The sequence below is a fragment of the Amycolatopsis thailandensis genome, assembly GCF_042723255.1.
Taxonomy (GTDB): Bacteria; Actinomycetota; Actinomycetes; order Mycobacteriales; family Pseudonocardiaceae; genus Amycolatopsis; species Amycolatopsis thailandensis.
Genome location: NZ_JBHXJK010000035.1, coordinates 1 through 55,064 on the forward strand (window position 1 = coordinate 1; position 55,064 = coordinate 55,064).

The 55,064-nt window shown below is 69.0% G+C and carries 56 protein-coding genes and 1 pseudogene (1 of these 57 running past the window's edge); 33 read left to right on the forward strand and 24 right to left on the reverse strand.

Features of this window, described 5'->3' with window-relative positions; genetic code table 11:
* Positions 1-237: 237 nt before the first annotated feature.
* The 5 genes from ACFWMR_RS16270 to ACFWMR_RS16290 all read right to left on the reverse strand — a co-directional run bounded on the left by ACFWMR_RS16270 (position 238) and on the right by ACFWMR_RS16290 (position 4,950).
* On the reverse strand, positions 238-1,110 hold the full coding sequence (locus ACFWMR_RS16270) for an ABC transporter ATP-binding protein (RefSeq protein ID WP_378378931.1): 873 nt from the start codon (positions 1,108-1,110) through the stop codon (positions 238-240).
* Positions 1,111-1,131: 21 nt separating this feature from the next.
* A complete protein-coding gene (locus ACFWMR_RS16275) occupies positions 1,132-1,965 on the reverse strand; it encodes an ABC transporter permease (protein WP_093938673.1) in 834 nt (277 codons plus the stop codon).
* Complete coding sequence (locus tag ACFWMR_RS16280) at positions 1,962-2,732, reverse strand: ABC transporter permease (protein WP_378378932.1); 771 nt, start codon at positions 2,730-2,732, stop codon at positions 1,962-1,964. The genes ACFWMR_RS16275 and ACFWMR_RS16280 overlap by 4 nt, the downstream gene beginning before the upstream one ends.
* Positions 2,733-2,740: 8 nt before the next feature.
* The gene (locus ACFWMR_RS16285; protein WP_378378933.1) at positions 2,741-3,685 is read right to left on the reverse strand and encodes an ABC transporter substrate-binding protein; all 945 of its coding nucleotides are present in this window, start codon (positions 3,683-3,685) and stop codon (positions 2,741-2,743) included.
* Positions 3,686-3,993: 308 nt separating this feature from the next.
* A complete protein-coding gene (locus tag ACFWMR_RS16290) occupies positions 3,994-4,950 on the reverse strand; it encodes an ABC transporter substrate-binding protein (protein WP_378378969.1) in 957 nt (318 codons plus the stop codon).
* 730 nt (positions 4,951-5,680) lie between these two features.
* On the opposite strand from ACFWMR_RS16290, the gene ACFWMR_RS16295 reads away from it, so the two are divergent.
* The 7 genes from ACFWMR_RS16295 to ACFWMR_RS16325 all read left to right on the forward strand — a co-directional run bounded on the left by ACFWMR_RS16295 (position 5,681) and on the right by ACFWMR_RS16325 (position 12,655).
* The gene (locus tag ACFWMR_RS16295) at positions 5,681-8,797 is read left to right on the forward strand and encodes a sensor histidine kinase (RefSeq protein WP_378378934.1); all 3,117 of its coding nucleotides are present in this window, start codon (positions 5,681-5,683) and stop codon (positions 8,795-8,797) included.
* A gap of 20 nt (positions 8,798-8,817) precedes the next feature.
* The gene (locus ACFWMR_RS16300) at positions 8,818-9,276 is read left to right on the forward strand and encodes a roadblock/LC7 domain-containing protein (protein ID WP_085939650.1); all 459 of its coding nucleotides are present in this window, start codon (positions 8,818-8,820) and stop codon (positions 9,274-9,276) included.
* Between the two features lie 25 nt (positions 9,277-9,301).
* A complete protein-coding gene (locus ACFWMR_RS16305) occupies positions 9,302-10,087 on the forward strand; it encodes a DUF742 domain-containing protein (RefSeq protein WP_364211604.1) in 786 nt (261 codons plus the stop codon).
* On the forward strand, positions 10,068-10,676 hold the full coding sequence (locus tag ACFWMR_RS16310) for a GTP-binding protein (RefSeq protein WP_007033392.1): 609 nt from the start codon (positions 10,068-10,070) through the stop codon (positions 10,674-10,676). The genes ACFWMR_RS16305 and ACFWMR_RS16310 overlap by 20 nt, the downstream gene beginning before the upstream one ends.
* A gap of 503 nt (positions 10,677-11,179) precedes the next feature.
* Positions 11,180-11,599, forward strand: a complete 420-nt coding sequence (locus ACFWMR_RS16315; RefSeq protein WP_005156190.1) for a roadblock/LC7 domain-containing protein — start codon at positions 11,180-11,182, stop codon at positions 11,597-11,599.
* A 6-nt stretch (positions 11,600-11,605) separates the two neighbouring features.
* Complete coding sequence (locus ACFWMR_RS16320) at positions 11,606-12,208, forward strand: DUF742 domain-containing protein (protein WP_378378935.1); 603 nt, start codon at positions 11,606-11,608, stop codon at positions 12,206-12,208.
* Between the two features lie 96 nt (positions 12,209-12,304).
* Positions 12,305-12,655, forward strand: a complete 351-nt coding sequence (locus ACFWMR_RS16325; protein WP_093938679.1) for a hypothetical protein — start codon at positions 12,305-12,307, stop codon at positions 12,653-12,655.
* Between the two features lie 182 nt (positions 12,656-12,837).
* Here the strand turns inward: ACFWMR_RS16325 and ACFWMR_RS16330 are convergent, their stop codons facing one another.
* The gene (locus ACFWMR_RS16330) at positions 12,838-15,081 is read right to left on the reverse strand and encodes a helicase-associated domain-containing protein (RefSeq protein WP_378378936.1); all 2,244 of its coding nucleotides are present in this window, start codon (positions 15,079-15,081) and stop codon (positions 12,838-12,840) included.
* A gap of 93 nt (positions 15,082-15,174) precedes the next feature.
* Between ACFWMR_RS16330 and ACFWMR_RS16335 the strand changes: the two genes are divergently transcribed.
* From ACFWMR_RS16335 to ACFWMR_RS16355, 5 genes and pseudogenes are all read left to right on the forward strand, one after another.
* A complete protein-coding gene (locus ACFWMR_RS16335; RefSeq protein WP_005156172.1) occupies positions 15,175-15,357 on the forward strand; it encodes a hypothetical protein in 183 nt (60 codons plus the stop codon).
* Positions 15,358-15,456: 99 nt separating this feature from the next.
* On the forward strand, positions 15,457-16,848 hold the full coding sequence (locus ACFWMR_RS16340; RefSeq protein WP_378378937.1) for an NAD-dependent malic enzyme: 1,392 nt from the start codon (positions 15,457-15,459) through the stop codon (positions 16,846-16,848).
* Between the two features lie 149 nt (positions 16,849-16,997).
* Positions 16,998-18,536: an alpha/beta hydrolase gene (locus tag ACFWMR_RS16345; RefSeq protein WP_378378938.1), complete on the forward strand. Its 1,539-nt coding sequence runs from the start codon at positions 16,998-17,000 to the stop codon at positions 18,534-18,536.
* A 17-nt stretch (positions 18,537-18,553) separates the two neighbouring features.
* Entirely contained in the window at positions 18,554-19,024 is a 471-nt protein-coding gene (gene moaC / locus ACFWMR_RS16350; RefSeq protein ID WP_039917570.1) for a cyclic pyranopterin monophosphate synthase MoaC, read from the forward strand.
* Positions 19,021-19,937, forward strand: a pseudogene (locus tag ACFWMR_RS16355) (molybdenum cofactor biosynthesis protein MoaE). Before moaC ends, ACFWMR_RS16355 begins: the two are co-directional and overlap by 4 nt.
* Positions 19,938-20,299: 362 nt before the next feature.
* Here the strand turns inward: ACFWMR_RS16355 and ACFWMR_RS16360 are convergent.
* The 4 genes from ACFWMR_RS16360 to moaA all read right to left on the reverse strand — a co-directional run bounded on the left by ACFWMR_RS16360 (position 20,300) and on the right by moaA (position 23,700).
* Positions 20,300-20,938, reverse strand: a complete 639-nt coding sequence (locus tag ACFWMR_RS16360; RefSeq protein ID WP_093938685.1) for a LysM peptidoglycan-binding domain-containing protein — start codon at positions 20,936-20,938, stop codon at positions 20,300-20,302.
* 454 nt (positions 20,939-21,392) lie between these two features.
* The gene (locus ACFWMR_RS16365; protein ID WP_378378939.1) at positions 21,393-22,241 is read right to left on the reverse strand and encodes a phosphatidylinositol-specific phospholipase C/glycerophosphodiester phosphodiesterase family protein; all 849 of its coding nucleotides are present in this window, start codon (positions 22,239-22,241) and stop codon (positions 21,393-21,395) included.
* A gap of 138 nt (positions 22,242-22,379) precedes the next feature.
* Positions 22,380-22,634, reverse strand: coding sequence for a MoaD/ThiS family protein (locus ACFWMR_RS16370; RefSeq protein ID WP_378378940.1), 255 nt, complete (start codon positions 22,632-22,634; stop codon positions 22,380-22,382).
* A gap of 1 nt (position 22,635) precedes the next feature.
* Positions 22,636-23,700, reverse strand: a complete 1,065-nt coding sequence (gene moaA / locus ACFWMR_RS16375) for a GTP 3',8-cyclase MoaA (RefSeq protein ID WP_378378941.1) — start codon at positions 23,698-23,700, stop codon at positions 22,636-22,638.
* Positions 23,701-23,789: 89 nt separating this feature from the next.
* Here moaA and ACFWMR_RS16380 point away from each other — a divergent pair, with 89 nt between their 5' ends.
* The 7 genes from ACFWMR_RS16380 to ACFWMR_RS16410 all read left to right on the forward strand — a co-directional run bounded on the left by ACFWMR_RS16380 (position 23,790) and on the right by ACFWMR_RS16410 (position 29,032).
* Positions 23,790-24,263, forward strand: coding sequence for a MarR family transcriptional regulator (locus ACFWMR_RS16380; RefSeq protein WP_093938689.1), 474 nt, complete (start codon positions 23,790-23,792; stop codon positions 24,261-24,263).
* 33 nt (positions 24,264-24,296) lie between these two features.
* Entirely contained in the window at positions 24,297-24,701 is a 405-nt protein-coding gene (locus tag ACFWMR_RS16385; protein ID WP_020631846.1) for a TOBE domain-containing protein, read from the forward strand.
* Positions 24,698-25,459 carry a molybdate ABC transporter substrate-binding protein gene (modA, locus tag ACFWMR_RS16390; protein ID WP_378378942.1) on the forward strand — a complete coding sequence of 254 codons (762 nt, stop codon included), beginning with the start codon at positions 24,698-24,700 and terminating at the stop codon, positions 25,457-25,459. Before ACFWMR_RS16385 ends, modA begins: the two co-directional genes overlap by 4 nt.
* Before the next feature lie 85 nt (positions 25,460-25,544).
* Positions 25,545-26,312: an ABC transporter permease gene (locus ACFWMR_RS16395; RefSeq protein WP_378277358.1), complete on the forward strand. Its 768-nt coding sequence runs from the start codon at positions 25,545-25,547 to the stop codon at positions 26,310-26,312.
* Positions 26,309-27,373, forward strand: coding sequence for a sulfate/molybdate ABC transporter ATP-binding protein (locus ACFWMR_RS16400; RefSeq protein ID WP_378378943.1), 1,065 nt, complete (start codon positions 26,309-26,311; stop codon positions 27,371-27,373). Before ACFWMR_RS16395 ends, ACFWMR_RS16400 begins: the two co-directional genes overlap by 4 nt.
* 10 nt (positions 27,374-27,383) lie before the next feature.
* On the forward strand, positions 27,384-28,178 hold the full coding sequence (locus ACFWMR_RS16405; RefSeq protein ID WP_093938329.1) for an HAD-IIA family hydrolase: 795 nt from the start codon (positions 27,384-27,386) through the stop codon (positions 28,176-28,178).
* A 38-nt stretch (positions 28,179-28,216) separates the two neighbouring features.
* Positions 28,217-29,032, forward strand: a complete 816-nt coding sequence (locus ACFWMR_RS16410) for a metallophosphoesterase family protein (RefSeq protein WP_093938328.1) — start codon at positions 28,217-28,219, stop codon at positions 29,030-29,032.
* Positions 29,033-29,120: 88 nt separating this feature from the next.
* On the opposite strand, the gene ACFWMR_RS16415 is transcribed toward ACFWMR_RS16410, so the two are convergent.
* Positions 29,121-29,495: a YccF domain-containing protein gene (locus ACFWMR_RS16415; protein ID WP_093938327.1), complete on the reverse strand. Its 375-nt coding sequence runs from the start codon at positions 29,493-29,495 to the stop codon at positions 29,121-29,123.
* On the reverse strand, positions 29,495-30,256 hold the full coding sequence (locus ACFWMR_RS16420; RefSeq protein ID WP_378378944.1) for a PhzF family phenazine biosynthesis protein: 762 nt from the start codon (positions 30,254-30,256) through the stop codon (positions 29,495-29,497). The genes ACFWMR_RS16415 and ACFWMR_RS16420 overlap by 1 nt, the downstream gene beginning before the upstream one ends.
* A gap of 140 nt (positions 30,257-30,396) precedes the next feature.
* Here ACFWMR_RS16420 and ACFWMR_RS16425 point away from each other — a divergent pair, with 140 nt between their 5' ends.
* Positions 30,397-32,055, forward strand: coding sequence for an AMP-binding protein (locus ACFWMR_RS16425; protein WP_378378945.1), 1,659 nt, complete (start codon positions 30,397-30,399; stop codon positions 32,053-32,055).
* Between the two features lie 164 nt (positions 32,056-32,219).
* Positions 32,220-32,756, forward strand: a complete 537-nt coding sequence (locus ACFWMR_RS16430) for a hypothetical protein (RefSeq protein WP_378378946.1) — start codon at positions 32,220-32,222, stop codon at positions 32,754-32,756.
* Between the two features lie 303 nt (positions 32,757-33,059).
* On the opposite strand, the gene ACFWMR_RS16435 is transcribed toward ACFWMR_RS16430, so the two are convergent.
* Together ACFWMR_RS16435 and ACFWMR_RS16440 are read right to left on the reverse strand one after the other, a co-directional pair.
* A complete protein-coding gene (locus ACFWMR_RS16435) occupies positions 33,060-34,031 on the reverse strand; it encodes a R2-like ligand-binding oxidase (RefSeq protein ID WP_378277855.1) in 972 nt (323 codons plus the stop codon).
* Positions 34,028-34,639, reverse strand: coding sequence for a TetR/AcrR family transcriptional regulator (locus tag ACFWMR_RS16440; protein WP_378378947.1), 612 nt, complete (start codon positions 34,637-34,639; stop codon positions 34,028-34,030). Before ACFWMR_RS16440 ends, ACFWMR_RS16435 begins: the two co-directional genes overlap by 4 nt.
* A gap of 95 nt (positions 34,640-34,734) precedes the next feature.
* Here ACFWMR_RS16440 and ACFWMR_RS16445 point away from each other — a divergent pair, with 95 nt between their 5' ends.
* On the forward strand, positions 34,735-35,388 hold the full coding sequence (locus tag ACFWMR_RS16445) for an HAD family hydrolase (RefSeq protein WP_378378948.1): 654 nt from the start codon (positions 34,735-34,737) through the stop codon (positions 35,386-35,388).
* Here the strand turns inward: ACFWMR_RS16445 and ACFWMR_RS16450 are convergent.
* Positions 35,324-35,569, reverse strand: a complete 246-nt coding sequence (locus ACFWMR_RS16450) for a hypothetical protein (RefSeq protein WP_077241208.1) — start codon at positions 35,567-35,569, stop codon at positions 35,324-35,326. The genes ACFWMR_RS16445 and ACFWMR_RS16450 overlap by 65 nt on opposite strands.
* A gap of 133 nt (positions 35,570-35,702) precedes the next feature.
* Here ACFWMR_RS16450 and ACFWMR_RS16455 point away from each other — a divergent pair, with 133 nt between their 5' ends.
* Positions 35,703-36,089, forward strand: a complete 387-nt coding sequence (locus tag ACFWMR_RS16455) for a cold-shock protein (RefSeq protein WP_007033367.1) — start codon at positions 35,703-35,705, stop codon at positions 36,087-36,089.
* Positions 36,090-36,170: 81 nt separating this feature from the next.
* Here the strand turns inward: ACFWMR_RS16455 and ACFWMR_RS16460 are convergent, their stop codons facing one another.
* Genes ACFWMR_RS16460 through ACFWMR_RS16470 form a run of 3 tightly spaced genes read right to left on the reverse strand, consistent with a single transcriptional unit; the run spans position 36,171 to position 39,409 of the window.
* The gene (locus tag ACFWMR_RS16460; RefSeq protein ID WP_449224330.1) at positions 36,171-36,635 is read right to left on the reverse strand and encodes a DUF2771 family protein; all 465 of its coding nucleotides are present in this window, start codon (positions 36,633-36,635) and stop codon (positions 36,171-36,173) included.
* A gap of 53 nt (positions 36,636-36,688) precedes the next feature.
* Entirely contained in the window at positions 36,689-38,593 is a 1,905-nt protein-coding gene (locus ACFWMR_RS16465; RefSeq protein WP_378378949.1) for an MFS transporter, read from the reverse strand.
* Positions 38,594-38,644: 51 nt separating this feature from the next.
* The gene (locus tag ACFWMR_RS16470) at positions 38,645-39,409 is read right to left on the reverse strand and encodes a glutaminyl-peptide cyclotransferase (RefSeq protein ID WP_378378950.1); all 765 of its coding nucleotides are present in this window, start codon (positions 39,407-39,409) and stop codon (positions 38,645-38,647) included.
* A gap of 49 nt (positions 39,410-39,458) precedes the next feature.
* Here ACFWMR_RS16470 and ACFWMR_RS16475 point away from each other — a divergent pair, with 49 nt between their 5' ends.
* Both ACFWMR_RS16475 and ACFWMR_RS16480 read left to right on the forward strand, forming a co-directional pair.
* Entirely contained in the window at positions 39,459-40,469 is a 1,011-nt protein-coding gene (locus ACFWMR_RS16475) for a DUF3027 domain-containing protein (RefSeq protein WP_378378951.1), read from the forward strand.
* On the forward strand, positions 40,459-43,269 hold the full coding sequence (locus ACFWMR_RS16480; RefSeq protein ID WP_378378952.1) for a sacsin N-terminal ATP-binding-like domain-containing protein: 2,811 nt from the start codon (positions 40,459-40,461) through the stop codon (positions 43,267-43,269). The genes ACFWMR_RS16475 and ACFWMR_RS16480 overlap by 11 nt, the downstream gene beginning before the upstream one ends.
* Positions 43,270-43,357: 88 nt before the next feature.
* Here ACFWMR_RS16480 and ACFWMR_RS16485 read toward each other — a convergent pair whose 3' ends face one another.
* Complete coding sequence (locus tag ACFWMR_RS16485) at positions 43,358-43,585, reverse strand: DUF2530 domain-containing protein (RefSeq protein ID WP_039917556.1); 228 nt, start codon at positions 43,583-43,585, stop codon at positions 43,358-43,360.
* An 80-nt stretch (positions 43,586-43,665) separates the two neighbouring features.
* On the opposite strand from ACFWMR_RS16485, the gene ACFWMR_RS16490 reads away from it, so the two are divergent.
* The 4 genes from ACFWMR_RS16490 (at position 43,666) to ACFWMR_RS16505 (ending at position 47,426) form a co-directional block, all read left to right on the forward strand.
* The gene (locus tag ACFWMR_RS16490; protein WP_378378953.1) at positions 43,666-45,123 is read left to right on the forward strand and encodes an NCS2 family permease; all 1,458 of its coding nucleotides are present in this window, start codon (positions 43,666-43,668) and stop codon (positions 45,121-45,123) included.
* Positions 45,124-45,190: 67 nt separating this feature from the next.
* A complete protein-coding gene (locus ACFWMR_RS16495) occupies positions 45,191-45,622 on the forward strand; it encodes a MarR family winged helix-turn-helix transcriptional regulator (protein ID WP_093933191.1) in 432 nt (143 codons plus the stop codon).
* 110 nt (positions 45,623-45,732) lie between these two features.
* Positions 45,733-46,992 carry an MFS transporter gene (locus tag ACFWMR_RS16500; RefSeq protein WP_093933192.1) on the forward strand — a complete coding sequence of 420 codons (1,260 nt, stop codon included), beginning with the start codon at positions 45,733-45,735 and terminating at the stop codon, positions 46,990-46,992.
* Positions 46,989-47,426, forward strand: coding sequence for a hypothetical protein (locus ACFWMR_RS16505; protein ID WP_378378954.1), 438 nt, complete (start codon positions 46,989-46,991; stop codon positions 47,424-47,426). The genes ACFWMR_RS16500 and ACFWMR_RS16505 overlap by 4 nt, the downstream gene beginning before the upstream one ends.
* Here the strand turns inward: ACFWMR_RS16505 and ACFWMR_RS16510 are convergent.
* Positions 47,423-48,439, reverse strand: coding sequence for a hypothetical protein (locus ACFWMR_RS16510; RefSeq protein WP_378378955.1), 1,017 nt, complete (start codon positions 48,437-48,439; stop codon positions 47,423-47,425). The two genes, ACFWMR_RS16505 and ACFWMR_RS16510, sit on opposite strands and share 4 nt — an antisense overlap.
* 527 nt (positions 48,440-48,966) lie before the next feature.
* On the opposite strand from ACFWMR_RS16510, the gene ACFWMR_RS16515 reads away from it, so the two are divergent.
* Positions 48,967-49,269: a hypothetical protein gene (locus tag ACFWMR_RS16515; protein ID WP_378378956.1), complete on the forward strand. Its 303-nt coding sequence runs from the start codon at positions 48,967-48,969 to the stop codon at positions 49,267-49,269.
* Positions 49,270-49,375: 106 nt separating this feature from the next.
* A complete protein-coding gene (locus ACFWMR_RS16520) occupies positions 49,376-49,900 on the forward strand; it encodes a hypothetical protein (protein WP_378278382.1) in 525 nt (174 codons plus the stop codon).
* 12 nt (positions 49,901-49,912) lie between these two features.
* Here the strand turns inward: ACFWMR_RS16520 and ACFWMR_RS16525 are convergent, their stop codons facing one another.
* The 4 genes from ACFWMR_RS16525 to ACFWMR_RS16540 all read right to left on the reverse strand — a co-directional run bounded on the left by ACFWMR_RS16525 (position 49,913) and on the right by ACFWMR_RS16540 (position 53,177).
* Entirely contained in the window at positions 49,913-50,752 is an 840-nt protein-coding gene (locus tag ACFWMR_RS16525) for an SDR family NAD(P)-dependent oxidoreductase (RefSeq protein WP_378378957.1), read from the reverse strand.
* Positions 50,753-50,969: 217 nt separating this feature from the next.
* Positions 50,970-51,728 carry an arylamine N-acetyltransferase family protein gene (locus ACFWMR_RS16530; protein ID WP_378378958.1) on the reverse strand — a complete coding sequence of 253 codons (759 nt, stop codon included), beginning with the start codon at positions 51,726-51,728 and terminating at the stop codon, positions 50,970-50,972.
* Positions 51,729-51,815: 87 nt separating this feature from the next.
* Positions 51,816-52,439, reverse strand: a complete 624-nt coding sequence (locus ACFWMR_RS16535; RefSeq protein WP_020631814.1) for a superoxide dismutase — start codon at positions 52,437-52,439, stop codon at positions 51,816-51,818.
* A 225-nt stretch (positions 52,440-52,664) separates the two neighbouring features.
* Positions 52,665-53,177 carry a hypothetical protein gene (locus tag ACFWMR_RS16540; protein WP_093933198.1) on the reverse strand — a complete coding sequence of 171 codons (513 nt, stop codon included), beginning with the start codon at positions 53,175-53,177 and terminating at the stop codon, positions 52,665-52,667.
* A gap of 83 nt (positions 53,178-53,260) precedes the next feature.
* Here ACFWMR_RS16540 and ACFWMR_RS16545 point away from each other — a divergent pair, with 83 nt between their 5' ends.
* Both ACFWMR_RS16545 and ACFWMR_RS16550 read left to right on the forward strand, forming a co-directional pair.
* Positions 53,261-54,352 (forward strand): heme/hemin ABC transporter substrate-binding protein, encoded by a 1,092-nt coding sequence (locus ACFWMR_RS16545; protein ID WP_378378959.1) that lies wholly within the window; start codon positions 53,261-53,263, stop codon positions 54,350-54,352.
* Positions 54,349-55,064: the 5' portion of a FecCD family ABC transporter permease gene (locus ACFWMR_RS16550; RefSeq protein WP_093933200.1), read on the forward strand. It continues 319 nt past the right edge of the window; 716 of the gene's 1,035 nt are visible here — the first part of the coding sequence; its start codon is at positions 54,349-54,351; its stop codon lies off the right edge, out of view. The genes ACFWMR_RS16545 and ACFWMR_RS16550 overlap by 4 nt, the downstream gene beginning before the upstream one ends.

The following is a 55,064-nucleotide window of genomic DNA, read 5'->3' on the forward strand; positions in this document are numbered from 1 at the left end:
GATCACCCCAGTCCGTGAAGGCCTCCTTCACTACCTTCAGGGTAGGCAAGGAGGCCTTCACGGACCGGACTCGCGCTCCGCCACAGCCAGAACCCAGCAGCCACCTAAGACACGGTCGGCTCTAGCCCGAAACGCCACTCACGACCCGCTTACGCGCCCTGCCCCTCAAGTACATGAAGGCCCCCTTCATTGCGCTAGACGCAGTGAAGGGGGCCTTCATGTACAGCGGCCCAGGCGTCAGGAGGTCTTGGCGGAGGTGGAGGCGGAGGAGTCGGCGGCCGCCTCCTGCTGCGCCAGTTCGTACTCGGCCGCGTCCGAAGCGGCGGTGACGGCTTCGGGCGCGCCACCGTGCAGCAGCCGCGCCACCTCACCGCGCAGCGTCACGAACTCGGCCGACTCGCGCGTGGTGATCTGGTCCCGCTCCGAGGGCAGCCCGACCGGCAGGTCCGCGACGATCGTGGCGGGCGACTTCGACAGCACCAGCACCCGGTCCGAAAGGTAGACGCTCTCGTCGATGTCGTGCGTGACGACGAGGATCGTGCTCCCGTTCTCGCGCTGCACGCGCCGGGTCAGGTCCTCGAGTTCGAACCGCGTCTGCGCGTCGACCGACGCGAACGGCTCGTCCATCAGCAGCAGGGCGGGACGGCTGGCCAAGGCCCGCGCGATCGACACACGCTGCTGCATACCGCCCGAGAGCTGCCACGGGAACTTCGAACCGACCCCCGACAGGCCGACCGACTCCAGCGACTCCTGTGCCCGCTTGCGGCGCTCGGAGCGGCTCAAGTCACGCCACCGCAAGGGGAACTCGACGTTCTTCTCCACCGAGAGCCAGGGGAACAGCGAGCGGCTGTAGTCCTGGAACACCACGGCGAGGTCGTCGGGCACGCCGGAGGAGATGGCTTCGCCGTGCAGGCTGACCCGGCCGGACGTCGGCTTGATCAGCCCGGCGATGCAGCGCAGCAGCGTCGACTTGCCGCAGCCCGACGGGCCCACGATGCTCGCGAGCTGTCCCGCTTCGACGGTGAACGACAGGTCGTTGACCGCGACGTGCGCCTTTTCTCCCGCGCCGTACCGGTGGTTCAGCCCGGAGACTTCGAGCATGGTTGACATCTTGCTGACCCTTCGAAAGAACTAGATACGGCCGTTGCGGGTGGGCTGCCAGCGAAGCACTCTCTGCTCCACCGCCAGGAAGGCCGCGTTGAACCCGAAGCCGAGCAGTCCGAGCAGGACGAGCCACGACCACATGAGCGGGAAGTCGAACGCCTGCTGCGCGTCCATCAGTGACCGGCCGATGCCGTTGTAGGAGCCGACCAGCTCCGAGATCACCATCAGCAGCAGCGAAATGGAGAGGCTCAGCCGCAGGCCGGCGAAGATCTTCGGCCCGGCGGCGGGCAGCACGATCGAGCGCACCCAGTACGACCGCGGGGTCCTGAACGACTTCGCGGTGTCGATCTTCACCTGGTCCACCGACCGGACGCCGTCCACGGTGTTGAGCAGCACCGGCCAGATCGCGCCGAAGATGATCGACCCGGTCTGCATCCCCGGCCCGAGTCCGAAGAGGACGATGAACACCGGGATCAGCGCGGGCGGCGGCACCGAGCGGAAGAAGGCGAAAAGCGGGCCGACGTAGTCCATCCCGTGTTTCGACCGTCCCAGCGCGACACCCAGCGCGACGCCGAGGGCACCGGCCAGCAGCCAGCCGCCGAGCGTCCGGCCGAGGCTCGGCAGCACGTTGTCGAACACGGTGTCGGTCAGGAACAGCTGCGAGGCCGGGCCGGTGAACCACAGCTTCACCGACGCGGCCACGATTTCGGTCGGCGGTGGGAAGAAGGGGCTTTCCCCGAGCCGGGACGCCAGCTCCCAGAGCCCGAGCAGGGCGAAGAACAGCAGCCAGTTGCGGACCAGGATGCCGAGGCCCCGGCCCACGCGCCTGCCGACGCGGCTGGTCAGCGTGAGGGTCGTCACGAGACCGCCTCCCGGTCGACCGTGCTCCAGCGGAACGCCCGCCTGCCGATCATTTCGAGTCCGCCGTTGATGAGGAAGCCGAGCGCGCCGACCACCACGGTGCCGGCGAGCACGAGGTCGAACCTGGTCGAACCGGTGCTGGCCTGCATGATGAAGTTGCCGATGCCGAGTTTGGCGCCGGCCAGGAACTCGGTGCTGACCACCGCGATCAGCGCGATGTTGGCGGACAGCCGGACCCCGGTGAACACGAACGGCGCGGTATGCGGCAGCGCCACCGACGTCAGCGTCCGGAACTTGCTCGTGCCGCAGGCTTTCGCGGTGTCCAGCAGCACGGGGTCGATCTCGCCGAGGGCGTAGATCGTGTTGAACATGATGGGCCACAACGACGCGTACACGGCCAGCGTGATCTTCGCTTCGGGACCGCCGCCGATCAGCAGGAGCACCAGCGGGATCAGCGCCACGGCGGGGATCGGCCGCAGGAACTCGACGACCACCGCGGTCGCGGTGCGCAGGCCGGGGATGCTGCCCAGCAGCAGCCCGGCGGGCACGGCGATGGCGACCGCGATGGCCAGGGCGATCGCCCACGCGAGGAACGTGGCGATCAGGTCCCGGATGAACTGCGTCTCCCCGAACTGTTCGACGATCGTCACGAGGACGACGGACGGCGGGGGGAGGAACTCTTTACGGACCAGGCCGGCCTGGACGATCACTTCCCACAGGAGGAAGAAACCGGCCAGACCGGCCAGGGCACGGAGAAGTCGTGGCACCTTTACCTTTATCCAGCTTGAGGGGCGAGCATCGGGGCGGCGTCGAGCTTGGCGGCGATCACGTTGGTCTGCAGCAGCAGATCCGGCACGCGCTGCAGGCGACGGGCGTCCAGGGTGGCCCCGAACGTCGGCAGCGTGAGCAGTGACGCGGTTTCGGCGTCGACCTTGGCGTACTTGACGATCATCGGCTCGATCTTGGAACGGTCGGCCGAATCGCGCACGGCCTTGGCCAGCGCGCGTTGGAACGCGGCGAGCGTCTTGGGGTTCTTGTCCACGAAGGACCCGAGCGCGCCGAAGCCCGCCAGGGGGAAGTCCGTGGTGGCGCCGGTGGCGATGTCGACGACCGGGGTGGCGCCGACGACCTTGGAGGCCTGGGTCAGGAACGGCTCGGGCAGGTATCCCGCGTCGACCTGGCCCGAAGAGAGCGCGGCGGCGATGTTCGGCAGCTGCATCGGCACCCACTGGACCTTGCTGGTGTCGACGCCGTGGTCCTTCATCACCGACACGGTGAGCAGGTGGGAGGCGGTGTTCTTGTCGGTGATCGCGATCTTCTTGCCCGCGAGGTCGTTGATCGTCTTGACCGACGAGGTCGGCACGGTGACGACCGCGTTGCTCTTCGGGCTGGCCGACACGGAGTCGGCGACGAGCCGGATGTCGGCCGCGCCCTTGGCCTTCGCGACGAAGAACGGCATGTAGGTGGAGAAGGCGATGTCGACCTCGCCGCCGATCATCTTGGTCATCGATTGCTGACCGCTGGGGGCGTCGACCGCTTCGACCTCGAGACCTTCGGCCTTGAAGTAGCCGCCTTCCTGCGCGAGCCGCAGCGGCGCGAGGTCGACGACGGGCAGCAGGGCCACCTTGATCTTCGGCTTCTCCAGGGCACCGTCCCCACCGGACGCCTTGGACGTGTCTTCGCCGCCGAGAGCGCCACAGGCGCCCAATGTGGCCAGCATGAGCGCGCTCAGGGCGACGCCGACGGCAGTCCGTCCTCTACGTGCACCACTCCTGCTCATGGTGTTTCGAAACAAAGCCAGCTCCTCGGAAACAATGAATCACCGTTTGGGTTTTTTCATCCGTGTCGTGGCTTCATTTCGCCAGGCACGCGGTCACCTTAGAGATTTGCCCACCTGCTCACAATGGGTGTCGTGAGCGGGTGATCATTTTAGGCCATTCGCCCGATCACTTGATCACCCGCTTGGACAACATCACTTTCAGTGACCGAATTCCGGATTAGGCGACTATTCGGAGTAACCGCGCGTCATCAACTCGTGGCCTGGGCCGCGATCATCGGGGCGACGTCGATCTTGGTCGGGATGGCGCCCATCTGCAGGAGCAGGTCCGGGACCCGCTGGATGCGGCGGGGGTCCAAGGTGGACTGGAAGGTCAGCAGCGTGGTCAGCGAGGCGGTGTCCTGGTCGATCTTGGCGTACTTGACCAGCAGCGGCTCGATCTTGGAGCGGTCCGCCGCGTCGCGGGTGGCCTTCTGCATGGCGCGCTGGAAGGCGGCCACGGTCTTCGGGTTCTCCGAGACGAACTTGCCGAGCGAGCCGTAGCCCGCGGTGGGGAAGTCCTGGGTGGCGCCGGTGGCGGTGTCCACGACCGGGACGGTGCCCGCCTGCTTGGCGGTCTGCGTGATGAACGGCTCGGTCAGGAAGCCGGCGTCGATGTCGCCGTTCTTGAGGGCGGACCCGACGTTCGGCAGCTGGATCGGCACCCACGTGACCTTGCTGGCGTCGACGCCGTGGTCCTTCATGACCGACTTGGACAGCGTGTCGGACACGGTGTTCGGCGCGGTGATGCCGATTTTCTTGCCCGCCAGGTCGCTGACGCTCTTCACCGACGACGTCGGCAGCGTGACCAGCATCGTGCTCTTCGGGCCCGCCGAGGAGGCGTCCGCGACCAGCTTGATGTCGGCGGTGTTCTTGCTCATCGCGATGAAGAACGGCGTGTAGCTCGCGTAAGCGATGTCGACCTCGCCGCTGATCAACTTGGTCAGGGAGATCTGGCCGGTGCCGGCTTCGATCGCCTCGACGTCGAGGCCTTCGTTCTTGAAGTAGCCGCCGTCCTGGGCGAGGCGCAGGGGCGCGAGGTCGATGGTCGACATCACGGCGACCTTGATCTTCGACTTCTCGAGGTTGCCCGAGCCACCGGAGGAGGACGAATCGTCACCGCCGAGGAGGCCGCAGCCGCTGACCGATACCGATACGACGGCCGCCATCGCGAAGGCGAGGGCTCCGCGCCGGCCCCGGCTGGCGCTCAAGGCCTTCTTCGAGCTTGCAGAGCCAAGCAAGTGATGCTCCTGATCAAGCGAGGGACACGTGATGACGTGGCCAGATGTGGAATTCGGAAGTGACTCTTTGTCGGAGTCACGGGCTCACTGTAGAGAACGGACAACGCGCTCACAATGGGTGGTCATCCCATGATCCCAAGTGGTAACAATCACCCGAACAGGCTGTTTGTCAGAAGTGAACACAACTCGGCGTGTTCGTGCCGGGGACTTGTTGACGATTGAGCGCGGACAGGTCAAGACCCGTCCGGTGTCTTCTTGGAGGTCTTGTCCAAAGGGTTACATCTGGGGCTACCGTTCGCTACCCTCATGCACCGGTAGTGAGGTGTGGACCACTGATGTAGTGAAAGAGAGTGCCTTGGATGGCCGAACGCTCTGGACCTTTCCCGAGGTGCAAGGCACTCTGTGTTGAACAAGAACCCGGTGTTGAACACTTCGGACACGTCCGTGCTTCACTGGTGCGCGCTCGCGCACTGGCGGGTTAGGCCGAACAGACCAATGACGCCAGGCGGGAATTCGGCCAAGTGCACTTGAGAGACTGCGTCAAAGACGACTTCCTCATTCGTCAGAGTGAGCACTCGCGTCATGCGTCCCCCTGCCGGCCGGCAGGAGCGTGCGGGTAGTGGTCTCCGACAACCGACCCAGACAGCAGCAGTACGGCATGTCCAAAATGGGCTTTCCCGGCCCGGATGAAGATGATGGTGGTGCGGCGGTGCCGAACGAAGACACCGCGGGGGTGGGAGGGACCCCTGCGCGGGAAACCGGAGACGGTCCTGGGGGGAAGGCAGGGTCGTTCCTCGGCCTGCGTAACTGGCGTCTGCGATCCAAGCTCGCGGCCGTCCTGATCATCCCGACGCTGACCGCGCTCGCGCTCGGCACGCTGCGCGTGATCGACGACAGCAGCGAGGCGGCCCGGTTCCAGGACACGGCCGATCAGGTCGCGTTCGCCGACAAGATCACCCTCGTGGTGCACGAGCTGCAGAGCGAACGCGCGCTCGCCGTCGCCCGCATCTCCTCGCAGGACGGGTCGCGGCAGACCGGTCTCGACGCGCAGATCGCCAAGGTCGACCGCGCCGTCGACGACCTGCGGGCTTCGGCGAACCAGATCAACCCGGACGACCAGGACACGAGGGACCGCTACTCGCGTGGTCTGCAGCGGCTCGACGCGCTGCGCCCGCTGCGCGGCGCGATGAACACCTCGCTACTGGGCGACACCCCGGTCCTGATCGCCTACTCCGGCATCCTCGACTCGCTGGTCCAGCTCGGCCGCGAGGTGACCACCGCGGTGGCCAACCGCGACGTGCTCCGGCTCGGCGTCACCGTGCAGGCCATCAGTGAGAGCAAGGAGTTCATCGCCCGCGGTGACGCGGCGCTGCTGATCGCCTCCTTCCGCTCCTCGTTCCCCGGCGACCTGTTCGACCAGGCCCGTTCGGCGGTCGCGAGTGGCGATGCCTCGACGGCGGCCTTCATCGCCAACGCCAGCCCCGAACAGCGGCAGCTCTACTCGGACACCTTCTCGGGCCCCGAGGTCGACGACCGCCGCCGGATCACCACGATGGCGTTCTCCCTGCAGCAGCAGAACCAGACGCCGTCGATCGACAACGTCGCGCTCGGCAACGACAGCCGGGTCGCGCTGGACAAGCTGCGCGCGGTCGAGACGAACCTGCTCGGCCAGCTGCGGGCCCAGGCGGACGGCCTGGCCACCGACGCGATCAACTCGGCCTGGATCGGCGGCGCGATCGTGCTGCTGGCCCTGCTCGCGGCGCTGTTCCTGATGCTCGTCATCGCCCGCCTGATGCTGCGCCCGCTGCGGGTGCTGCGGAAGACGGCGCTCGACGTCGCCTACACACGACTGCCGGAAACCGTGCAAGCCATCTTGGACGACCCGGACCCGGTCAACGCCTCGAAGCGGTCGGTCGAGCCGGTTCCCGTCACTTCGCGTGACGAGATCGGTGAAGTCGCGCGTTCCTTCGACGTCGTCCACGAACAGGCCGTCAAGATGGCCGCCGAACAGGCCCTCCTGCGCGAGAACGTCAACGGCATCTTCGTGAACCTGTCCCGCCGGTCGCAGCGGCTGGTGGAACGCCAGCTGGGCGTCATCGACCGGCTGGAGGCCGACGAGCAGGACCCGGACCACTTGGCCAGCCTGTTCGAGCTCGACCACCTCGCCACGCGGCTGCGCCGCAACGGTGAAAGCCTCCTGGTGCTCTCGGGCGCCGGTCTCGCGAAGTCGGTGCCCAAGCCGGTGCCCGCCGCCGACGTCATCGGCGCCGCGGTCTCGGAGATCGAGCAGTACGCCCGGATCGAGATCGGGATCGTCCCCGAGGTCGCCGTCCAGGGCCTGACGATCCACGACCTCGTGCACGTGCTCGCGGAACTGCTGGACAACGCCACCTACTTCTCCGAGCCGGAGACAAAGGTGACCGTCCGCGCGGTGATCACCCGCAAGAAGGCGCTCGCCATCCAGGTCACCGACCACGGTGTCGGCATGACCGACGAGCGCCTCGCCGAGGTCAACCAGCGTCTGGCCGACCCGCCGGACCTGGACGTCTCGGTGACCCGGCGGATGGGCCTGTACGTGGTCGCGCGCCTGGCGCGCCGCCACGGCATCGAGGTCCGGCTCCGGGAGAACGAGGACATCGAGGGCGGCGTGATCGCGCGGGTCGTCGTGCCCGCCGAGCTGCTCACGCAGATGCGGCCCGGCGTGCGGAACACCCCGCCCCCGCCGAACCGCTCGGAAACGTCGATGCCTTCGATGCCGTCGGTGTCCGAGATGTCGAGTTCGCTGCCGAGCGTCCCCGCCTCCGACCGCGGCCTGGAGATGACCCCGCCGCCGCCGTCGAAGCCCCCGGCGCCGCAGCCGGTCGCGCAGCAAGGCGGACTCGTCCCGCTCGACCAGCCGATCAGCCTCGACGACCTGGTCGCGGGCAAGAACGCGGCGGGGCCGTTCCTCAGCCCCGCGGCCCCCGCCGAGGAGTCCCCGGCGTGGCCGACGGCCGACGACCTCCCGCCGTCGAACGGCGACGGCGCCTCCAGCGGCACGGACACCCAGTTCGCACCGCTCGTGCTGCCGAAGCGGGAGCCGAAGTACGTCCCGGTGACCCCGCCCGAGCCGCCTCGGCGGTCCGAGGAGCCTTCGGACGCCGGCAAGTCGGCGCTCGAAGACGACGTGCCCACGCGGCGGCTGCCGATCTACCAGTCGGTGCTGTCGCGCTGGTTCAGCGAAGGTGACGAGGCCGGGAGCGACACCCCGACCACCTACACCGAGCCGGTCGGGTCCGACGTGCCCGAGCAGGCCCGCAACGGTGGCGACGAAGCAGCGGAACCCGCCGTCGAGGACGCCCCCGAAGAGGCATTGCCCACTCGGACCCCGCAGAGTGTTCCGCCGGAGACGGTGCTCCAGGACAATGGCTGGCGCAGCGCGTCGGACGACGGCTGGCAGGCGGCGCAGGTCCTGTACGAAGATCGGAACGACGAGATCACCCCGGCGGGCCTGCCCAAACGGGTGCCGAACCAGTACCTCGTCCCCGGTTCGATCGGCGGGAACGAGCCGAAGAAGGAAGACTCGTTCGCCGACAAGACTTCCGGAATGCCGGGTACGGGTGCGATCGCCCGCTCGGCGACGGCGGCCCGCAGCCGGATGGCAAGCTTCCAGCAGGGTTACAAGTCGGGACGGCACGCGTTGAAGGACCGCCCGCTCGATGCGCTGGATGACAACGGCGTTCCGGTGACTGGCAGGGGTGCGGATTCCCCTGCCGATGACAGCAGTAAGGAGTGACAGTGACACGGGCGGGTGCGATGCAGCCGGGTGGTCCGGCGCAGCCTGGCGGCCAGGCGCAGGGTAAAGGACACACGAGCAGCTTTGCCTGGCTGATCACGGATTTCGTGCACCGGGTCCCGGGCGCGGCGCATGCCGTGGTGGTGTCGGCGGACGGTTTGCTGCTGGCCTCCTCGAAGGGGCTTCCCAAGGACAGGGCCGATCAGCTGGCCGCGGTCGCGTCGGGGCTCACCAGCCTCGCGCGCGGTGCGGCGAAGGTGTTCGAAGGCGGCACGGTCGCGCAGACGGTGGTCGAGATGGCCAATGGCTTCCTCTTCCTGATGTCGGTGTCCGACGGTTCCTGCCTGGCGGTCCTGGGGTCGCCGGAGAGTGACATCGGCCTGGTCGTCTACGAGATGACCTTGCTGGTGGAACGGGTGGGGCAACAGCTGACACCGGAGATGCGCGCGCAGCTGCAGGGCGCGTCGGTCCGCCGCTGAGCGACCGGGAACCGAGGAGATTGCCGTGGACGACGGGCGCTTGAGGGGCGATGGCCGGCTCGGTGACGACTTCAACGGCGGGTGGTCGGAACGTGACGACGGCCGGGAGGACTGGACGTCCTTCCGGGACCGGGTCGACCGCGAATGGCGCTCGCGCCGGGCACAGGGGTCGGACAGCGACCCCGTGTCCCCGGACGAGGCCTCCCGCTGGCTGACCGATTCGAACGCGGGACAGGGACCCGCCGATTTCAGCGTCTCGGACTACCGGGAACGCCTCCTCGGCGGCCCCGGGGCGGAACTGTTCGGTGGTGGCAGTGGTCCGCTCTACGACTCCGGCGAGTTCGCCAGGTTCTCCTTCGACAAGGAGGAGGAACGAAGGGCGGCGGCAGCGGCCGCCGACCCGCTCGCCGCGGCACTGCCGCAGCAGGCGCAGAACGAGTTCGTCGACGAGCAGTACACCACCGACGTCGAATCCTCCGGCCTGGTCCGGCCGTACTTCCGCACGCGGGGCCGGACCAAGCCGACGTACGACCTTGCCATCGAGGCGTTGATCTCGACCAGTGAACAGGGACGGGTGCTCGACCGGGTACGCGTCCCCGAACACCGGTCGATCTGCGACCTTTGCCTGGACACCCGGTCCGTCGCCGAAGTCGCGGCGCTGTTGCGCCTGCCGCTCGGCGTGGTCCGGGTGCTGATCGGAGACGTGGCCGGCCTCGGTCTGGTCCTGGTGCACACCGCCAGCCAGAACGTGGGTGACCGGCCGAGTATCGAGTTCATGGAGAGGGTGCTCAGTGGGCTTCGGAGAATTTGACTCCGACGCGAATGCGCCGCAGGTGACCGGACCGACTTCGTCGGCCAAGATCGTGGTCGCTGGCGGATTCGGCTCGGGGAAGACCACGCTGGTCGGGGCGGTATCGGAGATCGATCCGCTGACCACCGAGGCCATGATGACCGAGGCCAGTACCGGCGTCGACGACAATTCGGCCACCCCGAACAAGTCGACGACGACCGTGGCCATGGACTTCGGCCGGATTTCGCTGGACTCGGACCTGGTGCTGTACGTGTTCGGTACGCCGGGCCAGCACCGGTTCTGGTTCATGTGGGACGACCTCGCGGTCGGCGCCATCGGCGCGGTCGTGCTGGTCGACACGCGGCGGCTCGCCGACGCGTTCCCGTCGATCGACTTCTTCGAGAACCGGAAGCTGCCGTACGTCGTGGCGATCAACTGCTTCGACCGGCTGCTGCACCACCAGATCGAGGACGTCCGGCACGCGCTGACGATCTCACCGTCCGTGCCGATCATGGCGTGTGACGCACGGGAGCGTGAGTCCGCCAAGCAGGTGTTGATCTCGGTCGTGCAGCACGCCATCGCGCACGATTCGGCGTTGCGCGCAGGGTAGAAACACGACACAAGAGGGTGCGCGCGGGGTAAAAACACGACACAAGAGGGTGCGCGCGGGGTAAAAAACAGACGAAAGCCCGGAGCGGATGCGGCCGTTGGAGTGAACTCGGCAGGCTTCACCCGCTTCGGGGGTGGTGCCACCTGTCGGATCGAACGCGGGGCGATCCCTTTCACGCGATCCGGTGCCGGTAGTGCCCGATCGGGTGGTCGAAACGTCGGTGACCTGCGTGGACGTCGATTCACCCCTGGTCGCGCCAGGCCACCAAGGGGTGACCCACGAATGCGTGGTTCGGCATGTGTCGACGCGGTGAGCGGCTGGACGTTCACGTTCGGTTAACACCCTCCGCCGGGTGGCGGGCTCGACACGATCGGCGGGACGAATACGCTGGGTGGAGGCGTCTTCGTGCTCGGCGGTACCGGATCGGTGCTGGTCTGTGCTGGTCATCGGGAGACGCCCGGACCACGCCGCCCAGGTGGTCTTGACGCAGCGAGGAGGGACTTGTGACGGCATCCGGGCAGCAGAGCTCGTTCGGCTGGCTCATCACGGATTTCGCGCGCCGGGTTCCCGGCGCGGCGCACGCCGTGCTGGTCTCCGCGGACGGGCTTCTCCTCGCGCCGTCGGACGGGCTGCCGCAGGAGCGCGCCGAACAGCTGTCCGCGGTCGCCTCCGGGCTGATCAGCCTCACCGCCGGCGCGGCGCGCTGCTTCGACGCGGGCGGGGTCAACCAGACCGTCGTGGAGATGGAACGCGGGTACCTCTTCCTCATGTCGGTCGCCGACGGCTCCTCGCTCGCCGTCCTGGCGGCGCCGACCTGCGACATCGGCACCGTGGCCTACGAGATGACCCTGCTCGTCGAGCGGGTCGGGCAGCAGATCACCCCCGAGCTGCGGGCGCAGCTGCAGGGCGGCGTACGTGGGTAACCGCCGATGAAGATCACCGGATTCACCGAACCGGAACCCTCCGGCTGGGACTCCCTCTATCAGGGCACCGAACGCGAGTCTTTCGATTCGCCGAGCCGGTTCGAACTGAGCTCGATCAGCACGGTCATGCCGCGGCGCCCGGCCAAGCCGCCGGAGCCGGTCCCGACGCCTCCTTCGCCCGCGTCGACGCTTTCGTCGATGCCTTCGCCGATCCGGCAGTCGCCGCCGCCTCGCTCCAGGGCGGAACCCGCTTCGGTCTACCTGCCCACTTCGGGCTCCCGGGTGCGGCCCTACACGCGCACCGGCGGGCGCACCCGCACCGCGCACGACCTGGCGCTGGAGGCGCTGGTGTCGACCAGCGAGGACGGCCGCCGGTATCGCGGTGTGCGGACTCCCGAGCACCGGCAGATCTGCGACCTGTGCCTGGACACCCGGTCGATCGCGGAGATCGCCGCGCACCTGCGGCTGCCGCTGGGCGTCGTGAAAGTGCTCGTCGGCGACATGGCGGACGCGGGCCTGGTGCTGATCCACCAGACGGAGCTGATCCTCGGCGACTCCTCCTCGCGCGCTTTCATGGAGCGCGTGCTTCAGGGCCTTCGCGCTCTTTAGGACTTTCTCGGAAGTTCCGCTGTGTCCACTTTGCCCGGTCCGGTAGGGTTCGGCTACTTCGCCGTCGAGCGAAGAACACCTGACTGGGGAGTCATCGTGAAGAAAATCGGAGCGGTCACCCTTGTGGCCGGAACCGTCCTGGCCGCCTCGCTCGCGGGAGCCGGCGTGGCCAGTGCAGAGGAGAAGAGGGGCACCAAGTGCCTCACGCCCACCAAGGAATGCAAGCTCGCTTCGGGCTTCTTCCCCGGTGGGCAGATCCACGTCGACATCGACGCGATCGGGCAGAACTACTACTTCACCTGGACGCTGGGCAACTGCAAGGGCGGTGCCTACGTCGCGGACCCGCCGAGGTCCTTCACCTGCACCCTGCCCGCCAGCTTCTACACGCTGACCGGGCGGAACGAGCCGTTCACCGTTCAGTGGGAGATGGGTCTGCGCTGGGGCTGATTTCGTTCTCGTCGGGCCGCGGTACTCGCTTTCGTGAGTGCCGCGGCCGTTGCTTTCCGGCGCTTTGCGGCTTCATCCGATGTCCCCAATGTGGCATTGGGGACACTCAGCGTCCCCAATGCCACATTGGGGACATCAAGCCTCGACGTGCGAGACCGCATCCAGAGGACTAAACGCGGGCGTCAGTCTTCGACGAGGGCGGCCGAGGTGATCCGGTGCAGCGGGTACCGCTCGTTGTCGGTCCCTTCCAGGACCCCACCGCCGACCCGCATCGGCCGCACCACCCGCTGACTCGCCGTCCCGCGTGAGTCGACGAACCCGATCCACACCTCCCGGCGCTCCATGGTCGCTTGCGACAGCAACGCCAGCGTCGCGGACGTGTCCCCGGCGCCGCCTCCTTGCGGCGCCCGCACGGTCTCGCCGCGACGACGCGCCGAAGCGGCGTCACCGGCTCGGACGTGCGCGACGATCTTGCCGACCTGGTCGTCCGTCAGCCCGGCAGGCTCCCCAGGGGCCCGACGCGCGGCACGCGCCTTCGCGGGCAGACGACGGCCGGACGGCCTGATGTCCATGACGCGTCCGTCGGGTCCCTCGGCGGCCGGGGCGAACCCGGCGGCGCGAAGGGCGTCGAGGACTTCGGCGAGCGGGTACGCGCTGATGAGCACTGTCGGCGCGATCATGCGCAAGCCGTACTCGGTCGCGACGGGGCTCCCCATGACCTCCGCGAGCAGCGACGCGTCATCGCAGCGCAAGAACGACTCGGCGGCCCCGCCGCGCAGCCGCCCGTGCCGCCGGGCGACGTCGTCGATCAGGTAGCTCAGCGACTGCGGCACCGGCGTCGCCGACTTCGCCGTGAACAGCTGGTGCAGTTCGCCCGCGGTCCGCCCGGTGTCGAGCGCGCGCCGCACGGACGTCTCGGTGATCCGGTAGACGGTCGCGTGCCCGGCCGATTCGATGTCGGCGACGGCGGTCATCTCGGCCGCGAGCTCGGCTTCCAGCGGTCCCGGCGCGACCACGGTCAGGTCGGCCTGGACCAGGACGTGGTCCACCGGACGCGGCAGCGCGTCGAGCATCGCCTCGATCGCTCCTGGCCGGTCCTCGGCCAGCAGCGCCCTCGTCGCCGTGGTGAGCCCGCCGAGCCCGATCAGGCCGAGCGCGGACGCCTCGGCCATCGTCCAGCGCACGGTCTCGTCCCGCAGCCGCCCGCCCCGCCGCGGCGCGCGCCAGGCGAGCGCGGCGACCAGCTCGTCGGTGCTCTTCACCCCGGCGCCTTCGGGCAGCGCGGCCAAGGCGAGCAGGATCCGCCGCCGCGAGGTGGGTGCCAGCGGACGGCGCAGATCCTCCGAAAGCGGCGCGATCGGCTTGTCCTTCGCGTCGCGTCCGCCGGCGAGACCGGGCAGTCGGGGCAGTTCGAGCCAGGCCTGCGCGACCGTCATCCAGCGTTGCGCCGTCGGCGACGCGAGCCACGAATCCGTGAGCGTCGTCGGTACCCATTCCGGCGTGGTCGCTTCGCTGTCGGCCACCAGCCCGGCGCCGACCGCGAGCTCCGCCAGCAGGGTCACCCGCGTCTCGTCGACGTCGAGATCCTTCGCGAGCTTCTTCAGTTCGCGGACCCCGAGCCCGCCGGACTTCAGCACCGGCGGCGGCGTCTCCGACCACGAGCGGAGCATGGTTTCGGTCTGGCGCAAGAACTCCATCGCCTCACCGGCCGCCGTTGTGTCCACTGTGGACTGCTGATGCGGATGCACGGGGAGTTCCGGTTCGCGCAGCGACGCGGGTTCGAACACCGTCCCGCCGCGCAGGGCGATCCCGATCTCACGCGGCAGTTCGACGGTCTGATCGTCCCGGCGCAGCAACAGTCCCCGGGCGAGCAGCCGCTGGACGGGGTTCTGCGCCCGCTCCAGTGGGACGTCGGCCGACGCGTCGCGGGTGCGGCCGATCGGCGGCCCGGCGGCAAGCGTCGTCAGCAGGGCGCGTTCGTCCTCGCCGACGTCGGCGAGCGCGGCCTGGATGTCCGTTCCGGCGAGCGAGGGCGAAGACGATCCCAGTCCGGCGGGGAAAGGGCCGAGCGCGTCGCGGGCCGACGGCGGGACGCGCAGCGCGTCGTCGTCACCCCAGACCAGCGCCCGCGTGCGCAACAGCGTCAGCGCCGCGCCGATCCCGGCGCCCGCGAGCCGGGATACCTCGGCCGCGGGGACCGGATCGGTGTCCGCTCCGGCGAGCAGCAGGGCGTCGAGCACGGCGAGGGTGAAGGTGTCGAGGTCTTCGCAGGCGCGCGCGACGGAACCCGGCGTGCCTGCCCGGGTGGCGAGCACGATGGTGTCGGACGGGGGTGGCGTGGACAGGTCGCGACGTGCGCGCAGCAGTGCCGCGAGGGCGTCGTCGGACTCCTGGCGAAGCCAGTCCGCCAGGGAGGGCGCGGGCATAGGGGACCAGGATACCGGGCGGGTGGAGGCCCGGCAGCCACGTTCGGGCAGACTGTCCCTTGAGAACGGCTTGACCATGCTCGGGAGGACGTTGTGGCGAAGGGCGAGAACAAGAAGCGCGCGGGGATCGACCCGACGTGGCCCGGTGAGGACGGGGAGCACCCGGTCACCGAGCTCGCATCGGATCGGCAGGGCGCCCTGTCCCCGTTCGGCGACGTGACCTTCCCGCTCGAAGCGGTGCCCTACGTGCACCCCGAAACCGAGATCAACCGGTAAAGCTACTGGTCAGTTACCCCCTGCGAGGGTTCGTGGCGGTCGTCACGGGAGTAGGTTTTCGATCGACCTATTCGAGCGTTCCTCAGCGGGGGTAGTGCCATGCCGGTTCCCGGTCCCGGATATTCGATCACCGTCCGGGTGGAGGCCCCCGCGTCGTCCACCGCGGCGGGTGACCTGACCACGGCCGTCGGCCGGGTCGGCGGCGTGCTGACCGCGTTCGACGTCGTCGAGTCGCACCCCGACTCGATCGTCGTCGACATCAGCGCCAACGCCCTGTCGGAGAATCACGCGCAGGACATCACGCAGACCCTGGACTCGATGCCGGGCGTCCGCGTCCGCAAGGTCTCCGACCGGACGTTCCTGATCCACCTCGGCGGCAAGATCGAGGTCAGCCCCAAGGTCGCGCTCCGCAACCGTGACGACCTCTCCCGCGCGTACACGCCGGGTGTCGCCCGCGTCTGCCAGGCGATCGCGGCGAACCCCGAGGACGCGCGCCGCCTGACCATCAAGCGCAACACGGTCGCGGTGCTCACCGACGGTTCCGCGGTGCTGGGGCTGGGCAACATCGGCCCGGCCGCCGCGCTCCCGGTGATGGAGGGCAAGGCGGCGCTGTTCAAGAAGTTCGCCGACGTCGACGCGTGGCCGGTCTGCCTGGACACCCAGGACACCGAAGAGATCATCATGATCGCGAAGGCGCTCGCGCCGGTCTACGCGGGCATCAACCTCGAGGACATCGCCGCGCCGCGCTGCTTCGAGATCGAGAAGCGCCTGCGTGAGCAGCTCGACATCCCGGTGTTCCACGACGACCAGCACGGCACCGCGATCGTCGTGGTCGCCGCGCTGCGCAACGCCCTGCGCGTGGTCGGGAAGAACATCGAAGACTGCAAGATCGTCGTCAGCGGTGTCGGCGCGGCGGGCTCGGCGATCATCCGCCTGCTGCTGCGCAAGAACCCGGGCGACATCGTGGCCGCCGACATCGACGGCATCGTGCACTCCGCGCGCGGCAACCTCGACGACAACCTGACCTGGATCGCCGAGCACACCAACAAAGAGCAGCAGGCGGGCACGCTGCACGAGGCGCTCGTCGGCGCCGACGTGTTCATCGGGGTCTCCGCGCCGAACCTGTTCGGGGCCGAGCAGGTCGCGACCATGAAGTCCGACGCGGTCGTGTTCGCGCTGGCCAACCCGGACCCGGAGATCGACCCCCTGGAAGCGGGGAAGCACGCCGCCGTGGTCGCCACCGGCCGCAGCGACTTCCCGAACCAGATCAACAACGTCCTCGCGTTCCCCGGCGTCTTCCGCGGGCTGCTCGACGCGCAGGCGCACCACATCGACGACTCGATGCTGCTCGCGGCCGCCGACGCCATCGCGGACGTCGTGGACAACGGCAAGCTGAACGCCTCGTTCATCGTGCCGAGCGTCTTCGACAGCGCCGTCGCCCCCGCCGTCGCCGACGCCGTGAAGAAGGCGGCCAAAGCAGGTCAGCAGTAGGGCGCGATACCAAAGGTCCCTTGCTCCATTCGGCGGCATCGTCATCACTGAGGCCGACCCCGGGGGCCGACTCCAGGGTGACGACTCCGCACATGACCCGCTCCTAGTCTCGATTTCGACCAAGAAGTCGATCATGACGGGGGTTGGGGATGAATCGCTCTGTCCTGAGCAGGATCGGGACACTGACGGCCGCGGTGGTCACCACGGCGGTACTCGTACCGGCCTCGGCGTCCGCCGCGGCCGGTGCGCTGGACTGGGAAGCCTGTGCGGACGCGCCCACACTGCAGTGCACCACCTTGAAGGTCCCGCTCGACTACCGGAACCCGGGCGGGAAGACCATCGACATCGCCGTTTCGAAGCTCGCCAGTACCAAGCCGGCGAAGCGGCGCGGCGTCATGCTGACGAATCCGGGCGGCCCCGGTGGCCCGGGGCTGACCATGCCGGAATCCCTGCGCGCCGCGGGTATGCCGGCGAGTGTGCTCGACGCGTACGACATCATCGGGTTCGACCCGCGGGGGATCGGGCACAGCACGCCGGTCACCTGCGATCTCAAGCCCGAGCAGCTGGTCAGCAACGTCCCGCCGTACGCGCGTGACGCGGCGGCGGTGGCGGAGCGGGCGACGCAAGTGGCCGGTGTCGCGAAGCAGTGCGGTGAGTCGAAGACCGCGGGGATCCTGCCGTACATCACCACGGCCAACACCGCCCGCGACATGGACCGGATCCGGGAAGCCCTGGGCGAGAAGAAGCTCTCGTACTACGGCGTCTCGTACGGCAGCTATCTCGGCGCCGTGTATTCGACGCTGTTCCCGCAGCGGACCGACCGCATCGTGCTCGACAGCGTGGTCGGCCCGGGCGGGCTCGACCCGTCGACTTCGCGCCGGCTCGCGGAGGGTTTCCAGGACCGCTTCCCGGACTTCGCGAAGTGGGCGGCGGCACGGCACGCCAGCTACGGGCTCGGCAGTACCCCGCGGCAGGTGACGGCGAAGTTCTACGAACTCGCCGCCAAGCTCGACGGCGGCGCGGTCCCCGGCGTGGACGGCGCGGCGTTCCGGATGGGCACGTTCGGCGCGCTGTATTCGACCAGGTCCTTCCCCACGCTGGCGCAGCAGTGGCAGGCGCTCGACGGCGAAGGCGTGCTGAAGCAGTCCGCTCAGGCCGCGCAGATCGACATGGGCAACGTGCTGTCCGGCCAGCTGCACGTGGTCTGCAACGACGCGAACTGGCCCGAGAACGTCGGGACGTATCAGCGCAACGTCGAGAAGGACCGGGTCAAGTACCCGATGTTCGGCGCCGCCGGCGCCAACATCTGGGCGTGCGCGTACTGGCCGTCCGAGTCGATCGAGCCTGCCGTGCGGATCGGCGACCGTGGCCCGTCGAACATCCTGGTGGTGCAGAACCTGCGTGACCCCGCCACTCCGCTCAGCGGGGCCAAGGAGACACGGCGCGCGCTGGGTGACCGCGCGCGGATGGTGTCGGTCGACGACGGCGGGCACGGGGTCTGGCTGAGCTCGGAGAACGCTTGCGGCAACAACGCCGTCAACCGGTTCCTCGTGGACGGCAAGCGTCCCGCGCACGACACGGCCTGCGCCGCGGACAACGGCGGGTACTTCGGCTCGATGTCGCCGGAGCAGCGCCAGGACCGGGAGAAGGCGCTCGACGAGGTTCGCTCGAAGCAGCGCATGTTCTGAGGACTAGCCTGCTGGGCGTGAGTGAACTCAGCCACGTCGACCATACGGGCGCCGCCCGTATGGTCGACGTTTCCGGCAAGACGCCCACCGCCCGCACCGCGCTGGCGGGCGGCACCGTGCACACCACGGCCGAGGTGCTCGGCCTGCTGGCGACGGACGGGCTACCCAAGGGCGACGCCCTCGCGACCGCCCGGATCGCGGGCATCATGGGCGCGAAGAAGGTGCCCGAGCTGATCCCGCTCTGCCACCAGATCGCGCTGTCCGGGGTGAAGGTCGAGTTCGCTCTCGACGAGACCGCCGTGCACATCACCGCGACCGCGAAGACCAACGACCGCACCGGCGTCGAGATGGAGGCGCTGACCGCCGTCGCCGTCGCCGGGCTGACCCTGCACGACATGATCAAGGCCGTCGATCCCGCCGCGACCCTCGACGACGTCCGCCTGATCCGCAAGGACGGCGGCAAGACCGGGACCTGGGAGCGGCCGTGAACCGGGTCGCCAGGGTGATCGTGGCGTCGAACCGCGCCGCGAAGGGTGTCTACGAGGACACGACCGGTCCGGTCATCACGGCCTGGCTCGCCGAGCGAGGCTGGGACGTGCCGGAACCCGTGGTCGTCGAGGACGGCGAACCGGTCGGCGAGGCCTTGCGGGACGCCGTCGCGGCCCGGGTCCAGGTGATCGTGACCACCGGCGGCACCGGCATCTCGCCGACGGACCGCACCCCGGACGTCACGCGCGCCGTCCTCGACTACGAACTCCCCGGCGTCGCGGACGCGATCCGGGCCGCCGGACTGCCCAAGGTGCCCACGGCCGTGCTCTCGCGCGGAGTCGCCGGCGTCGCCGGACGGACCCTGGTGGTGAACCTGCCCGGCTCACGCGGCGGCGTGAAGGACGGCCTGGGCGTATTGGACGGGATCCTCGACCACGCCGTCGACCAGCTGGCGGGCGGCGACCACCCACGGGAGGCACAGCAGTGAGCGTTCGGGTCGCACGGACCGCGGTGGTCGACGAGCCGCTTTCGGTCGAGGAACACGCCCGGCTGGTGGACGACGCGGCCGCGGGCGCCGTCGTCACCTTCGGCGGGGTCGTGCGGGACCACGACGGCGGGCGGTCGGTGGAACGGCTCGCCTACGAAGGTCACCCCAGTGCTTCGGAGGTGCTCGCGGAGGTCGTCGCGGATCTCTCCGGGAAGTGGACCGGGGTGCGGGCGGTCGCCGTGAGTCACCGGTTGGGCGCGCTGGCGATCGGGGACGTCGCGCTGGCGTGCGCCGTGGCGGCCGAGCACCGGGGCCAGGCTTTCGCCGCCTGCTCGGAGCTGGTCGACGAGGTCAAGGCGCGGCTGCCGGTGTGGAAGCACCAGCACTTCACCGATGGCAGCGACGAGTGGGTCAATTCGCCGTAGCGAGGGGCGGAGCGCTTTGGTGGTCGTGAGTGGCGTTTCGGGTTAGAGCGGACCGGTATCTGTCTGCCTACGTCTGACCTGCGCGAGGGTGGCGGTTTCGCGTCTGCCAGCGCGACGGTGGAGGATTTGGGACGTTGAACGTCCCAAATCCTCCACACTCGACCGGTCACACCAGTGGGCAGGCAAAAACGAGTCCGCCAGAACCCGAATCGCCACTCACGACCAGCCCGCCCCACGCGGTACCGGCTCCGGATACGACAAGGCCCCACCGCCGGGGGAATAGCGCGGTGGGGCCTTGACAGCCGTGACGTGGCCACGCGGGGAATCCCCGCGGGCATCACGACCTACTGGTGCTCAAGAGCTCACTTGGTGGCGAGCTTCTGACCGACGACGATGAAGTCGGCGTTCGACACGTAGTCCTTGTTCAGGTCCTGGAGCTTCTGGAAGCCGCCCTGGACGTTGAACTTGGACGCGATCTTCGACAGCGTGTCGCCCGCCACGACGGTGTAGTCACCGGCCGGGTTGGAGTTGGCGACCTTGGCGGCCGGCGCCTGGACCGGAGCCTGCTGCTTCTGGACCGGGGCGGTCGACTTCTTCGGGGTCACCTTCTTGGTGGCCTTCGGAGCGCTCGACTTGGCCTTGGCGGGGCTGGCGGAGCCGCCCTTCTTGCCACAGACCGGCCACGCGCCGATGCCCTGGCCCTGGAGGACCCGCTCGGCGACGGCGATCTGCTGCTCGCGCGAAGCGTTGTGCGCGCTGCCGGTGCCGCCGTAGGCGCGCCAGGTGCTCTGCGAGAACTGGAGACCACCGTAGTAGCTGTTACCGGTGTTGGTGCTCCAGTTGCCGCCGCTCTCGCACTGCGCGATGGCGTCCCAGTTGGTCGCCGACGCGGGGGTCGCGGCGATTGCGAGGGGAGCGCCGACCGCGACGCCCGCAATGGCAACGCGAGCGATGTGGCGGGTGGCGGCGGACATCTTGCGGTGCTTGCCTCGGTAAGACATGTGAGTAAATCTCGCTCCCTGCGCCTACGAGCCGGTGCTGAGGGAAGACCCAGGGGTCTGGCCGGCCGTCTCAGGCCGGCTGACTTCGCCTGACGCACGCCGCGTCGGCTCGGTCCCCTCGTCCCTGTCCGGAAATGCTTTCGCTCGGGGTTGGGTCCGGGAATCCGTTGGACAGGGCTAGGCGCTACGGGTTCCCGGTGTTGCGTGGTCGGTCGGGGCCAACCGAAAAGCGACGGTACGTAACGAACGAGCCCAACGGAAATTATTCGAGCCGTGACCTACGTCACAGTAACGGCACGCAACCTCCGGCGATTCGACTGTTTTCCCAGGTCAGTGGGCCGTTACCGGACCGTTTCCTGGCCGAGATAATTCACGGATCGTGAGGCTTGCATCACGTGGATTAAGGGATGATTGGCCCATTCGTGCGCCTTCGCGCGCGAATGGGCCGCGCACTTTAGCGAGCCCTCAAGAAGTTCGCCAGCCCTGGCAGGTCATCCGTATTCAGGTGGTCGACCCCGGCGGCGACCAGCTCTTTCCATAACGCTTCACGTGCTGGTCCAGCGGTATCCGGCGTGGCCCAGAAACGCACGCGCTGACCCGCCGCGTGGGCGTCTTTGACCAGTTTGTGTAGTTTCGCCCGCTCTTCGGCGGGGAAGGGGCCCGCGCCGGTCCAGGTGAACAGTCCGGTCCAGGAGTCGGAGACCAACGGGGTCACCCGGGGGTCGGAGCCGATCCCGAGGTCGTTCTCGTCCTTGACGCGGCCGTCGTAGAAGGCGAGCCGGAACCTCTGTCCGAGCATCACGTCCTTGGGCCGCCCGCCGGACAGCACCGCGGTGACGGCCCGCTTCTGGACGTGCCCGAACGCGTACAGAGAGAAGAGGAAGGAATAGCGCGGGTCGTACAGCCGCTTCTCCAGGGCCGCGTAAGTGCTGTTCGCGTCGCCCTTGACGTCGATCAGCAGCTGGAACTCCTGCCGCTGCCGGTAGACGCCGCCGTGGTTGGCCAGGACGCGCTTGCGCAGCGGCTCCAGGTAGAGCGACTCCAGGGTGCGGTCCGGGCGGGTGTCCGCGAGGTCGTGCGCGACCAGCAGTTGCCCGTCCACGAGATAGATGTCGGCCTCGACGCTGGTGAAGCCCTGATCGAGCGCGTCCTGAAGCGGACGCGTGTGCTCGTAGTCGTTGTGGCTGTGCGCCTGCGGCAGCGGCCGGACGCCGCGTTCGTGGGCGGAGACCGGCGCTGTCGCCAGACTCGTGGCGGCGACCGCGGCGAGCAGCGCGGCGAGGATACGGCGGGGAGTGATCACTGGCGCATCCTCGGCGGCTTCGGCGTCCGGGTGGTGAATTCCGGGCGGACGGCGGGTCAAAGGCCCCGGAACGCCTCACCGGGGGAGCAAGGGACCTTTGCTATCGCTTTTCGCCGTTAGCGCAGGTCAGAGCCGGGGTCAGCCGCCGGCGAACGGGGGCAGGACGTCCAGTTCCGACGCGTCGGTCAGCGGCCGCGTGAGATCCCGCACCGCGACGCCGTCCAAGAGATAGGAGACCGCGTCGAGCAGCTTCGCCAGCTTCTCCGGGTGGAGTTCGCGCAGGTGGGCGACGACATCGGCGACGCGGGCGCCGTCCGGCAGTGACACCTTCTCCTCGTCGAGGCCCACGGCCGCGCGGGCCGACGCGAAGTACCGCACCACGATGGTCACCATGTCAGCCGCCGATCGCGCTCATGGGCCGGATCGGCTGCGCGAAGCCGGCCTCGTTGATCTCGTGCCCGGCGAGCTTGCCCCACATGGTCGCCCGCCACGCGTCCGCCACCTCTTCTTCGCGCGCGCCCGCGCGCACGAGGGCACGGAGGTCGGTCTCGTCGTTGCTGAACAGGCACGAGCGCACCGCGCCGTCCGCCGTCAGCCTCGTCCGCTCGCAGGCGCCGCAGAACGGCCGCGTCACCGACGCGATCACGCCGACGTCGCCGGGGCCGCCGTCGACCAGCCAGCGTTCGGCGGGCGCGCCGCCCCGCGCGGCGGGGAACGGCGAGAGCGAGAACTCCTTGCCGAGCATGCCGAGGATCTCCTCGGCGGTGATCATGTCGCGCCGGTTCCACCCGTGCTGCGCGTCCAGCGGCATCTGTTCGATGAACCGCAGGTGGTAGCCCTCGGCGAGGCAGAACTTCAGCAGCGGCACGGCCTGATCCTCGTTCAGCCCGCGCATCAGCACCGCGTTCACCTTCACCGGGTCCAGGCCCGCCTCACGCGCGGCGGCCATGCCCGCCAGCACGTGCGACAGCCTGTCGCGGCGCGTGATCGTCTCGAACAGCGCGCGGTCGACGGTGTCCAGCGAGACGTTGATCCGGTCCAAGCCCGCGTCGGCGAGCGATTTCGCGCGCTTCGCGAGCCCGATCCCGTTGGTGGTCATGGAAAGCCGCGGCCGCGGTTCGAGCGCCGCGACCCGTTCGACGATCTTCTCCAGCCCTTGGCGCAGCAGCGGTTCGCCGCCGGTGAGCCGGATGTCGGTGATCCCGAGCCGTTCGACGGCGATCCGCAGCAGGAGTACGAGTTCGTCGTCGGTCAGCACGTCCGCGCTCGGCATCCACTCCAGCCCTTCGGCGGGCATGCAGTAGGTGCAGCGCAGATTGCACTTGTCGGTGAGCGACACCCGGAGGTCGGTCGCCACGCGGCCGAAGGTGTCGATCAGAGCGGGGTTGTCCGGCCTGGGCACGCTGGGGCGGCCTCGTGTACCGGGGACACGGGGAAACCCGAGATCGACTGCTGTCATTGACACCAGACTAACCCCGAAGCGGGCGAAAGCCGACTGTCTAGAATCTCCATTCCCAGCGAATCGGTTTCTTCCCGAAGGGTTTCCGGATGGCGAAATATCCGCTTTCGGCGGAGGAATTGGCCCGGTTCGCCCATCTCGGCAGGGAAAGCAGCACGCTGACCGTCCTCCGGCACGCCAGGATCGCGGAGCTGATGGGCCTGTCGGCCACCGATCACAAGGTGCTCGAACTCGCCGGTCAGGCGCCGGGACCGTTGACAGCGGGCAGGATCGCCGAACTGACCGGGTTGTCGACGGGGGCTGTGACCGGCGTCATGGACAGACTCGAGAAAGCGGGTCTCGCCCGCCGTGTCCGCGACACCGTCGATCGCCGGAAGGTCCTGATAGAGGTCGTTCCCGGTGCCATGGAGCGCCACGCGCCGCTCTTCGAATCCGCGTACACGAACATGAAGACGGTCCTTGAGGAGTTCTCTCCGGAGGAACGGAAAGTGCTCGAACGTTTCCAGAGCGCGGTGCTCGATGGCCTCCGCGACGAACTGCCCGGCAATTCCTCACGTCCGTAGCTTTTCCGCATCTGCGGAAGTAGCCTTCCGGTCATGCCGCAATTTCGGTTGTCTGAAGCCGCTCGTCTGCTCGGCGTCAGCGACGACACCGTCCGCCGCTGGGTGCGCGCGGGTCAGTTGACCGCGTTCGACGACTCGGCGGGCCGCAAGGTCGTCGACGGAGCCGAGCTCGCCGCGTTCGCCAAGGCGCAGGCCGAACAGCCCGAAGATCCGTCGAACGTCGGCCGCTCCGCGCGCAACCGGTTCGTCGGCCTCGTCACCGAAGTCATCACGGACAAGGTGATGGCGCAGGTCGAGCTGCAGTGCGGCCCGCATCGCGTGGTCTCCCTGATGAGCGCCGAAGCCGTCCGCGAACTCGGGCTGCGGCCAGGGGTGCTCGCGGTCGCCGTCGTCAAGGCGACCACCGTCGTGATCGAAACCCCGGAAGGAAGCCGATGAGGAGACTCGTTCCAGCCCTGTTCGCGCTGGCACTGGCCGCGACGGCCTGCGGCTCCGAGGAGCCCTCGGCCCAGCAGGCGGAGGCCAAGACGCTGACCGTGTTCGCGGCCGCGTCGCTGACCGAGTCCTTCGGGGCGCTCGGCAAGCAGTTCGAGGCGCAGCACGCCGGGGTGACGGTGAAGTTCAGCTTCGAGGGCTCCTCGGCTCTGGTCCAGAAGCTGACCCAGGGCGCGAAGGCGGACGTCTTCGCCTCCGCCGATCAGGCCAATATGGACAAAGCCACAAAGGGTGAGGTGATCGATGGGCAGCCGTCGGTGTTCGCCACCAACCGGCTCGCCATCGCCGTCGGCAAGGGCAACCCCAAGGGCGTCAAGGGGCTGGCGGATCTCGCGAAGGACGGGCTGACCGTGGTCGTCTGCGCGCCGCAGGTGCCGTGCGGGTCGGCGACGAAGAAGGTCCAGCAGTCGTCCGGGGTCACGCTCAAGCCCGCGAGCGAGGAGCAGGACGTCAAGTCCGTGCTCGCGAAAGTCCAGTCGGGCGACGCCGACGCGGGGCTGGTCTACGTCACCGACGCGACGTCCGCGGCCGCGAAGGTGGACAAAGTGGACTTCCCCGAGGCGGCGGGCGCGATCAACAACTACCCGATCGCGGTGGTGAAGGACGCTCCGCAGGCGGCCCTCGCGAAGCAGTTCACCGACTTCGTCCTGAGCGCCGAAGGCAAGAAGGAACTGGCGAAGGTCGGTTTTGGCGCGCCCTGATCACGCGTTTCGTCCTCTGGACGCGGTAGATGCACGCGCAAGTACCGCATTCAGAGGACGAAACGCGGGGGGCGGGGTCCCCTGGGTGCTCTGGCCGCCGGCGATCTGCGCGCTGGCCCTGGTGGTGCTGCCGGTCGTCGGCCTGCTGGTGCGCTCGGATCTGACTCGCTTCCCCGACCTCATCACCTCGACGTCGTCGCTGAACGCGCTCAAGCTCTCCTTGATCACCGCCGGGCTGTCCACTGTGGCCTGCGTGCTGCTCGGCGTCCCGCTCGCCGTGGTGCTCGCGCGGTCGGGGGCGCGCGGCGTCCGCGTGCTGCGCGCGGTGGTGCTGTTGCCGCTGGTCCTGCCGCCGGTGGTCGGCGGGCTGGCGCTGCTGTACCTGCTGGGCCGCAAGGGTTTCCTGGGCGTCCTGGTGACCGCGCTGACCGGCGAGCAGGTTCCGTTCACCACGGCCGCGGTGGTCATCGCGCAGACGTTCGTCGCGATGCCGTTCCTGGTGGTCAGCCTCGAAGGGGCGCTGCGGGGTGCCGGTGACCGGTACGAACGGGTCGCGTCGACGCTGGGCGCCAAGCCGTGGACGGTGTTCCGCCGGGTCACGCTGCCGCTGCTGCTGCCCGCGCTCGGTTCGGGCATCGTGCTGAGCTTCGCGCGGGCGCTGGGCGAGTTCGGCGCGACGATCACCTTCGCCGGCAGCCTGGAAGGCGTCACCCGGACGTTGCCGCTGGAGGTCTACACGCAGGCCGAGGTCGACGTCGACAGCGCCGTGGCGCTCGCGTTGCTGCTCATCCTGGTCGCCGTCGCGGTGATCGCGCTCGCCCGGCCGCGCGCGCTCGAGGGGGTCCGGTCGTGACGCTTTCGGCCGAGATCGTCCTCCGGCGCGGCGAGTTCACCCTGGACGTCGGGTTCGAAGTCCCCGACGGCGGCGTGCTCGCCCTGCTCGGGCCGAACGGCTCGGGCAAGTCCAGCGTGCTCGGTTGCCTGGCAGGCCTGCTCCGGCCCGACAGCGCGCGGATCACCTTGGACGGCCGGGGCCTGGCGGGCCTGCCGCCGCACGCGCGCGGCATCGGCCTCCTCTCCCAGGACGCCTTGCTCTTCCCGCATCTGTCCGCTTTGGACAACGTCGCTTTCGCACCGCGCTCGACCGGCGCCGGGCGCGCCGAGGCGAAGAAGCGCGCGCGGGAGTGGCTGACCGAAGTGGACGCGCTCGAACTGGCCGGACGGCGTCCCGCGCAGCTCTCCGGCGGGCAGGCGCAGCGGGTCGCGATCGCGCGGGCCCTGGCGGCCGAGCCGGGATTGCTGCTGCTCGACGAGCCCTTCGCCGCTCTCGACATCGACGCGGCGCCCGCCATCCGCGGCCTGCTCCGGCGGGTGCTGCGGGGAGGTCCGCCGACAGTGCTGGTCACCCATGACCCGCTCGACGCGCTGGCGCTGGCCGATCACGTCGCCGTCCTCGACGGGGGCCGGATCGTCGAACGCGGCGAGACCCGCAAGGTCCTCTCCGCGCCGCGCACGGCGTTCACCGCGCGGATCGCCGGGCTGAACCTGGTGCCCGGCATCGCCGTCGACGGGGGTTTGCGCACCTCGAGCGGGCTTTTGGCCGGAATCCCGGCGGACGACGTCGCCGAGGGTGAAGCGGCGGTCGCGGTGTTCCCGCCCAGCGCCGTCGCCGTGTACCTGAAAGACGGCGAGCACCGGGGGAGCCCGCGCAACACCGTCGAGGGATTCGTCGACGCGCTCGAACCACACGGACCGGTGATCCGCGTCCGGTCCCGTGGTGACGGCTGGGCGGCCGGCCTCGCCGCCGATCTGACCCCCGCCGCGGTCGCCGAACTGGCGCTCGAACCCGGGACACCGGTCGATCTTTCGGTCAAGGCGGCGTCCGTGGCTGTTCACGCCGTCGCGGAACATTAGGGTGGGACCCATGAACGAGCGCCGTTGGACCTACCTCAGCGACATGGATGGCGTGCTGGTGCAGGAGGAGCATCTCGTGCCCGGCGCGGACGAGTTCCTCAAGGAACTGCGCGCCAACGACATCGGCTTCCTGGTGCTGACCAACAACTCGATCTACACCCCGCGCGACCTGCGGGCGAGGCTCGAGCGGACCGGTCTCGACATCCCCGAGGAGGCCATCTGGACCTCCGCGCTGGCGACCGCGAAGTTCCTCGCGTCGCAGCGGCCGAACGGCTCGGCGTTCGTGATCGGCGAGGCCGGGCTCACCACGGCGCTGCACGAGGTCGGCTACGTGCTGACCGAACGCGACCCGGACTACGTCGTCCTCGGCGAGACGCGCACGTACAGCTTCAGCGCCATAACCCGCGCGATCAGGCTGATCGAGGGCGGCGCGAAGTTCATCGCCACCAACCCCGACGCCACCGGCCCGAGCATGGAGGGTTCGATGCCCGCCACCGGCTCGGTCGCCGCGCTGATCGAGAAGGCGACCGGCCGTTCGCCGTATTACGTCGGCAAGCCGAACCCGCTGATGATGCGCTCGGCGCTCCGGCGGCTCGGCGCGCATTCGGAGTCGACGCTGATGATCGGCGACCGGATGGACACCGACGTCCACTCGGGAATCGAGGCAGGCTTGCAGACGATCCTGGTGCTGACCGGCATCTCCACCCGGGAAAGCGCCGAGCACTACCCGTACCGGCCGACCATGATCATCGACTCGATCGCCGATCTGGTGGGGCGGACCGGTGACCCGTTCGGCGAAGGCTGAGCGAGTCGGCGGCGGACGGAGGGATTATCGTCACAGAGATGCACGACGATCAGCCCACGTCACCGACCTACGTGGTCGGTGACGTGCACGGACACCGGGACGACCTGGCCGAGGCGCTCCGGGAGAAGGGGCTGCTCGACTCCGACGACGACTGGGCCGGTGGCGAAGCGACCCTCTGGTTCCTGGGCGACTTCGTCGACCGGGGCCCCGACGGCGTCGGCGTCATCGACCTGGTGATGCGGCTGGAACGACAGGCCGCGACAGCGGGCGGGCACTGCGGGACGCTGCTGGGCAACCACGAGATCCTGCTGCTCGGGATGTACCACTTCGGCGACACGGAGGTGCCGTCCGACTTCGGGCCGCGCAGCTTCGCCCGCAGCTGGGAGATCAACGGCGGGCTGCTCTCCGATCAGGACCGGCTCACCCCGCAGCACATCGAATGGCTGACGTCGCGCCCGATGCTGACGCTGGCCGCGGACCACCTGCTGATGCACTCGGACACGCTCGAATACCTCGGCTGGGGCGAGGACATCGACGAGATCAACGCGCGCGGCCGCGAGATCCTCGAAGGCAGCGACATCGAGTCCTGGTGGGACGTGTGGCGGCGGATGACCACGCGTTACGCCTTCCGCGGGCCCGAAGGCGCCGACGTCGCGCAGCAGCTCATGGACCGGCTCGGCGGCGAGCGGATCGTGCACGGGCACAGCGTCATCGCCGACCAGCTCGGGATCCACCCCGCGCAGATCGAGGGACCGTATCTCTACGCGGGCGGGAAGGCGCTGGGGATCGACGGCGGCTTGTTCGTGGGCGGCCCCTGCCTGATCATCCCGCTGCCGTGGGAACCCGAAGACTGACCCCTCCCGGGTGTGTCATGAGGGGTCCCCTTAGGACAAAAAATGTCCGAAGGGGACCCCTCATGACACAAACCACGGCCGGAGCGCCCTACGGAAGCTCCACGATCTCCTTGCCCAGCGGCATCAGCGAGACCGGGATCATCTTGAAGTTCGCCACGCCCAGCGGGATCCCGATGATCGTGATGCACAGCGCGACCCCGGTCAGCACATGCCCGATCGCGAGCCACAGCCCGGCGAAGATGAACCAGATGACGTTGCCGATGACCGACGCGGCGCCGGCGTCACGCCGGTCCACCACGGTGCGGCCGAACGGCCAGAGCGCGTAGGCCGCGATCCGGAACGACGCCAGCCCGAACGGGATGGTGACGATCAGGATGCAGCAGATGACGCCGGCGACGACGTAGCCGAGGGCCATCCACAGGCCGCACAGCACGAGCCAGATGACGTTCAGGATCAGGCGCATCAGACGTGCAACTCCCCGCTGGCCACGGTGACGGCCTGCCCCGAAAGCAGGACGCGGTCACCTTCGAGATTCATGTGCACGATGCCACCGCGTGCCGAGGCCTGCTCGCCGACGAGCTCGTCCCGGCCGAGACGCGCGGCCCAGTACGGCGCGAGAACACAGTGCGCGGACCCGGTGACCGGGTCTTCGTCGATGCCGACACCCGGCGCGAAGAACCGGGTCACGAAGTCGATCCCCTCGACGTCGCCCGGAGCGGTGACCATCAGCCGTCCGGTCCAGTGCGCGCGCAGCCCGGCCAGGTCCGGCTCCAGCGAACGGACCACGGCGGCGTCGTCCACCACCGCGAACAGGTTCTGCAGGCTCCGCCCGACGTAGTCGAAGGAGACGCCCGGCAGGATCGACGAGAGATCGTCGTCGGACTCGCGGGGCGGATCCGACGGGAAGTCCATCGACACCCAGCCGTCTTCGGCGCGGCAGCGCAACTCACCGCTTCTCGTCGTGAAGGTCTGCTCGCCGCCCAGGACGTGCGTGGTCGCCAGCGTCGCGTGCCCGCACAGGTCGACCTCGGTCTCCGGCGTGAACCAGCGAAGCGACTTCGGGCCTTCGCCACCGACCTCGACGAAAGCCGTCTCGGCGTGCTTCAACTCGGCCGCGACGGACTGCATCCAGCCCGCGTCGCCCGGCGAGTCCAACAGCACGACACCGGCGGAGTTACCGGCGAAGGCCTCGGAGGTGAAGGCGTCGACGATGTAGAGGCGCATGTCCCCGACGATATCGGGCACGGCCGGGCCCGGCCTCCGGGTTTCCCCTGAGGTGGCGCGGGTCTCCACTTGCAGGTGGCCGCCGTCACGCCGCCTTCCTAGACTCGACGCGTCGCTACCGCCGAACGCAGGAGTTCTCCATGCCCGACGCCCCCGCAGTACCGAGCTACGCATCGGGAATCTCGGACACCCCGCTGCTGGGGGACACCATCGGCGACAACTTCGATCGCACCGTCGCCGCCTTCGGTGGCCGGGACGCGCTCGTCGACCGCGCGGCCGGGAAACGCTGGACCTACACCGAACTCGCCGCCGAGGTGAACGCGCTCGCGCTGGGCCTGCTGGACCTCGGGATCGCGAAGGGCGACCGCGTCGGCATCTGGTCGCCGAACCGGTGGGAGTGGACCTGCGTCCAGTACGCCACCGCGAAGATCGGCGCGATCCTGGTCAACATCAACCCGGCGTACCGCTCGCACGAACTCGAGTACGTGCTGAACCAGGCCGGGATCAAGCTCATCGTGGCCGCGGAGTCCTTCAAGACGTCGGACTACGCGGGCATGATCGCCGAAGCGGGCCCGAAGTGCCCGGCGCTGGACCACGTCGTGCTGCTCGAAAGCGCCGAGTGGACGTCGCTGCTGGAGAACGGGCGCGGCGCCGACCCGGCGCGGCTCGCCGAGCGGCAGGGCGAGCTGTCCGCGGACGATCCGATCAACATCCAGTACACCTCCGGCACCACGGGTTTCCCCAAGGGCGCCACGCTGTCGCACCACAACATCCTCAACAACGGCTACTTCGTCGGCGAACTCTGCAACTACACCGAAGCCGACAAGGTGTGCATCCCCGTGCCCTTCTACCACTGCTTCGGCATGGTGATGGGCAACCTCGCGGCGACGACGCACGGCGCGTGCATGGTCATCCCGGCGCCCGCGTTCGAGCCGAAGGCCACCCTCGAAGCCGTCGCGGCCGAGAAATGCACGTCCCTGTACGGGGTTCCGACGATGTTCATCGCCGAACTGGCCGACCCGGACTTCGCCTCGCACGACCTTTCCTCGCTGCGCACCGGCATCATGGCGGGCTCGCCCTGTCCGGTCGAGGTGATGAAGCAGGTCATCGACAGGATGGGCATGGCGGAGGTGTCGATCTGCTACGGCATGACCGAGACGTCGCCGGTGTCCACGCAGACCCGCGCGGACGATTCGGTGGAGCGGCGGGTGTCGACGGTCGGCCGGGTCGGGCCGCATCTGGAGGTCAAGGTCGTCGATCCGGAGACCGGGCTGACCGTGCCCCGCGGCGAGCCGGGCGAACTCTGCACCCGCGGCTATTCGGTGATGCTCGGGTACTGGGAGCAGGCCCACAAGACGGCCGAGGCGATCGACGCGGCGCGGTGGATGCACACCGGCGACCTCGCGATCATGGACGCCGACGGGTACGTCAACATCACCGGCCGGATCAAGGACATGGTCATCCGCGGCGGGGAGAACCTGTACCCGCGCGAGATCGAGGAGTTCCTCTACACCCATCCGGACATCCTCGACGCGCAGGTCATCGGCGTGCCGGACGACAAGTACGGCGAGGAACTGATGGCGTGGGTCCGCATGCGCGAGGGTGCGGCACCGCTGACCACCGAAGCGGTGCGGGAGTTCTGCGAGGGGAAGCTGGCGCGCTACAAGGTCCCGCGCTACGTCCACGTCGTCGAGGAGTTCCCGATGACGGTGACCGGCAAGGTGCGCAAGGTCGAGATGCGGGAGCGGTCGATCAGCATCCTCGGGCTGGAGGCGGCGGCCGCGAAGAAGCACGCTTGACCGCTGCTTCGGAGGCCTGCCGGAGCCGGATGGGCCGCCCGCGCGGTGCGATCGTTCACAGCTTTCCTACGCATGAGCTCCCGGGGCAAGGGGCAGTCTGTGATCAGGACGGTGACAGCGTCCCGAACAGAAATCCCACAACCGTAAGGAAACGGGGAATTCTCATGCGTACGATTCGCCGCACCATGGTCGCTTCGGCACTGGCTCTGCCGCTGATGATCGGAGCCGCCGGCATCGCCTCGGCGGACAGCTTCGGCAGCACCGAAGTCCAGGCCGGACCGGACGGCGCAGCGACGCACAGCGTGCAGTCCGAGACCCATCGCGGGTCGAGTTCGTTCCACGAGAACTCGGCCGCCGCGGGACCGGACGGGGCCGCGCACGACAGCACCTCCGCGACCGCCGGCAAGAACGGCGACAGCCAGTACCGGCAGCACAGCGGCTGGGCGGGCCAGGACGGTGCCGGGTCCAGTGAGACCCACTCCAGCACCGATGGCGGCCACGACCAGGGCGTCCTGAGCGGGCACCCTCGGCGCGATCGGGCTCTGAGCGTAAAGGCTGAAGGGCGCTTTCCCCGCATGGCATGCGGGGAAAGCGCCCTTCGTCGCGTCGCATGTGGGGAAAGGCCCCTTCGCGTCGCGGCTGCTGGTGGGGTGGGTGAGGCGTCGGTCGGGGTGGTCGTGAGTGGCAAGTCGTTCTATTGAGAGGGAAGGGCGAACATGGCGTGATCGAGCCTCCGGTCGAGCAGGCCTTCTCCGTTGGATTCAGAGCAAGACCTTCGCGGCACAACCTGAACTGGTCCGCTGGAGCCGTTCGCGACCCCAACTGTCCACAAGGGACGATTTTTCCAGCTGGGGTGCCCGTTTTGGGCACTTTGCCCGGCATGAAACCGCTCATACAGGCATCAATCGGGCACTAGATTGCCACCGAGTGTCCCATGTGGACACTCAGGTGGCGGTCGGCCCGCCGTGAAATCCGGAACCTCTCAAAAGAACCCGAACGGACTGTCAGGCCGCGGAGTTGGCCGCGACCTCCGCGATCGCCTTCGCGTCTTCCTCGCCGAAGGTCTCTTCGAGGTTCTCCGGCGAATAGTCGAGGTCGATCTGCTCCACCGGCATCCCGCGCGCGGACTCGATCGCGCCCAAGCGCCGCTGCGCCCGGTCCGCCGCGTACTGGATGATCTCCTGCGGATCGTTGTCGAACGGGATCTCCTCGAACTGGTCCTGCACCCACTGGATCATGCCGAGCGCGTGGGGAAGCAGTTCGCCCATCCGCTGCTGCACCGCGTCCCACAGCGAGTCGTCCGCGGCGACGTGACGGCGGCAGGTGAAGGTGCCCCAGGCCATGTGACGGCGCTCGTCGTCGCCGATGCGGCGGATCAGTTCCTGCATGCCCGGCAGGATGTCGTGCTGCGTGCAGATCAGCTGCCAGGTGTAGTACCCGGTCAGCGCGAGACTGCCTTCGATGACGTGGTTGTAGGTGACGCTCGCGCGGATCTGGTTGAGCGGACTGGGATCCGCCTCCAGCGCACGCAGGGATTGCGGCAGCTCCTCGTAGAAAAGCTTGCGGTAGTGCGGATTCTCCGCGACGTAGGGATGCAGGTCCCCGGTCAGCCCGACGGCGTCCATCCAGCGGCGGAACACTTCGGTGTGTTTGGCCTCTTCGAAACAGAACTGCGTCAGGTACATCTCGTCGCCGAAACGGCCGGTCGCGGACATCGCCCGCATGAACGGCTGGATGTCTTCGGTGACCGCCTCCTCGCCCGCGATGAACTGCGCCACCAGGTACGTCGTCGACCGCTGCTGTTCCGGGTTGAGGCTGTCCCAGCCTTCGCGTTCGCGGGAGAAGTCGATGTCGGCGGGGTTCCAGAACTTCTTGTTGCCCTTGGCGAACAGCCGCAGCGGGAACGAATCCCAGTTCAGCCCGCCCTCGCGCAACGAGGAAAAACCGGTCCGCAGCTCGGGAAGCGTGTCGGTCACGAGGTCTCCTTCGAATCGGTGGTCAGCGCCCGGATGGACGGCGCCAGCACGGCGACGACCGCGGCCGCCGCCTCGTCCGCCGAATGCGTCGGCATGACGAGATGGGACAGGGAAAGCCGCACGACGGTCTCCGCCAGCAGCGCGGCGGACTCCAGTGAGAGCGCCGGCTCGAACTCGCGGTACTGCCCGGCCGCGACCTCGGTGGCCGCGGTCAGGATCGGTTCGCCCTTGGTGGTGAGCAGGGGAAGGAGGTCTTCGCCGGCTCCGGTGCCCAACGCGGCGGCGACCAGACGGTTCTCCCGGGCGTGTTCGATCGTGTAGACGACGGCCTCGCGGATGCCGTCGAGCAGGTGCGGCGCGTCCTGGACGCGCAGCCGGATGCCCTCCAGGAACTCCGACGTCGTCCGGAGGACCACGGCCTTGGCGAGCGAGGCCTTGTTGCCGAATTCGTTGTAGACGGTCTGCCTGCTCACCCCGGCGCGCGCGGCGACGTCCGCCATCCGCAAGGCCGTGAAGCCGTGTTCGGTGAGCAGCTCGGTGGCCGCGTCGAGCAGTGCCTCCCGCAGAGAGGCCTTGGTCCGATCGGAGAAGCTCGTGATCTCGCCCACATTTCCAGCTTGACACAGATCACGTCCGTGTCAACGGCGTTGACGAGAAACTGGCCGATGTAAATCAGTCGGTGGCGGCGGCTACCGTGGCCGGTGTGGGCATCACCGTGGGGTTCGACCTCGACATGACACTGATCGATCCGCGGCCGGGCATGGTCGCGGTGATGAACGCGCTCGGCGTGGAGTCCGGCCTGCCGCTGGACGGCGAGTTCTTCGCGGCGAACCTCGGCCCGCCCCTCGACGACAGCCTGCGCGGCTTCGGGGCGCCGGAGGAGCGCATCCCCGAGCTGGTGACGCGATTCCGCGCGATGTACCCGGAGACCGTCGTGCCGGTGACGGTCGCGCTGCCCGGGGCGGCCGAAGCGCTGCACGCGGTCCGCGAGGCGGGCGGGCGCACCGTCGTCGTCACCGGCAAGTACGGGCCCAACGCGAAACTCCACCTGGACGCCCTCGGCATGGAGGTCGACGTCCTGGTCGGCGAGCTGTGGTCGACGCAGAAGGCCGCCGCGCTCATCGAGCACGGCGCCCAGGTCTACGTCGGGGACCACCTCGGCGACGTCCGCGGCGCGCTGGCGGCGGGCGCGGTGCCCGTCGGGGTCACGACGGGCCCGTGCACCAAGGACGAGCTGCTCGCGGAGGGCGCCGATGTGGTGTTGGACTCGCTGAGCGAGTTCCCCGGGTGGTTCAGCTCTTTCGGCGAGCTTCGCGGACCAGGGCGATCAAACCGAGGGCCAGCCCCAGCGGTGTGACGACGCCCGCCGCGGCGGACAGCCACACCGGCAGGTTCTCCAGTCCGGCGGCGAACATGACGAAAACCGCTGTGACGGCGATCATGCCGAGCGCGAAAAGGCCGATGCCCACGCGCATGAGGATCGGTTTCCGGGGCTTTTCAGGGACGGCCACAGCGGCCTCCTTAACTGCGGTCTCCATGAACCAGAGGGTATCCGCCGGTATCCGCTTCTCCACAGGGCATGTGTCGAGATACGCTTATGGGAACGCGCGCCCTGGGTACGCCCCCGGGCGCGTTCGTCGTGAGCGGGACAGCAAAGGATTGGTGAGGAAAGTGCCGACCGGCAAGGTCAAGTGGTACGACGCGGAGAAGGGTTTCGGTTTCGTCACCCAGGATGGGGGCGCCGACGTCTACATCCGCAAAGCCGCGCTGCCGCAGGGCGTCGAAGGGCTCAAGGCGGGCCAGCGCCTCGAGTTCGGTGTCGCCGACGGCCGCCGCGGCCCGCAAGCGCTCTCCGTCCGGCTCCTGGACCCGCCGCCCTCGGTCGCCGAGGCGCGCCGTCGTCCCGCCGAGGAGCTGCACGGGCTCATCGAGGACATGATCAAGCTGCTCGAACTCAAGGTGCAGCCGGATCTGCGGCGCAATCGCTACCCGGACCGCAAGCACACCAAGCAGATCGCCGAGATCATGCGCGCCGTCGCCCGGGACCTCGATCCCTGATCGGCCGCGCTCCTCCGGATGTCATGAAAGGGTCGTTCAGGACGCAAAATGTCCTGAACGACCCTTTCATGACACCGGGCCTCAGACGGCCGGTGCCTCGACCTGCAGCGACCAGATCGCCGTCGTGACCGCCTCCGCGTCCTCCGGACGCCCGGTCTGACTGATCACCGAAGCCTGCGCGACCTCGACGACGAGGATCTGGTCGTCGGGTTTCGGCGTCGTCACGGTGTAGGCGAACCGGTCCAGCGACGTGATGATGTCCTGCTTGAGCTCCTGCGGCTCGCCTTGGGCGTTCACGTACTGCACCGTGACCTTCCACGGCGTTTCCGCGATCGCGCTCGGCACCGAGATCTGCACCGGCTTCCCCGGCCGGACGCGCAGCTTGCCCGCGGAGTCGGGCCTGGTGGTGCACTGGGCGCTCTTAATGTCGCACGACGCCAGCGGGGCGACGTTCACCGTGTTGCCGTCGGCGAAGAAAGTCACCTCTTCGGGGCCGGGGGCCGAGCAACCGGCCACCACGAAACCACCCGCCGCGAGCAGGGCCAAAATACGAAGTCGCCGCATACGGTGCAGATTACGAGCCCGGCCGCCACCGGGAGTCACCGGCCTGGCGAGGGGATGGGCGATTCGCTGGTCGGCTCCGGGCGCAGCGGCCGGTCGCCGCCGAGGCCCGGGACCAGCGAGGTGCCGCGCCGGACCATGAACGTCTGCGTGAACCCGACGGCCAGCAGGATCGACAGCACCAGGAACCCGATCCAGTACGTCGGCGGCAGCAGCAGGCCGACGGCGCCACCGAAGCACCAGGCCATCTGAAGCACGGTCTCGGACCGGCCGAACGCCGACGCCCGCGACTCCTCCGGGAGGTCTTCCTGGATGACGGCGTCGAGGCTGATCTTCGCCAGCGCGCTCGCGGTCGCGCCGACGAGCGCGACGATCGCCGCCGTCGCCAGCCCGGCCGCCACGGTGGCGATGATCGACATGCCCAGACAAGCCCCGACGCAGGCCAGGATCACCTGATCCGGTTTGCCGAAGTGCAGTCGCGAGCCCAGCGCGTTCCCGAGGAACCCGCCGGCCCCGGCCGCGGCGCCGATGACGCCGAGCAGCAGCAGTTGGTTGAACGGGCTCTGTCCGCTGCCCTCGGTCTGCGCCTTCACCGCGAACGCGGAGAACATCATCAGGAACCCGGTCAGCACCCGGACGGAACCGTTGCCCCAGAGCGAGACGACGATGTGCCGTCCCATCGGCTGACGCTGCTTCTTGACCCGCCGCTCCGGATGCGCGGACAGCGACGCCGGGACCTCGCCCTCGGTCACCTCGACCCAGGAGGGGATCCGCATCGACTGCACCGCCGCCGCGACGCAGATCAGCACGGTGAACCACAGCGCGCCCTGCGAACCCCACAACGCGTTGAAACCACTGGCCAGCGCGCCGAACGCGCCGGCGGCGACCAGGCCGAACACGGTGAGCCGGGCGTTCGTCTTCGACAGCGTGATCTCGGGTGGCAGCACGCGCGGGGTCACCGCCGACTTGAGCACGGTGAACGACTTCGACAGCACCATCATGCCCAGCGCCGCCGGGTACAGGAGCCAGTCGTCGAAGTGCAGCGCCATCACGACGGCCATCAGCGCCTGACCGGCCGAGGACACGCACATCGCGAGCCTGCGGCCGCGCTGGATCTTGTCCAGCGCGGGGCCGATCACCGGCGCGACCAGCGCGAACGGGGCGATCGTGATCAGCAGGTAGAGCGCGACCTTGCCCTTGCTCTCCCCGCTGGTGGCGGCGAAGAACAGCGTGTTGGCCAGGGCGATCGCCATCGCGGCGTCGCTGGCGTAGTTCAGCATCACCGCGTACGTCAGCGAGGTCAGGCCCGATTTGTCGGCCCCGTCCGCCTTCGTCGCGCGCTGGAACGCGCCGACGGCCTGCCCGGTGAGCTGACGGCTGCGCATCGCCGCGACCCGGGTGACCGTGATCTTCTTCGGCATCTTCGGCAGGGAGCCGGCGCGCGGCGGGACCGCGGTCGTCGGGTGTTCCTGCGCGGGTTCCGGCACTTCACGCGGTTCGCCCGCGTAGCCGCCGGTGTCGTAGTGCTCGTACTCGCCGCTGCCCGGCGGCTGGTCGTCGTAGAACCCGCCCGGGCGGCGCCGGACGGGTTCGGTCTGCCGCTGCGACGGATCCGGGTACGGCCGCGCGCCTCGCGGAGGCGTGTGCGGTGGCCGGGGCGGCGGAGGCTGGTGGTGCCCCATCGGGATCGCGCCGGTGCGTGCCTCGTCGGCGGTCGGCCCTGACGGATGCGGCTGGTACTGGGGCTGGGGACGGGCCGCGCGCGGAGGAGGCGGCGGCACCGGCTGCTGCTCGACCCGGGTCGGCGGCGGCGCGGACCAGCTGCGCGCCTGGGGCGCGCCGGGCTCCGGTGTCCACTTGCGCTTGCTCTTGCGGCCGCGCTCCTTGCCCGACCGGCCGGAACGCGTGCCGTCGGGTCCAGAGTTCGAGCCGAAGATTCCCACCAGTCAATCCTGCCTTACGCGGGACCCGCTCCGCGCGTTCACCACTGCTTTCTAGGTCACGGGGACGAACTTCACCCGGAACATCTTGGGCCAGAGCTTGCCGGTGATGAGGAATTCGCCGGTCCCGGGCACCGCCGCGATGCCGTTGAGGACGTCGGCGGAACCGCGTTCCCCGGAAGTGAGGAGCCCCGACGCGTCGATCTCGCCGGTGACCCGCCCGGTCGCGGCGTCGATCCGCAGGATCCGGTCGGTCTGCCAGACGTTCGCGTACACCGAGTCCCCGACGCATTCCAGCTCGTTCAACTGGTCACGGCCGACGTCGACGCCGCCCGTCGGCGCGAAGGTCGCCGGGTCGCGGAAGGTCAGCCTCGACGAGCCGTCGCTCATCACCAGCCTGCCGTCGTGGTGGCAGAGGCCCCAGCCCTCGCCGGTGTAGTTCACGCGCCTGAGCTCGGCCAGTGTCTTGGCGTCGCGTTCGATCGCGACGCCGTCCTGCCAGGTGATCTGCCAGGCCGTCGGCCCGAGCACGGTGATGCCCTCGCCGAACAGCCCCGGCAGTTCCTGCCGCACCGACGGCGCCGCGCCCGCGGGCCCGGCCCGCATCGACGACTTCCCGACCAGGCCGGTGCCCTCGTACAGCGTCTCGCCGGAGAACTCGAGGCCTTGGGTGAAGGCGGCCGGGTCGTGCGGCAGCGTCGAGAGCACCTGCACCTTGAGTTTCTCCGGAGCGGGCGCCGCGGCGTCGCTCCCCGGCGCGGCGGCGCAGCCACCGAGGACGGCGGCCAGCAGGAGCGAGGTGGTCATCAGCGTGCGCACGCGGACAGCCTGACACGGACCGCGATATCGCGTGCGGCAGAATGGGGGCATGACCCTGCTGTTGACCCTGGACGACGGCTCTATCCAGCGCAAACTCGCCGAGGCGGTCGATCTGGCCCGCGCGGCGGTGCTGGAGGACGCCGGTGCCGAACAGGTCGGCGCGCACGTCGGCGTGGACTCCGAGGACGCGGTTTCCGCGAGCCATCTGTTCGAGGCGATCGTGACGGGTTATCGCGGTTGGCGCTGGTCGGTGACGGTGGCGCTCGCCGGTGAGGACGAGCCGATCACGGTCAGCGAGGTCGTGCTCATCCCGGGTCCGGACGCGCGCGTCGCTCCGGCGTGGGTGCCGTGGGACCGCCGCGTCCAGGCGGGCGACCTGGGAGTCGGTGACATCTTCCCGGTGGAGAAGGACGACCCGCGGCTCGCCCCGGCGTACCTGGAGTCCGACGACCCCGCGGTCGAAGCGGTCGCCAAGGAGACCGGCCTCGGCCGGGTCCACGTGCTGTCGCGGCACGGCAGGCTCGACGCCGCCGCCCGCTGGCACGGTGGCGAGTTCGGCCCGCGTTCGGACATGGCGCGCAGCGCGCCGGACGTCTGCGGGAGCTGCGGGTTCTTCGTGTCGCTCGCCGGGTCGCTCAGCGCGGCCTTCGGCGCCTGCACCAATGACATCTCCCCGGCGGACGGCCATGTCGTCGACGTCGAGTACGGCTGCGGGGCGCACTCCGAGATCGAGGTCGAGGTGACCTCGTCGGTGCCGGTGGCGGAACTGGTCTACGACGACTCGCTGATCGACTTCGAGCCCGCGCCCGAGGCGCCGGCTGAGCCCGTCGAGGCCGAGCCCGCCAAGGCCGAAGCCGTCGAGGCCGCTTCAGAGGAGCCCAAGACCGAAGCCGCCGAAGCCGTTGTGGCCGAGACCGCCGAGCCTGCCGAAGCCACGGTCGTCGACGAGTCCGAGGCCCCAGTGGCCGAGGTGCCGGAGACCGCCGAGGTCCAGCCGGAGGTCGAGCCCGAGACCGCCGACGAGGCACAGGCCGAAGCCGAAAGCGCCAGTGAGCACTGACCCGTTCGGCACCGAGCGGTTACGCGCCGCCGTCCTGCGCGCGTGGGCGGATTCGCCGACGCGGTTCACCGAAGACACCAACACCGAGAACGATCTGCGCGTCGGTGGTTACCGGGACAGGCTGTTCGTCGAGCTGGCGCAGAACGCCGCCGACGCCGCGCTGGCGGCCGGTGAGCGCGGCAGGCTCCGGGTGTCCGTTGTGGACGGTGAACTGAGGTTCGCCAACACGGGCGCGCCGTTGGACGCCCGCGGTGTCGAATCCCTTGCCTCCCTTCGTGCTTCCGGCAAGGGCGAGGAGACCGTCGGCCGGTTCGGCGTCGGGTTCGCCGCCGTGCTCACGGTTTCCGCCGAACCGCGGATCGTCTCGGCGACCGGCGGGGTCGCGTTCTCCGCGGAACGCACGCGAACCGCGGCCGACCGCGCCGGTGACGTTCCCGTGCTCCGGCTGCCCTGGCCGGTTTCGGACGACGAACCTCCCGTACCCGAAGGCTTCGCCACCGAGGTCCGGCTTCCGCTGCGCGAGGGCGTCGACGTCCCCGCGCTGCTGGCGGATCTGAAGAACGACATCGGCGATCTCCTGCTCACCCTGTCCTGGCTGGAAAGCATCGAGGTCGAGGGCGGTGCCTGGCGCCGCACCGACCTCGGCGACGGTGTCGTCGAGCTTTCGTCCCCGGACGGTTCCGCCGACCACTGGCAGGTCCATCGCGGCGACGTCGTCTGGGCTGTCCCGCTGGACGCGTCCGGTTCGCCGAAGCCGCTCGGGGACGACGTCCTGCACGCGCCGACACCCACCGACGACGAGCTTTCCCTGCCGGCGAGGCTGATCGCGACGTTGCCGATCGAGCCGTCCCGCCGCCGCGCGCTGCCGGGACCGGAGCTGACGGCGGCGCTGAAGAACGCCGCGCGCGAGTACATCGCTCTCGTCTGTTCCTTGCCCGCCAAGGAGCGCCTGACGCTCGTGCCCGGCGCGTCCTTCCCGCGTTCCACTGTGGACGGAACGCTGCGGGAAGCCATTCTGGAGAACCTCGCGGATCTGCCCTGGCTCCCGGCGCAGGAAGGCGACGACCTGCCGGGCCGCCGCGCGCGGGTGCTCTCGGTCGACGTGCCGGGTCTCGCGCCGCTGCTGGCCGATCTCGTGCCCGGTCTGGTCTCACTGTCCGGTGTGGACCTTCGCGCCGTCGGTGCGCGGTCGCTCGAACCCGCCGAGGCCATCGAGCTGCTGACCGGCGCCCAGCGCGAACCTTCCTGGTGGCACTCGCTTTACGACGTGCTGCTTCCGGCGCTCGAAGCGCACGACCTCACCAAGGACGACCTCGGCGCCTTGCCGGTACCGATGTCGGACGGCCGCACCCTGCCCGGCGTGCGCGACGCGCTGCTCGTCGGCGGCTCGGCGGAACTGCTCGAACTTCTGTCCGATGTGGACATCATCGGGCTGCGGCTCGTCCATCCGGTCGCGGCGCATCCGTTGCTGGAACGCTTGGGCGCCAAGCACGCCGAAGCGAGCGACCTGCTCGAAGCCGACGCGCTGAGCGCCGCCGTCGAGCGCAGTGTCGAAGACGTCCGGTCCGGTTTGGACGGTATGGCGCTCGCGGGCGCGGTGCTCCGCCTGATCGCCGAGGTCGGCGACGAAGCCCCCGAATGGGCCGGTGCGCTGGCTCTGCCGAGCGAGGACGGCTGGCGGCGCGCGGACGAGCTCGTCCTGCCGACGTCGCCGCTGGGCGACATCTTCGACCCCGAGGTGTTCGAGGAAGACGGCGCCTTGTCCGTGCTGGACGAGGAATTCGCCGAGGACTGGCCGGTGGCCACGCTCGTCGCCGTCGGCGTGCTCGATTCCTTCGCCGTCATCACCGACGACGAACCGCTGGAGCCCGAGCACGGACTGCCCGACGAACACGACTGGTGGGACTCGCGGGAGCGCCCGCCGTCACGGGTGCTCGCCGTGCGCGACCTCGACCTCGTCGGCGACGACGCCTGGCCGGAAGCGCTGCGGTTGCTCGCGGCGCGCCCCGAAACCTGGCGTGCCCTCACCGAACCCGGCGGGCACACCGGCTGGTGGCTCGCGCGTTACGCGCTGCTGGACGGGCACGTGCCGCTCGACTGGCGCATGCCGGAATCCGCGACGCTGGCCGGGCTCTACGACGTTGTCCCGGATTCGGGGCTGAGCAAGGAAATACTGCTCGCCGCCGGGGTCCGGACGGAGCTGGGATCGGACGCCGAAGACGTCGAAGATCTCTTGGACCGGCTGGGCGACCCCGAGCGCAAGGTGAGCCCGGGGCTCGCGTCCCGCGCGCACGCGGCGCTCGCGGAGTACACAGTGGACGTTCCGGCGCCGGAACGGGTCCGGGCCGCGGACGGTTCGGCCGTCGACGCCCGCGACGCCGTCGTGCTCGACGTGCCGTGGTTCGCCGCCGTCCTGACGCCGGAGCGGATGGTCGTCTCGGCGAGCGGCGCCGTCGCGCTGGCGGAGCTGCTGGACCTGCCGGTGGCGAGCGGTCTCGACGCCAAGGTCACCGAAGACGGCGAGTACGTGCCGTGGACGGAGCTTTCCGCGCTCCGGCTGGCCGCCGATCAACTGGGCGTCGAACTGCCCGACGGCGGCGTGCTGCTGCACGAGTCGCTGACGGTGACTTTCGAGGACGCGGAGCACGACGTCGCCTGGTGGTCCGACGGCAGGCTGCACGCCGCCGACACCCCGGAAGGCCTCGGGCGCGCCTTCGCCTGGGCCACGGACCGATGGGCCGACCGGCACATCCTCACGGCCCTGCTCGAAGACCCCTCACCCTCGGCGCTCCTCAACTGACGCGTTTCGTCCTCTGAATGCGGTAGTTGCACACGCAAGTACCGCATTCAGAGGACGAAATGCGGGCTCCTGAAGTCGCTGAGCGCTCTTAAAGCCGCTGGGCGCTCTTCGAGCCGCGCCGGGCGGCGGCGCGCTGCCAGGCGATGATCGCGAGGCCGATGAAGCCGAGCACGAGGCCGGAGAACGCCGTCTGCACCCAGATGCCGTCGGTCACAAAGAACAGGACCACGGTCGCGACGGCCCAGAGCGCGGTACCTACGATCACGACCGGCGTCAGGTCGGTCAGCCGCTTCGGCAGCTCCGGCGTTGGCCGCAATGAACCGTTTACTTCCCCGGAATTGATCGATTCGCCCACGTGGGGAAGGGTACCCGGCAACGGGCGAAGGGTGGTACGCGATGGCGGAGCAGCGCACCCGGTCCACACTGGACCGGTTCTTCAAGATCAGCGAGCGCGGCTCGACACCGGGGCGTGAGGTCCGCGGCGGGATCGTCACGTTCTTCACGATGGCCTACATCGTCGTGCTCAACCCGCTGATCATCGGCAGCTTCGCCGCGGACGACGCGGGCGCGCACAAGGACGTCCTGGGCAACATCCTGCCCGTGCCGCAGGTCGCGGCGGTGACCGCGCTGGTCGCCGGGGTGCTGACCATCGTCATGGGGTTGGTCGCGAACTATCCGTTCGCCATCGCCACCGGTCTCGGTATCAACAGCCTGATCGCGGTCACCTTCGCCTCGCAGATGACCTGGCCCGAGGCGATGGGCCTGGTGATGATCGAGGGCCTGGTCATCGTCCTGCTGGTCTTCGCCGGGATCCGGACCGCGGTGTTCAACGCCGTGCCCGCCCCGCTCAAATCGGCCATCGCGGTCGGCATCGGCCTGTTCATCTGCCTGATCGGCCTGGTCGACGCGGGGTTCGTCCGCCGCGTCCCGGACGACGCGAAGACGACCGTACCGGTCGGTCTCGGCATCGACGGCTCGATCGCCTCGTGGCCGACGCTGGTGTTCGTCGTCGGGCTGCTGGTCACCGGCATCCTGGTGGCGAAGAAGGTCAAGGGCGCGATCCTGATCGGTGTCCTCGCCTCGACCGTGCTGGCGATCGTCGTCGAAGCGATCACCAAGGTCGGCCCGTCGAAGGGCGTCAACCCGCTGGGCTGGAACCTCGGCTACCCGGCGCTGCCGGATCAGGTCCTCGGCCTGCCGGACCTCTCGCTGGTCGGCGACATCTCCTTCGGCGCCTGGACCCGGTTGCCGATCATCACCGTCGTGCTGCTGGTGTTCACCCTGGTGCTGGCGGACTTCTTCGACACCATGGGCTCGATGACCGGGCTCGCCAAGGAGGGCGGTCTCCTCCCGGAGGATGGCAAGCTCCCCAACGTCGGGAAGGCACTGTTCGTCGACGGCACCGCCGCGGTGGCGGGCGGTTTCGCGTCGTCGAGTTCGAACACCGTCTTCGTGGAGTCCGCGTCCGGTATCGCCGAAGGCGCCAGGACCGGGCTCGCGAACGTCGTCACCGGCGTGCTCTTCATCGCGGCGATGTTCCTGACGCCGCTGTATCAGGTGGTCCCGGTCGAGGCGGCCGCCCCGGCGCTGGTCGTCGTCGGCGCGCTGATGATGAGCCAGGTGAAGGAGATCGACTTCTCCGACTTCACCATCGCGCTGCCCGCGTTCCTGACCATCGTGGTCATGCCGTTCACCTACTCGATCGCGAACGGCATCGGCGCCGGCTTCGTCAGCTACGTCGTGCTCCGCGCCGTCTCCGGCAAGGCGAAGGGCATCCACCCGCTGATGTGGGCCATCGCGGCCATGTTCGTGGCCTACTTCGCCGTCGGCCCCATCCAGGCGGCGTTCAACTGACCAGCGGTTATGTCATCCGTGGGCGATCTCACGGGCCGGCGATCCGATCGTGAGGTATGCTAACTATATGTCCGGAGACACGCACGAGCGCTCACTGGCGAGCCGCCTGCGTCTCGCGGTGGTGCGGCTCAATCGACGGCTACGGGCCCAGCGGGCCGGTGACGGCATCTCGCTGACCCAGGTTTCGGCGTTGTCGACGTTGCACAAATGCGGTGCGCTGACCCCAGGCCAGCTCGCCGCGAAGGAAGGCGTCCAGCCGCCCTCGATGACGAGGGTGATCGCCGCGCTCGAGGAGATGGACTACGTCGAGCGCAGGCCGCATCCGACGGACGGCCGCCAGGCCATCGTCGAGTTGTCCGGCCGCGGCCGGGCCTACGTGGTCGAGCAGATCACCGCGCGGGAGATCTGGCTGGACAAGCAATTGGCGGAGTTGAGCGCCGAGGAACGCGAAGTGCTCTCTCGCGCCGCCGAGATCATCGACAGGATGGCGGGGAACTAACAGCGGTGACGACCACGGGTAACGAAACTGAGTGTCCTTCCAAGACCACCGTTACCCGGGAACCCGCTCCACCGCCGCCACCTCCCGCGCGCGAGAAGCCGCGCGGGAGCATGTTCTCTTCGCTGAAGGTCCGCAACTACCGGCTCTTCTTCACCGGCCAGGTCATCTCGAACATCGGCACCTGGATGCAGCGCATCGCGCAGGACTGGCTGGTGTTCACCCTCAGCGGCAACGACCCGATCGCCCTCGGCATCGCGGTCGCGCTGCAGTTCGCGCCGACACTGTTCCTCTCGCTGTGGGCCGGGGTGCTGGCCGACCGCGTCGACAAGCGGCGGCTGCTGATCGGGATCCAGATCGCCGTGCTGGCGCAGGCGGTCGTCCTCGGCGCCCTGGACCTGAGCGGGATCGCGGCGCTCTGGCACGTCTATCTCCTCTGCTTCACGCTGGGCTGCACGGCTTCGCTGGAAGTGCCGGCGCGGCAGTCGTTCGTCGCCGAGATGGTCGGCAGGGACAAGGTCACCAACGCCGTCGCGCTCAACTCCTCGATCTTCAACATGGCGCGCATCGTCGGCCCGGCCATCGCGGGGTTCGCGATCACCTGGGTCGGCACCGGCTGGCTGTTCATGGCGAACGCCGTGAGCACCGGCGCAGTCATCGCCGCGCTGGTGATGATGAACCCGGACAAGCTCTTCCGCGGCCCGGCCATCCCGCGCGAGAAGGGGCAGCTCGTCGAGGGGCTGCGGTACGTCCGGCGGCGCAGTGACCTGATGACCGTGATGGTGCTGGTGTTCTTCGTGAGCACGTTCGGCATCACGTACTTCACCTCGCTGCCGATCGTCGCCGCGAACGTCTTCCACACCAACGCCGACGGCTACGGCCTGCTGTCGACACTGGTCGCCGTCGGCACCTTCACCGGCGCGCTGATGTCGGCCCGCCGCAACACCCGCGGTGGTCCTCGTGTGCGGCTGCTGCTGATCTCGGCGTTCCTGCTCGGCGCGTTCGAAGTGATCACCGCGTTCATGCCGACGTACCTGACCTTCGGTCTCGCGCTGATCCCGCTCGGCTTCGCCACGATCACCTTCCTCAACACGGCGAACGCGCTGGTGCAGACCGCGGTCAGCCCGGAGATGCGCGGCCGCGTGATGGGCCTGTACGTGCTGGTGCTGATCGGCGGGAACCCCATCGGCGGCCCGATGACCGGCTGGATGGCCGACGCCTTCGGCGGCCGCTCGCCGTTTTACATCGGCGGCGCGATCTCGGCGATCGCCGCGATAGCCTGTGCCGTCGTGCTGATCCGGCGCGGCGGGGTGAGCCTGCCGGTGCGGCGGTTCGGCAACGGGCTGCGCGTGCTGAAGAGGGAGCGAGTGTGAACAGACTCGGTGTCGAACCGTCGGTGACCCGGTGGGACGGCGGCGAGGCCCGGTTCCTCGGCTGGACGATCGACGGCGCCGCCCTGCGCGACCTGGTTCCCACGCAGAATCAAACGCCGTTGTTCCTGGACGACGACGGGTGGCGCGAGACCGCCGTCGCGACGCTGTCCCGGCTGCTGGGCGACTTGCCGGGCGATTTCGACGACGGCCGGGTCGCACTGGATTTCTGCCCGCTGTGCGGCGACCTCGGCTGCGGTGCTTACAGCGTCGAGGTCGTCTTCGGTGACGACGTGGTCGAGTGGCGGAACTTCGGCTGGCAGACCGACTACGAACCCTTCGATGACCCGGACGAGTACAAGTTCACCGGAGCCCTTTTCGAGCGGAAGGCGTACGAGACCCTTCTCCGCGACCTTCTGTCGAACTACCGGGCCTAGGGCCCGAGCAGCGGCGGCACCATCTTCTCGGCGAGTGCCTGCAGATCGCCGGCGCCCTTGAACTTCAACGTCTGCCCGCCCGGATCTTCGGTGAGCTGCACGACGACGCCTCGCCCGTCGACCTGGGCGGGCCGTCCGGCGATCGTCGTGGTCGGTTTGACCACCGAGGACAGCGCGCTGTAGTCCGCGGTCGTGCCGTTCAGCTCGCACGACGCGAAGAAGGTCGGTTTCGCCTTGTCCGCGGGGACTCCGAGCGCGCGGCCGAGTTCCCCGCACAACAGCCAGGACATCACCGGGAGTGGTTTGTCCTTGAGTGGCCCGGCTTCGACCGGTTGCGGCGCGATCTCGCCGTCTTCGCCGATTTTCGGCAACCGCGGCCCGGGCGGCATCGCTCCCGCGATCAGCGCCTCGGCGAGTGCCTTCGCCTTGCCCTCGGCCTCGGGCGTCTTGACGGCCCGGCTGCGGACGGCGACGTTCAATACCGGCGACGCGCCTTTGTGTGGCGCGACCTCGATCAGTTCGACGCTCAGACTGATGGTGCCCATCTCGGTGGCGATGACCGCGAGCTTGCCCGCGACGGTGGTCCTGGTCGGCAGGCCGCGGCTCGTGTTCTCGGGCAGCGCCGGGATCATCTGGGCGGTGACGTCGAACTGCGCGCTGACAGCGTGGCAGGACCCGCCCGCCTCCCGGAGCGTGCGGCCGCCGAGGATCTCCTCCCAGCGCTGCTCCGGGATCGCCTGGCACAGCACCTGCGCGCCGGTCTCACTCGTCAGCGCGGCCACCATCTCACCCGTCGGCATCAGGACCGGGCGGAGCGCGTTCTCCGGCTTGGACGGCCAGGTTTCGGGGAGTTCGGCTTCCGCGCTGGTATCGCTCTTGTTCAGCAGGGTGACCGCGACGAAGATGCCCACGCCGAACAGCAGCAGGACGCTGGTCAGCGCGCAGCCCGCCCAGATCCACATCGGACGGTCGGTCTTGCGGGCGATGGCGCGGTAGTCGTTCGGGGTGGCCACGGGGTGAAGCTAGCCGCTCGGGGGCTCGCTGTCCGGCGAAACGCCAACCCGCCGCGCCACTGGCACCATGCGGGAGAGCCGACTACTCGCAAGAGGGAGGCGGAAGAGTGGGTCTTCGAGAGGGGTTGGGGTAGACTTGGGGCAGCGCTGGTTAGTAAACCGGCGAAGTGGACCCGGCAGCCTTCCGGACGGTGGGTGGGCCGGGTTTCGCGTATCCGGACCTCAAACGGTCCGGATCCCAGCCACCATTTCTCTCGCGCGCGCCTTCCAATGGCCTCCACGTTGCCAACACCAGGCGAGAGCGTCCGGAATCGCGAGCAGTGGTTCCTCGAACGCGCGCAGGTGCCTGTACTCGAGGACGTCGTGGCATTCTTGCGCTCGGACGGCTCGGTAGAGCGTCTTCCGGTCCAGTTCCACGATCGACTCGTCGCTTTCCAGTCCAGTTCCACGATCGACTCGTCGCTTTCCAGCACGAGCATTCGTGTCCCGGCGCTCGCGAGGTCCTCGACCAGCACGTCAAGGCAGGCTTGGCGCTGACGACGCCGATGATGTGCGGAGGCGTCATAGATCGTCACCGTCGGGTCGAGTGCGGCGATGGTGTCCAAAATGCGTTTCCGGCGGCCGTCGCTCTCGTGTGTGAAATGCAGGCGGCGCTGCCCCGGGAGGATCAGGCCACGCATGGCTCGGCGGGCGGACGTGAGGTCGCCCGAGAGCAGCGCGGCCGCCGTCACCAGGTAGCCGCCCTCCTTGCTCTCGTCGACGAACACGTGGCTGGTCATCCGGTCATTGTCGCGGAGGGCACCGACAGGAAGATCATCGACCGAGTGTGACGTCCTTGCGCACAGCCAAAAGTTGACTGCCGACCACTCGCAAGAGGGAGGCGGAAGGGTCGCCGGAGGGAACCGGTCCGAAGCGCGTCCGACGATGCTTCAAGACATGACCAGCACAGTGTTCCGAAGCGTCGCAGGAGTGCCCAGATGGGCGAAGTGGTCGGCGCACACCGTCGCCCTGGTGAACGTCCCGTCCGGCATCTGGCGGCTCGGGCTGGCCGTGGGGATCCCGTTCGGCCTGGCACAGTCCGAAATGGACGCCATGAAGACACCCGGCTGGGGATCGCTCTACCTGGTGTTCCTCGCCGTGTTCTCCGAAGCCGTCGCTTTCCTGGCTCTCGGTCTCGTCCAGCCGTGGGGCGAGGTCTGGCCACGCTGGATCCCTTTCGTGGGCGGCAAATCCGTCTCCGCCCGCAAGGTCGTGATCACGTCCTCGCTCGGTGTGCTGGCCACGACGATCTACGCCGGGCTGTTCGTCTACACGACCTTCAACGCCGACATGGCGGGCGAGCCCTGGGCGGACTGGCTGATCGCCATCGTCTACGTGCCGCTGCTGCTCTGGGGTCCGCTGCTCGCCGTCGTGACGTGGCACTACCACCGGCGCCGCGCCCAGGCGTCGATCAAGGTCTGAAGCACCGAACGATCATTTCCACCTGGCGGACGGAGGCGGTTCCAGCGCCTCCCGCAGATCGCCGCCTACCGCGTCCGCGACGTCTTCCACGGTCCACGTCTCCCGTTCGAGGACAGGGTCCTTGATCGCGGTCTGCCGCAGCACGCACAGGATGTCGCCCCGGAACCGCAGGATCTGCCCGGTGACGCCCGCCGAGAGGTCGCTGAGCAGGTACGTCACCAGCGGGGCCACCCGCTCCGGTGTGTGCTCCGGGGTCTGGACGACACTCGGGTCCTTCCAGGCCATCCGAGTCCAGGCCACCGGCGCGACGGCGTTGACCCGGATGCCGTGTTCGGCCAGGTCGGCCGCCCAGGAGGCGGTCATGGAGGCGACGGCGCCCTTCGAGGCCGAGTAGGCGGCCGCGCGCCGCTGGCCGATCATCGAGCCGGAGCCGACGTTCACGATCACGCCGCCGCCCCGCTCGCACATGACCGCGGCCGCCGCGGTCCCGCAGAACAGCGGGCCCAGCACGTTGACCTCGACCACCTCGCGCATCTTGGCCGGATCGTCGGCCCACGGATCGGCGCGGTAGTTGACGCCGGCGTTGTTGACCAGTCCGTCGAGCGAGCCGAATTCGGTGACGCACTGGTCGATCAGCCCGGCGGCCGAAGCGGCTTCGGCGATCGAGCGGTCGTTGGCGACGGCGCGTCCGCCGAGCGACCGGATCTCCCCGGCGACCTCCCGTGCGAGGTCACCGTCCACATCGTTGACGACGACGGCGGCCCCGTGTGAAGCCGCGTGCAGCGCGAAAGCCCTGCCCAGACCCTGCCCGGCTCCGGTGATCACCACGGCTTTACCGCTCAGATGGCTCATGAGACCAGTGTGCAGTCACTCGGACGGGTGAGATCGGCGTCTCTCAGGCGAACCCCTTGCCGGGGTAGATGAGGTTAGGCTAACCTCATACATGTCCGCTTCGTGGTGGGAGCGGCAGTCAGTTCGGGAACGGACGAAGCCCCGCAACCGGGTCACCCCCGGAGGCGGGGCTTCGTTCATTCCGGGGGTTCATGGTCGATGACCGGCGTCGATCCGGTCAAGGGCGTTCCGGCACTCGGGTGAGTTCGATCCCGAACTCCTTCCGGTAGGCGTCCAGGACCTCCTGATCACTCGAAAGCCTGGTCTCCTCGCGGACGCCGTGGGTCGTGACGATCAGCCTGTCACCCGTCAGGGTGACCCGGCCGTGGGTGCTCGGCAGCGAACAGGTCGGCCCCCGCGTGAAATGCGAGTCCGGTGACGTCGCCTGCCAGAACGCCGTCGGGACGAACTCGTCCAGCGCCCGCGTCCGCGGTTCGATCCGGTACTGGGGCTTGCCGTCCAGGAGGACGTCGATGTCGCCGTGGGGCGCGTCGAGGAACAGGAACTCGCCGTCCGGGTCGGCCTGCGGCTCGGTGGCGGACAGTCGCAGCGGGAACCGGCTGAACCGGCCGAAGCCGACGTCGGCCAGCCATGGTTCGTCCAGTTCGACGCGCACGACGGCGTGGTCGAACGGTGGCCCGAGGGTGCCGTCCGCCCGGAACACCTTCGCGGCCTTCAGATCGGCGTCGAAACCCAGTTCACGCAGCAGGGCGGCGAAGAGGCCGTTGAGTTCGTAGCAGAACCCGCCACGCCGCCGTCGCACGATCTTGTCGAACAGCGCCTCGGTGTCCAGGGCGATCGGTTCGCCGAGGTGAATGCTCAGGTTCTCGAACGGGACCACCGCGAGGTGACGCTCCTGAACCATCCGCAGCGTGGCGACGTCCACGGCGGCGGGGCGGTCCAGGCCGAGGCGATCGAGGTATGCGGCGACGTCCATGCGACCACCTTGACACCTCGACTTCGCTGGAGGTCAAGCACGAAAAAGGGGCCCTCCCGGAGGAGAGCCCCGTTTCGTGGCGAGAGGTCAGCCGAGCAGCAGGCCGTTGCCACCGGCGACGGCGTTGTCGAACCGCTTGGAGATCTCGGCCCAGTTGAAGATGTTCCACAGGGCCTCGACGTACTTCGGCTTCACGTTCTTGTAGTCCAGGTAGAACGCGTGCTCCCAGACGTCGACCAGCAGGATCGGCGTGGTCGGCAGGACCAGGTTGTTGTGGTGGTCGCGCAGCTGCTGGGTGATCAGCGTCTTGCCGATCGGGTCCCAGGAGAGCGCGGCCCAGCCGTTGCCCTGGATCGTGGTGGCGACCGCGGTGAACTGCGCCTTGAACTTGTCGAAGGAGCCGAACGCCTCGTCGATCGCGGAGGCCAGCTCGCCGGTCGGCTTGTCGCCGCCTTCCGGGGAGAGGATCTTCCACCACACGACGTGGTTGGCGTGCCCGGCCAGGTGGAACGCCAGCGTGGTCTGGAGGCCGACGATGTCACCGAAGTTGCCGGCGTCGCGGGCTTCGGCGATCTTGTCGAGCGTGTCGTTCGCGCCCTTGACGTAGGTCGCGTGGTGCTTGCTGTGGTGCAGCTCGTTGATCTCGCCCGAGATGTGCGGCGCAAGAGCGCTGTAGTCATAGTCGAGATCGGGGAGCACGTAGCGGGCCATCGGCCCTCCTTCTGTCTTCGACACGAGTTTCCAAGGACGAACTTAGTCGTCTTCACCCGTTTGCGGCGACCGGGGGCGCCGCGTTTCTCCCCAGGTGGAACGACTCGTTCTTACCGGCAGTACCCGGTGGGGCCACTGCCTGAAACCCACCCTGCTAGCTCCAGTTAGCTGGAGGTCAAGGCGATGTGACGCCGGTCATCGAAGGAGGGCCGATGACTCTTCGGCTCAGGAGAAGGAGACCGGGATGAAGACGTCCGAGTTCCGGTCGTTCGAGGCGAAGTGATCGCGCCGCGAGATGATCGCGCACGTCACCGAGGGGTTGGAGCAGTCGAGGCCGCTGTTGACTTCGGCGATCCGGATCTGCGTCGTGAAGGTGCCGTTCGAGGCGATGGGCGAGGAGCCGCCGGGGAAGTTGGTGACCCAGGCGGAGGGGCCGACGCCGGTGCCGCCCTGGCCGTCGCCGCCCGCGCACGGGCTCGGCTTGGTGCCGTAGCTGTAGTCCTCGGGCACGGCGCACAGCGCGACGTAGTAGCCCTCCGCGGAGTTGAAACCGCTGCCCGTGACGGTGATGGTCTCGCCGGCGGCGGCGAGACCGGTGGCGTTGGAGGCGGAGAGGGTCTTGCCGTTGTGGGTCGCACTGCCCGGCGCGGCCGAGGCGGGGGCGGCGAGCGCGGTGACGGCCGCGGTCGCGGCGGTCGTGACGAGTGCGGCGCGGAGCAGGACCGATCTCTTCGACATGGGAGGTTCCCTTCGATCACAAGGAGGTCACAGCCTTAGGCAAGGCTTACCTATCAGGAAGTGAATATGGTTAGCCTTGCCTAATGTTGTCAAGGGGGTTGCTGTCCACGGTCGCCGTGCTCCTCGCCATCGTTGTCAGCGGTTGCTCGTCACCGCCGTTGGCGACCACGAAAGCGGCCGAAACCGGAGCTGACCTGCAGCCGCTTTCACAGGTCAAGCCCCTGTCGGAGCCGAAGAACCAGGTCGGCCCGAGTACCGCGAGGCTCGCGCAGGCGGACATCACCGGCGGGAAACCGGCGGTTCAGCACCTCCCGGCGGCGATCACGGATCACCAGGGGACGCCGGTCACGGTGACCGACACCAGCCGGATCCTCGCCTTCGACATGTCCGGCACGCTCGCCGCGACCGTGTTCGGTCTCGGCCTCGGCGGCAACGTCGTCGGACGGGACGTCTCCACCGGCTTCCCGTCGGCTGCGAACCTGCCGCTGGTCACTGTGAACGGCCACCGGCTCAACGCCGAGGCGATCCTGGCGTTGCGCCCGACCGTGGTGATCACCGACACGACGCTGGGCCCCTGGGACGTCGTGCTCCAGTTGCGCGCGTCCGGGGTGCCCGTGGTCGTCGTCGACGCGAAGCGTTCGATGGACAACGTCGGTGACATCGTCCGTCAGGTCGCCGCCGCGCTGGGCGTTCCCGAAGCGGGCGAAAGCCTCGCCACCAGGCTCGCGGCCGACGTCGACGCCAAGAAGGCGGAGATCGCGAAGCTCGCTCCCGCCGATCCGGCCCGCAAACTCCGCGTCGTCTTCCTTTACATGCGAGGACAAGCCGGCGTGTATCACCTGTTCGGCAAGGGATCCGGCGCCGATTCGCTGATCGGCGCGCTCGGCGCGGTCGACGTCGCCACCGAGGCGGGGATCGAGGGGATGCGCCCGGTCAACCCGGAGGCGCTGGCCAAGGCCAAGCCCGACGTGATCCTCATGATGACGAAAGGCCTCGAATCCGTCGGCGGGATCGACGGCGCGCTCCAGGTGCCCGGGGTGGCGCAGACGCCCGCCGGGCAGCACCGCCGCGTCGTCGACATGGCGGACTCGCAGATCCTGAGCTTCGGACCGCTCACCGCCGGCGTGCTCGACGCGCTGGCACGGGCCCTCTACGCGCCGGACGACGCCGGATGAACCGCGGCGTCAAGGTGACCGCCGTGTTCGCCGCGCTCGTCGCCGGTGTCGTCGCGGTTTCCCTCGTTTCCGCGGGCAGCGGGCAGTTCGGCGTCCCGCTGTCGCAGGTCTTCGACTCGGTGCTGCACCGGCTCGGGCTCACGGAAACGCGGCTCGATCCGTTCGCCGAGGGCGCGCTGTGGCAGGTCCGGTTCCCCCGCGTGGTGATGACGTTGCTGGTCGGCGGGGTGCTCGGGGTCTGCGGCGCGGTGATGCAGGGCGTGTTCGGCAACCCGCTCGCCGAACCGGCCGTGGTCGGGGTCTCCTCCGGAGCGGCCGTCGGCGCCAGTCTGTCCATTGTGGCCGGTTGGACGTTCTTCGGCGCTTTCACCACACCAGCCTTGGGTTTCGCCGGTGGGCTCGTCACGACACTGCTCGTCTACGCGCTTTCGCGGTCTCGCGGGCGCTCCGAGGTGGTGACGCTGATCCTGACCGGCGTCGCGGTCAACGCGGTCACGATGGCGATCATCTCGTTCCTGATGTTCTCCGCCGACCAGGCCGCCCGCGAGCAGATCGTGTTCTGGCAGCTGGGTTCCCTGGCCGGTTCGCGCTGGCCGTACGTCGTGACCGTGCTGCCGCTGGTCGCCGTCGGGGTCGCGGTGTCGATCGCGCTTTCCCGGAAGCTCGACCTTCTCGCGCTCGGGGAGCGGCAGGCCCGGCATCTCGGCGTGGA

Excerpts from the sequence above, each read along its gene's own strand:
- ACFWMR_RS16360 (WP_093938685.1), bottom strand. The coding sequence starts at position 20,938 with ATGTCTTACCGAGGCAAGCACCGCAAGATGTCCGCCGCCACCCGCCAC.
- ACFWMR_RS16290 (WP_378378969.1), bottom strand. The coding sequence starts at position 4,950 with ATGGCGGCCGTCGTATCGGTATCGGTCAGCGGCTGCGGCCTCCTCGGC.
- ACFWMR_RS16530 (WP_378378958.1), bottom strand. The coding sequence starts at position 51,728 with ATGGACGTCGCCGCATACCTCGATCGCCTCGGCCTGGACCGCCCCGCC.
- ACFWMR_RS16300 (WP_085939650.1), top strand. The coding sequence starts at position 8,818 with ATGCAGCCGGGTGGTCCGGCGCAGCCTGGCGGCCAGGCGCAGGGTAAA.
- ACFWMR_RS16540 (WP_093933198.1), bottom strand. The coding sequence starts at position 53,177 with ATGTCGAAGAGATCGGTCCTGCTCCGCGCCGCACTCGTCACGACCGCC.
- ACFWMR_RS16330 (WP_378378936.1), bottom strand. The coding sequence starts at position 15,081 with ATGCCCGCGCCCTCCCTGGCGGACTGGCTTCGCCAGGAGTCCGACGAC.
- ACFWMR_RS16430 (WP_378378946.1), top strand. The coding sequence starts at position 32,220 with ATGCGTACGATTCGCCGCACCATGGTCGCTTCGGCACTGGCTCTGCCG.
- ACFWMR_RS16380 (WP_093938689.1), top strand. The coding sequence starts at position 23,790 with ATGGCGAAATATCCGCTTTCGGCGGAGGAATTGGCCCGGTTCGCCCAT.
- ACFWMR_RS16285 (WP_378378933.1), bottom strand. The coding sequence starts at position 3,685 with ATGCTGGCCACATTGGGCGCCTGTGGCGCTCTCGGCGGCGAAGACACG.
- ACFWMR_RS16545 (WP_378378959.1), top strand. The coding sequence starts at position 53,261 with ATGTTGTCAAGGGGGTTGCTGTCCACGGTCGCCGTGCTCCTCGCCATC.
- ACFWMR_RS16425 (WP_378378945.1), top strand. The coding sequence starts at position 30,397 with ATGCCCGACGCCCCCGCAGTACCGAGCTACGCATCGGGAATCTCGGAC.
- ACFWMR_RS16370 (WP_378378940.1), bottom strand. The coding sequence starts at position 22,634 with ATGGTGACCATCGTGGTGCGGTACTTCGCGTCGGCCCGCGCGGCCGTG.
- ACFWMR_RS16495 (WP_093933191.1), top strand. The coding sequence starts at position 45,191 with ATGTCCGGAGACACGCACGAGCGCTCACTGGCGAGCCGCCTGCGTCTC.
- ACFWMR_RS16410 (WP_093938328.1), top strand. The coding sequence starts at position 28,217 with ATGCACGACGATCAGCCCACGTCACCGACCTACGTGGTCGGTGACGTG.
- ACFWMR_RS16520 (WP_378278382.1), top strand. The coding sequence starts at position 49,376 with ATGACCAGCACAGTGTTCCGAAGCGTCGCAGGAGTGCCCAGATGGGCG.
- ACFWMR_RS16340 (WP_378378937.1), top strand. The coding sequence starts at position 15,457 with ATGCCGGTTCCCGGTCCCGGATATTCGATCACCGTCCGGGTGGAGGCC.
- ACFWMR_RS16500 (WP_093933192.1), top strand. The coding sequence starts at position 45,733 with ATGTTCTCTTCGCTGAAGGTCCGCAACTACCGGCTCTTCTTCACCGGC.
- ACFWMR_RS16320 (WP_378378935.1), top strand. The coding sequence starts at position 11,606 with ATGAAGATCACCGGATTCACCGAACCGGAACCCTCCGGCTGGGACTCC.
- ACFWMR_RS16525 (WP_378378957.1), bottom strand. The coding sequence starts at position 50,752 with ATGAGCCATCTGAGCGGTAAAGCCGTGGTGATCACCGGAGCCGGGCAG.
- ACFWMR_RS16385 (WP_020631846.1), top strand. The coding sequence starts at position 24,297 with ATGCCGCAATTTCGGTTGTCTGAAGCCGCTCGTCTGCTCGGCGTCAGC.
- modA (WP_378378942.1), top strand. The coding sequence starts at position 24,698 with ATGAGGAGACTCGTTCCAGCCCTGTTCGCGCTGGCACTGGCCGCGACG.
- ACFWMR_RS16405 (WP_093938329.1), top strand. The coding sequence starts at position 27,384 with ATGAACGAGCGCCGTTGGACCTACCTCAGCGACATGGATGGCGTGCTG.
- ACFWMR_RS16475 (WP_378378951.1), top strand. The coding sequence starts at position 39,459 with ATGACCCTGCTGTTGACCCTGGACGACGGCTCTATCCAGCGCAAACTC.
- ACFWMR_RS16450 (WP_077241208.1), bottom strand. The coding sequence starts at position 35,569 with ATGGAGACCGCAGTTAAGGAGGCCGCTGTGGCCGTCCCTGAAAAGCCC.
- ACFWMR_RS16345 (WP_378378938.1), top strand. The coding sequence starts at position 16,998 with ATGAATCGCTCTGTCCTGAGCAGGATCGGGACACTGACGGCCGCGGTG.
- ACFWMR_RS16420 (WP_378378944.1), bottom strand. The coding sequence starts at position 30,256 with ATGCGCCTCTACATCGTCGACGCCTTCACCTCCGAGGCCTTCGCCGGT.
- ACFWMR_RS16415 (WP_093938327.1), bottom strand. The coding sequence starts at position 29,495 with ATGCGCCTGATCCTGAACGTCATCTGGCTCGTGCTGTGCGGCCTGTGG.
- ACFWMR_RS16295 (WP_378378934.1), top strand. The coding sequence starts at position 5,681 with ATGTCCAAAATGGGCTTTCCCGGCCCGGATGAAGATGATGGTGGTGCG.
- moaA (WP_378378941.1), bottom strand. The coding sequence starts at position 23,700 with ATGACAGCAGTCGATCTCGGGTTTCCCCGTGTCCCCGGTACACGAGGC.
- ACFWMR_RS16490 (WP_378378953.1), top strand. The coding sequence starts at position 43,666 with ATGGCGGAGCAGCGCACCCGGTCCACACTGGACCGGTTCTTCAAGATC.
- ACFWMR_RS16535 (WP_020631814.1), bottom strand. The coding sequence starts at position 52,439 with ATGGCCCGCTACGTGCTCCCCGATCTCGACTATGACTACAGCGCTCTT.
- ACFWMR_RS16270 (WP_378378931.1), bottom strand. The coding sequence starts at position 1,110 with ATGTCAACCATGCTCGAAGTCTCCGGGCTGAACCACCGGTACGGCGCG.